Raw genomic sequence first — 57671 nt, forward strand, 5'->3', positions numbered from 1 at the left:
ACCCTTAATTCGCATTACTAAGTAAACACTAATCAAACCCCAATCAAACCCAATCCGGAGCGGTTATGAAAGGGTTATACATTGGGTTTGTAATGGGTTTGAATTGGGAGTATGTCGAAGCAGTCTCTACCCTGCCCTTAACTACATCTCACCAAGCTTGCAGGAAATAATTGTTATCACTTTTTTATTGAAACAGGTAGTTAAGTTCAAAGAATAGCGTATTTTTACGGTTACATCAATTACCTAGCTTTTATAATAGCTATACTTTTTTATTTGCCGTTCCGTTTTAACTTAAATTATACCACTGAAAAACACACACGCTAAACAAGAAGTAGCATCATAACCAAATTGGCTTTATGTTAGATTATCAGCGTCTTTTTGATAAATATTTTGTTCGACTGTCGACGTTCGCTTATCGTTGGGTGGGCAACGAAGATGACGCCAAAGATTTGGTGCAAGACGCTTTTGTGGTTTTGATGCAACGACAAGAGTCCATCCCTGCTGAAGGATCCGTAATAAAAGCTTTTCTCTACACTACCGTTAAGAATTTAGCCTTAAAACATATTCGAAATAGTCAAAGTTCAAGCAAAGCGATTGATCAGAGCCTGCTTTTCCAAGAGGAATCAGAGGATTCTATATTGAATAGCATTATCGAATCTGAGGTTATCGGACAGCTGCATGAGGATATTGAAGAGCTCCCTGTCGGGTGTCAGCACATTCCAAAGTTGCTGTATCTGGAAGGGATGTCCTATGAGGAAGTCGCTTCCACATTTGATATATCAATCAATACCGTAAAAACTCAACGTGCTCGAGCTATTCGTATGTTAAGAGAGAAATTTCTTATGGGTATCATATTTTTATTTAGCTGTTTTGCAGCTACTTACATGCTTTTTCAAAAATAATTCACTTTCTCAATCACCCATCTTACCGTTTTCTGGTATTTAGTTTCAAATTATGATAGCAAAAGACAAAATAGAATTAGCAGAATTGATTGCTCGACTAATGCGAGGCGAAACCTTATCGACCGCAGAAGAAGATCAATTGAAGACCTTAATGGAGCTATACCCTTCATCGAAGTCATATTTTGACGAGCTATTAGCAAGAGAAACCATTCACACTGCATTTGATTACCGAAAATTGGATATGGATCACGAATGGTCAAAGGTTCTTGCAAAACAAAGTATGCAGGAGACTGAATTGCAAGAAAACATCGTTCCCTTCAAAAGGAAACCTTCGAAATGGCAATATGTTGCTGCAGCAGCAAGCATTGTAATGCTGTTCAGCTTCTTTTGGATGATTACCCAAGAGAAAAAACCATTGAACCAAGAAATTTCAAAAGTGGAAACTGCGCATAATCCCCCCCTATCGGGTGCTGTTACTTTACAGGTGGATGGTGGAGATTCTTATGCGCTATCGGGTCACGATGCCAGCAATTTGCCGGAGGGTATGGCAGTGACGGGGAAAGAGCTTAAGTATCAACAATCAAATAACGCTGCATATAATCCGACACATCAACTAAATGTACCCTATCAGAATACAATTAGTTTGATTTTGAGTGACGGGACTAGGGTGTCAGTCAACGCAAATACGCAATTGACCTACCAATCAAAGTTCACCGGTAATGAGCGCAGAATAAAATTGAAAGGACAAGCCTATTTTGATGTAGCTAAAGATGCAAAACGTCCTTTCATTATTGAAACAGAGCAAATGGAAATTCAAGCCATTGGGACACAGTTCGATGTCAATGTTTATTCTAACAACGCTCAAGTTAATCTGTTGGAAGGTGAAGTAAAAGTAAGTAGCCAAGGAAAGGAGTTAGCCATCAAAGCAGGTGAGAAAGTGATTTCTGACGGTGTGAAGATGGGAAAAACGAACATCGAAAATATCGCAGCGGTTACTGCATGGCGCGACGGGCGTTTTTTCTTTGCAAATCAGTCCATTGGGCAAGTTCTAAATGAAATATCTCGATGGTATGGAATTACGATTGATTTTAAAGCAACGCGATACAATCATAAACGATACACTGGGGGTGTAGATAAAGCCTTAAGTTTAGAGGAAGTGTGTAAGGTTCTTGGCGATTTAACCAATTACCGATACAAAATTGAAGGCGGAAAAATAATTGTATTAGACTAACCTATAACCGAAGAAAGGAGAAAAGAATGATCTAATGATACCTAATCCATCATTATTATAAAAAGAAGAGCAAAGGTCTGCGACTCCTTTGCTCTGGAATTATTAATAGTAAAATAACCATAATCCACCACTAATTTATGAATAATAATTATTATTCAAAGGACGCCTATTCCCTAAATTTTAGAGCGATCCTTTTGAAATGCTTACTTATGATGAAACTAATGGCCATCCTTTTGACGACTTTGTTGTCATTTTCTTACGGATCAACCATTGCGCAAATTAACATTAAAGAGAAAAGTATAACGTTAGAGAATACACTGAACAGGATCAATAAGATCACGGGCATGGAGTTCATCTATGAGAACGACTTGCTCAGCGATAAAAAAATAAGTGTAGAATTAAGGAATGAGACACTTGAGGGTAGTTTATCTAAACTCTTGAGCGGACAGGGACTTCGATACTCGATATACGGCTCTACCGTTGTTATTATGCCAAAGGCTTTAACTACAACGACTGCACTATCTGCGGAAGTAGATCAACCTGGTATATACAAGGGAAAGGTCGTCGATTCGGTAAGTCGAAAAGGTGTCAGCGGCGTTACATTTTTAATCCAAAGTAACAAAATGGGGTCGATCAGCGATGATAACGGAAACTTTACGTTGCGTTTCCCATCGCGCTCGGACATCGTCACGATTACCTGTGTTGGATATAAAACAAAGGTAATGAGCATCGCTCAAATCATTCAGAACCCCTACCTGGTTCTATCTAAAAGAGAGTTTAAGATAGAAGAAGCAGTTGTTGAACATAGAAATCCTAAAAACGTCGAATTAGACTTATCTCGTCGTAGACACTTGAGCTTAAGCCAGGTATTAGACGGTTCAGTACCGGGAGTGCTTATAAAACCAGTTGTCAAGACACGTCAGGAATTAACCATTAGCGGGCGCGGAACAGGCGGCATCTTCGCGAATGAAAGAGAAAATTACGAATATCTAAAAAGAACAAATCATCCTTCCGTACGAGAATTCCCTACCTATGAAGATTATGAGCGGAAGTTAATGAACGACTGGTCTGGCATTCCCAATGGTCGCGGACAAACTATATCGGCTAATAAATCAGCTACTTTAGATGGAATTGAGATAGAATCACGTGGTGGATCGGTATTTCCAGGATCAACGAAGGGAATGCTGATTATGATCGATGGTTTCCCTCAGAAAGACTTCCCGGCAAATATGCCGATGAGCAACGTTGAAAGCATTGAAGTTATTCGTGATCCGGAGGAATGTGTAAAGTATGGTCCGCAAGGAATTAATGGTGTCGTTATTATCTAGACGATGACCGGAAAAAGTGGCAAACCGGAAATCAATTACTCTACAAATATTTATCTATCCGGCCGCCCGGATAATAGCTTGAAGGCGTTGGATTTAGCGAATACTTCCGATTTATTGGATTTCTATCAAGAGCAATATCAAAAGAACATTCTTCCATTCGTTTTTTATAATATTCCGGATACGAGAGTACCGTATGCCTACAATTTATTATACGACAAGCTGGTTAAAAATATCTCAGAAGATACCTTCAATAGCCGTTGGGACTCTCTACGTTCAATCGACAACCGTTCTCAACTTCGCGAGCTTCAACAGGGTCGCTTTATGCAACAGCATAATCTAGCGGTATCTGGTGCAATCCCTGCATTGAAATACAACATCAACGCACTTTATACCGGGCAGCGCCAAGAAACCAGAGGCAGCAAGAATACAAACCTTGATCTAAACACCAACAATCAGTTTAGATTATTCGACAATAAAGTCGAGGGACAAGTATTTTTCCGCTTTAAAACGGGTGCATTCAAGACGCCAAAATCCGGTGCCAATAATTTGCCGCCTTACCAGCTGCTCTTCGATCAAAACGGTGACTATATTTATGATTACAGCGATACCTATCGTACCGAGCTCAACACGCAGTATCTAGCTTCAGGTTTGCAGGATCATGGTAGGAACCTTTTGGAAGATCAATTGCTCAATTTCAACGAGAGCAAACGTAAAGAAATATCCGGTTTTGCGAATCTAAACTACCGCATCACCGATAATCTGACTTGGATCAACAGTTTCTTGTATCAGAATACACATAATGAAAGCTTAGACTTTACGGACATCAATTCTAGCGATGGTCGCCGTAACTATAATAAGTACAGCATCTTAAATCGCGATAAGACCATAACTTATTGGTTACCATTCGCTAACTATGGTTTGATCGGCCGCAGCAAAAATGAAACACTTGATGCAAGGACGGGTCTAGCATTCGAGAAAAAGATCAATGATGATCATAGCATTGAGGCGGGTGCAAGTATCTGGACAAGTTCGGAACGCTACGATCAGGATCCATCTAGAAGATTATACGGCATTGATAGTAAAGGCAATGGCGGCGACACGTTGACATTGGCTAATGCTACAGGAAATAACTTGTACCAAGAATATATGTCGACAAGTAGCCTGAATATGATTTTCCAGCCGATGAATCAACAAAACCGCACCCTTAAAATTGGTGGTAATCTAGGTTATCTATATAAGGACTTTCTATCGACCAAGTTCAACTACAATGGTGCGTTCATGCCAAATTATGGCAGAGACCCTAATTATGCAGGATTCCACGATGCATTCATTGAAACAGATTGGGATTCACATAAACATTTCAATTTATCCAACCGCATCCTCTCGCAATTGGTTATCAGAAACAAAACAGGTCTTTTGCGTTCGTCGGAACTTCCTGCGCAGCAGTCAACCAATAGAGAGTTATTATCAGACTGGGAGCTTTATAATATTCAGCTGATCAATTACCTCAGAACAAATATGAGCGACATCAACCTAAATTATACAAAGAATACCTTGTATTTAGGTTTGCTAGATGGCGATTTGATTGTCGCAGCTGGAGCTTATGTTAGCAATGAAAACAAAGTTCGCTGGTCTGGAGACGTATCCTTCGATGTGAAACGCCACTTTTTCTTTACCTCTAACTTTTTCAGCTCGTTCAAGCTAAACTATAGTTTGCAAAACTTTGATTCGTATCAGAACTTGATGATGCAGTTATCCTTGAATCAACTGTTGCCAAATTCACCAGTTCAGCCTAACTTCCTGACATTTGACCAACTGCCACCAGCTATTACCAATCATGATATCTCTATGCATTTGGGGCTACTTAAAGAACGTTTACACTTTGATTTACGTTATTATGATCGCAACACGAGCGGTTTAGTAATTGATGCATTCAATAGACCTGACCCGGCAACGGGGATGAATAACCGTTATGTGATGAATACGATGAAGTCTAAAGGTTTCGAGTTGATGGGTACTATGAAACTCATCAGAAAGAAAAACTTCGCATGGGAAATGAACGTTATTGCTGCACACAATACATTGACGAATGTTGAGGTTCCTGAATTGGGATATCTTCCGGATATGACCTATTTAACTGCGCAACGCAATGGTTACAGCACAAACGCCTTATGGAGCTATAACTGGGGAGGTCTTGACGAAAAAGGAGACCCAACGATTATCAATGGAAATGGTTAGAAAGTTAAAGCCGCAGAAGAGTCAGCCCTAGTTTATAGTGGTGTTACGATTCCTCCTCATACCGGTTCATTCACACAGACTTTCGACATCCATAATTTCTTTATCCGCACGCGTTTAAACTGGCAAGGCGGAGCGGTTGCCCGTAAATATAAACCGGCACCATCTGGCGAGTATGAGTATAACGCAGATATAGCAAATCGTTGGAAAGAAGCGGGAGATGAAGCAAAAACAGATATTCCAGTGATCCGTTAATACGATTACAACCGATTGCTGATTACTCAAAATTCGACGAACTCTATCCTTTCTACGAACGCCATTCGTTTAGAAGAAGTCCAAGTAGGTTTCTTCTTCCCGAACAAAACACTGGAAGCAATGAAGCTAAAACAACTTTCATTATCAGTTCAAGCGAACAATGTTTGGTTCAAAGCGAAGAATAAATACGGTTATGATCCGAGATCAATGTCTACAACCGGTTTGTTAATGCCAAGAATGCCAATGGAATTTTCATTCACTTTAAATGCCGTTTTATAATGAGAAAACAATCTATCGTATATAAATTATTATTCTTTGTATTTGGAATGCAGCTATTGACTAGCTGCTCCAAATACCTCGACATCAATCCTGAAACAGGAAGCAACTTGTCTGTAAAGCAATATAAAGACTTCGAAGAGGTACTGAACAACATCAGCTTTACCAACGCGAACTATGATATTGCAGAAATGCTAACCGACAATGTTTACATCTGGACGTATTGGTTAGACAATATTGCAACTGATTTCAGCTATAAGAATGCTTATTTATTGAATGAGGATTTTTGGACCGCTAATGACGTTGATAATCTGTACACCGGGCTGTATGCTAATATTGCGAATGCGAACTTGGTCATCAACGATCTTCCTCTCGCAATCGATGCGACTGAAGAACAGAAAGCAAAGCTAATTGCTATTGCTAAGATACATCGTGCCTATTTCTATCTTCAATTAGTAGGCTTTTATGGCCCAGCTTACAATCCATCCACTGCAAAGACTGATTTAGCAATTCCATTGATCAAAAATTTAGATCCAAACCAGCTTCCAAGTCGCGCATCGGTGGAAGAAATATACCAGCTCGTAGAAAGCGACATATTGGATGCCATTAACTCCAACACACTTCAAGATGAGGGTAGTGATTTGTTGCATCCGGGGAAATTAGCCGCAATGTCTGTCCTCTCGAAAATGTATTTGCAAAAAGGAGAATTTCCAAAAGCGAAGGAATATGCGGAAAAAGTATTGGCTGTCAAAAATGAGATGCTCAACTACGAGGAAGCTGAGGAATTCGACAACGGTTTTCCGGAGATGTTATTGGATTTAAAGAATCATCCAGAAATTATCTTCGCCAAAGTTGCAGAAGACACTACGTATCTTTCAAAGATATCGGGGTCATTTCTTCTTTCTAAACAATTGAAGAGCTTATTCATCAATTATGACTTAAGAGCAGATAATTTCTTCCAAGAAGGTTGGATCTATGATACTTACAAAACCCGACGTTCTGCATCGGGAGCGATTCTTCGCTTTAGAAACAGTATCACAGTTGCGGAAATGATGTTGATTGCTGCTGAATGTGGCGCGCGCGCGGGACAGACCGCCGAACCCTTAGCATTGATCAATAAGATACGTCAAAACAGATTTTATGAAGAAGACTATGAGGCTCTAACAGGCACGACAGCCCAAGAAGTGCTGAGCGCGGTTTTAGAAGAGCGACGTCGCGAACTTGCTTTTGTTGCTGGCAGCAGACTTTTAGATCTGAAGCGTCTATACATTGCCGATAAAAAAACAATAAAGATCACACGTTGGGATGATGACGGCAAAGTAATGAAAGAAATAGAGAGCAACTCCCCTATTTTAACAATCCCTTTAACGCCAAAAGTATTAGCGTTCAATCCTAATCTACGCACTAAATAAAAACGAAAGAAAAATGAAAATCTTAACTATTTGCTCTGTTGCTTTTTTAGCGACCTTGGCAAGCAATGCGCATAGCCAAGAGAAGGGTACAACCGTAGAATCACTTTTAAAGATTCAAGACAAAAAAATACTCGAACATAAACTCGATTCACTTATTCATGCGAACGAAAAAGGAATTTACACTGTCATAAATTATTACGCAGAGAAGAGAGATTATACTCGATATGATTCTGTATCCGCGCTCATGCCTACGCTTTATCCCTATGGTCGCGCGGGATCAATCAGTATGGTCCGCAGTATAGCAGAGTTGAAAGACCTCAAAGAGGTGAAGGATAGCGTCGCAAGCTTCGAGCAAAAATATGACAAAGAGTTCTTGGACGATGCTTATCTATCTGCAGGTATTGCCTTTTCGAAGCAGAAAGCAAGTTTACCGGAGGCTGTTGCTTACGTCAATAAAATTAAAAAAACATTGCAACGCATCACCGCTGCGTTAAATACAGCACGGTATATGGAGTTTCATCAATCCGATTTATTGGAAGGTTATTTGAAGTCTGAAGCAAAATGGAGAGCGAAAAATCTTAGCGCTGCGGAAATAAATAACCAGAACTATGTGCCTATTTTCCAAGATATGGAATACGCTTACTCCCGACTTTTGCAGAAGCAAGGAAATACGGTTGAAGCGCTAGCCGTTGCGAGAAAAGCTTATGAAATCCCAATTGAATCAATGCCTGAGGAACAGTTATATTATCTGGGGCTATTATTCAAACAAGAACAATATGAAGACGCCTTCCCTATTGTCGATGCATTAGTAAAGCAAGGAAAAGGTACCATCGAGCTAAAACAACAATTAGCGACTGCATACGAAAAAGTCTATAAAAAGGATGCCCAGGCTTATATTGCTGAGATTGAAAAAAATCTAAATGATGCCGTTGAAAAAGATATCGTTAAATATTCAGTTACGCAGCAAGTTCCGGATTTCGAAGTATTAGATACAAAAGGAAACAAAGTCAGTATCGCCGATTTTAGAGGAAAAACGATTGTAATAGACTTCTGGGCGACGTGGTGTGGACCGTGTAAAAAGTCTCTTCCAGCGATGCAGCGTACTGCCAACCTATATAAAGAAGATAAAGATGTGGCATTCCTTTTTATCCATACTTGGGGAAGATCAGAAGGATCGTTAGCGGAGGCGGTTAAATATTTCAAAGACAATAACTACGACATGGATCTTTACATGGATAACAAGCAAGATGATGGGTCGTTTAAAGCAGCCGAAGCGTTTAAAGTGCGAGGGATTCCACAAAAGTATGTTGTCGACAAAAACGGAGTAATCCGTTTTTGTAGCTGCTGGCTTCAGTGGTGGCGAAGAGGCGGCAGTTGTTCAACTACAATCGATGATCGGAAAGACTAAGAAATTTTAAATCTGAAGCTAATGAAACTGAATAAACTTGTGCTGTTCATTGGAATGGCATTCTTTTCTAGCGCCGCAACGGGACAGGAATATATCAATTCTGTCAACCTCGTTAAGCAGATGGAATCTAGAGCAAACGCGGCATCATTTGACGCTACGAAGTTGGAGAATATGTTCAAGAATTTCCATTTGGTGCAGGAAAAGAAGAAAGTAAAGATAAAAGTACTACCTCCTTCCAATAAAGCCTTAAGTGCGGAGGAAGTATTCGAACAACGCTATCCTTCTGTATTTATGTTTGTACAGATTTACAAGGATAAAGAAGGTAAATGGAAAATCAACGGCGCAGGAACTGCGTTTCCAATCTCGGAAGACGGCTATTTCATAATCAACAACCATATGGTCGATGAATTAGGTTTAGGAGTAGGCGATCCAGCAAAAGTTGATAAGCAAGTAAAACTGATGATGGCCAACCATGCTGGCGAACTGTTCCATATCGACTCGGTCGTAACATTCGCTAAGGAAGCCGATATCGCCATTCTCAAAGTGGATCTGAATGGCCAGAAGATTAAGCCCTTTGCATTAGGGAATGATTCTAAAACAGGTGCTGAGGTCCACGTACTCTCCCACCCTCGTAGCTTACATTACTACTTCTCCTCAGGAAAAGTTGCACGTCTTACGGAGTTTGGAGACCGTGGTATTTTCAGCAGAAAGATGGAAATCACTGCAGACTTCGCTGCAGGATCATCCGGAGGACCAATCATCGATAATAAAGGAAACATCGCAGGCTTGGTGTCATTAACAAAATCATTTTATTACGACCAAGCAAATCAAAAGAACTTACAAATGGTCATTAAAGAGACCATTCCGGTAAGTGTCATCAAAGCACTAATCAGTGAGTAACACCTAATTGTTAATAAATCCGAAATGAAAGAAGCTGTCTGATGACGGCTTCTTTTGTTTGTAAAAATCCTCTAATAAATGACTTTAGTGTAGGATTTAGTCATTTTGCAAAAGACAATAAAGAATCGAAGAAACTATTCCCGTTAGCACAATTAAAGGTCTGCTAAATCCTTAAACAAGTTTACTACACTATTACTAAATAATAACAAAAAAGTCGAAGCATGCTTCGACTTTTTTGTTCTCTGTCATTTTTGAATCAAATAGATGCCATTATGAATAAACATGGATTAAAATAGATAACTTTGTCGCTCACTAGCTACAAGGACACGAGGGTGGAAAACCATTTTATTAGCAAATAATATTTTATGAACTTTTTACGAAAAGTTATAGTTCAAATCAGTGAGCTTTACGAGCGCATCATTCTAACGGGCGTGTCTGATGATATCAGCTTTCTCTTGCGCAAAGAGATCAAGATGGTGAATACAATCGCATTGTTCAGCACCATTATTATATTCATATATGGTTTATACAACATCATCCATTTCCCATTTATTGGCATCCTCAATTTCATTTGCGTAGCGAGCATCTTGTATTGTTTCCGATTAAATGGACAGCAGAAACACCAAATAGCAAAAAGTTGGATTCTCATCGTCTTTGCATTTGTGTTAATCTCGGTGAATCTAATATCGCCCAACACAACCGAATATTATTTAATCATTGTACTTACCATCGGTTTATTAGTATTTAAACAGAAGCGTACCAAAATAAGCGTCTTCGTATTGGTTTCTTTAGCGGTATTAATCCCAAAGTTTTACGTCTACCAGTTTCCTTTTATGGAGGATGTTGGCAAAGACCGATTAATTCTAAATTCTGCATTAGGCTTGCTATTTCTAACCGCATTAGTGCTGTACCATCAATCTATTCAAAATAAGTATCAAGATCATATCAAGGAGCAAAGTCTAAAGATCTTACAGCTCAACAATGATTTAAAGCATCTTCTTGCGGTAATTGCGCACGATATACATTCTCCGCTTCAAGCCACCTCCATGATGATGGATTATATTGCCAACGAAAAAATTGAAACAGAAAATCGAGAGAATTCGCTCCTGCTCGTCAATAAACAACTTAAAAGCCTAAGGTCAAATTTAGACAACCTGCTAGAATGGAGTAGAATGAACATGGGCGGAATACAGCCAAAAAAAGATAAAATTCTTTTGCATAATTTAATTTTGAATGCTGTGGAATCATTCGAAGTACGCCGTTCGGAGAAAGGAATAAAAATCATTTCGGAAATTCATCCCTCGGCGAGTATTGTTGCCGATCCGATACAGATTAGTATCGTTCTTCGCAACCTACTCGACAACGCTATAAAATTTAGCCATTCGGGAACTAATATTTTGATTTCGACAAAGGAAGCTCCTTCTGCTGTAGAGCTCTGTATAAAGGACGAAGGAAAAGGAATGTCCGAATCCCAAATCCAAAACCTTTTTCAAGGTGTTGGTGAACCAAGTTACGGCACGTTTGGTGAAAAAGGAACTGGATTGGGTCTTGTTCTAGTGAAGGAATTGGTGGAGGCTAATAATGGCGCAATCAAAGTCCATAGTCAGGAAAAGGTCGGAACAACCTTTCTTATTCAATTCCCTAAGTAAGGAACAATCGCGATTATTTCAGTTTTACACGAAGCAACCGATCGCTAGCGGTCATATAAAGGAAACCATCAGCACCGAATGCGCAGTTTGCTGTACGAATGCCTGAACGAATTCTCCCTATCGCTATACCGTCAGTACCGATAACAACAACACCATCGCCCGCCGCAGCAAACACATTCCCATTTCTATCGACTTTAATCCCATCGGCACGTATTTTTTCCGCAGGAAACGCTTTTTCAAAATCAATAAAAATTCTACCCTCGCCCTTGATGTTTGCATTCTCCAAGTCATAAACCATTAGGTAGGGTTTAGCATCATCGCTCAAAGCGACATATAGCTTGCTGCCATCAGCATTGACCGCAATACCGTTCGGACGTGCAAGATTATTGATAACCTGCTCGACTGAATTATCCGTTTTATTAACCCTATATACACCGTTCTGAGCAATTTCTCTATTGCTTGTGTCATTCAAACGCCCCGGAAGACCGTATGGAGGATCTGTGAAAAAATAATATCCTAACGGATGCTCACAAAGATCATTCGGAGAGTTGAAACGCTTTCCTTCCCATTTGCTTACAAGGGCTGTTTTCTCTTTTGTCGAAAGATTAATCTTTGTAATTCGACGATTACCATGATCGCAGGCAATCAGATCCCCTTCTTTATTGATTAGAAGACCGTTTGTACCAGGTTCGTCGCTATACCATTCAGCCCCTTCATATCCTGACGGCTTTATGAATGGTCGCAGCCCACCTTCTTTATCCCATCTGTAAATCGTATTTAATCGAGGGTCACTGAACAAAAGATAATTGCCACGATTATTCCATACTGGACCCTCCGCCCAAACCATGCCCTCACCAAGATTTTCAATAATAGCCTTTGCACTTATTATTTTCTGCATCCCCGGCTTTAGGATTTCTATCTTTGTGGTCTGCGCAAAATTATAAGACATAGAAAGAGAAAGTATAGAAATTAGAATCAGTAGTCTCATGTGTAGTTTAGTTTGATTGTAGACTGAAAATAAGGAAATTAATCGAAAACCATTGGGACAATACCTACTTTTTCAATTAAACTAAATATTTTACTCACTTATTTTCCCCCAAGTTAATCTTTCCAAAATTCCCATTTAATACCTCCACATTCCCCCTGAATAACACAAGCCTTTCCATCCCCTCTTCGCTATCTTTAAGCATGAAAACATTCAAATCAATTATTTACGCATCTATCTTCGCTTTCATCTCTATAATCTTTATAGCTAGTTGCAGCGATAATGACGATCCTGTTATTCCTCAAACAGGAAATGTAAAAGCCACCTACCGTATCGTTGGCTCATCGGGTGTAAACATTACATCCATCGTATTCTATGAAAACAACACAATCGCAACGCGCTCTGGAAACTTCGGCGCTGAATGGACAAGCCATGAGGTAGAAAACGACGGAATTCATACGATGATCAATGCAACGGCTTCAGGACCAAGCGACCAATCAACATTAAAAGCACAAATACTTATTGACGGAAAAGTCGTCAAAGAAAGTCCTGTATCCCAAGGAAAAATATTAGTTACGAGTCTTAGCCTATATTAAACATAGTAAAGGCGGTATTCAATTAAGAAATACCGCCTTTAAACTATTATTACTACTCGTCCTTCTGCTGCTTATTTTCGCTTTTCTTTTCTTTCTTATTGTGCGTAATGTCTTCGCCTTTGAACGCATTCTCCTCATGCTCTCTGCTATCTAAATTATCTTTATTCTGAACAGGCTTGTTCTGAATAGCATGGCTAGCCGGGTTCTTTGTCTTTCCTTGATTTTGATTTGTACTCATCTTCTTTTGATTTTTAGTTCAACCATCGATGTCAACTATAAAACAATCAAAAGCATAAAAAAGTTCTGTATTAATTATTAAGCATCTTAACGGCAAGGATATGCTTGCAAAGACCACGCTTGCCCTGATGGTTCGTAAACCAATTACAAGTACATCGGCTCTGTTCTCCTTGAATGATTACCGTATGGATTACATCTGTGCCCGCTACGCGCGCCTCAATACAATCTCCCGTATTCCTTACAATCTCAACACCTTCAGTCGCAAGCAACTTCTTTGCATTCTTTAATCGCGGGTTTAAAGATAGAATACGCTCCATTTTAAAAGGCAAGCGACGGTAGTAATGCTGATGGCTATGTAGATCATAGCCTAGAAGTCCGACAGACGATAGCGATGCCGTTAAGCTATCCATCGTCGCAAAATCCACATCATGCTCAATAGAAAGCATCGTAGGATCAAATAATTCATTAGACTTTAACAAGGAATTGACACCCATTACCCATTCGTCCGGAACAGCCTGTATCATATTCTCCAATACATTTCCCTCACCTGAAAAACCACGATAATTATCCGGTGAAAGTGCCAATGTCAAGCGCATATTCTTAAAATCTGCCACGACCGAACAACTCTCTCCTCCAAGCTCCTGGTAAACCGTCATGTTGTCGATATATGGCAAGATCCCTTCCAACAAACGTAGGCGTTGTATGCCGCCAATCCGAACGGAGTCTTTGTTAGCAATTGGACTCAGCACAAATCGGTTCGCACGCTGATGCAGAAAAAACTCCCCTTTCACATTACCGCGCGGAATGCTCTGAAAAAGTTGCACCACCTGAACCTTGTTTAACCTAAACTTTTCCTCCATCCCCGCTAAATACAGCTGCACTGAAGTTAAACCCTTAATCCAACGTTCCGGTAAACGCACCTTCTTCTCTACCACCTTGCCCTTATCGGTACTGATCGACACTTCCTTGCTGCCAACACCCAACACCATCTTTTCAGTTTTCTTGACGCCATTTAAAGCGTTCAACATCGGTTCGTTAAAATCAACATTGGTGGTTCCGCTAGCAAGGAATTCCCCATCGATCGCGTCTTCCAACAAGTCTAAACGTGCATAAACACCATTACATGAGGAAAAACCCTCGAAACGAATCTGGTCAGTGCCTGCAGAAACAATAGGATCACGAAGACTCGCAGGAATCGGCCCAAAACTAGAGCGCACCACCTTCGATAAGGTCATCAGACATTTTGCCGTGGTCAGTGGGTCTGTTAAACTTCCCCAGAAAAAACAAGGCACTTCGTTTACCTCTTTTATCTCCGCCTGATGTGATAGCACCAAGCGCTGAATACCCGATTGCTGCGTAAGTACCGAACTGCCCTTATAGGCTATATCAAAATCTACAGTTGCCATAATCTTATTTTAATATCTTTTTAAGTAGAGGTTGAAGGGATTTATAAGCTTCAAATCGCTTAAATGAAACCTGCAATTCCTCAGTTAACTCTACATTGTTTTTCTGCTGCAAATCGTACAATAGCTCCACAAGTTTCTTCAAGTTGATAGGCATCTTTTCCTTGATTTCCAAATCTTTCAAAACGGCTAGCAATAAAGCCAATAAGGCCTGATTATGTTTTGCCGATACATCCTTGCTTTGTTCCAACACATCTGCTAAACGCCCAATCGGGCCGTATTCGCCGTTCATTAAAAACAGTAAATGCTTCGCCACGAGATCTACAGGAAAGCGATTCTGCTCGACAGCTTGAATAAACAATTCAACGCAGACCGCACGTACGGTTTTGTCAGCACTGAAAAAACTGCTGGCAATATAGAGTGCCGAATGATCCCGAATAATATAAAACGGATATAGCATCTCTTCCAAAAATGCTTTCGTGTCTTTCGTCCCCCAAATTGCCATTCGGTTATAGGCATAGGTGTACAAAATCGCCATACTATCTGAATTTTGCGCCAATAAGCTATGTACGTATCGAACATCCAAATCACTGGCGTAATAACCAAGGTACTGATTCGAACCACGCGAAAAAAGATCTAAACCAGCGAGCAAGGTCTTGGGATAAGCTTTAAATACAGGAAACTCAATGATTAATTCATTACCAACTAAAAATGGCTCGTGAACTTTCTGATGATAATTGTATTGCTGAACATAGTGTGGTTTGATGGACAGTTTAGGGTCAAAAGGCGCAATAACAGTGGGCGCGTTAGCAATGCTAGAGTTTTCAAATACTGAAAAAACACCGTCGGGATCACTGATGCGAGCAATCGTCGCCCATATGCCTAACAGTAAATTCTTCTCGTCCGAATTACTATCCATTATTTTCCCAAACCAATTCGACTTTTTGACACTGATTTCATCACTCAATCCAAAAGCATAATTTAATATCGAAACAATCTCCTTCGCCTCTATTCTTTCAATTTTTTCTTCAATACCAGCTAACTGTTCTTTCGGCGCTCTACTCAATGCAATCGCCAAATCGATCAAGTTCAACGGAACCTTCGCTTTTTCATGCGCTATGATCCGATCAACCAGCACATGCGGAGCAATCCAAAACGGCTTATGTGTAGGTAGGCTTAATGCCTCCAAACGGATACCATCTCGCCATCGCTCCTGCCACATTTGCATCTGATCGTTCATTAAATTAACTAGAGAAAGCGTCTTCGCATATTTATTTTGGTACACATATATTTTTGCGCTATTCTCTTGATGGCTATAGAATATATGCGAAAAAATCTGATAACAATGAGACTCCGAATAGGTATCCCGCAGTTGCTTCAAATAAGGTGCTAATTGTTGCTTATAATCCGCCGGGAAGTCTCGAAAGTGCAGTGTCCAAGCATTCATCAAAACCTCCATTTCAATAGGATCCTTAGAATGTAGCACTTTCCCCAATTGAAATAGAATATCATTCCATTCCGACGGTACGGAGATTTCTTCATCAAGCTTTACCGTCGGATCAGGCGAATAGACATAACTCTCCAACTCTCCACCAGACAAAGTCGATAATATATCCTCCTCAGTATAGTACTCCAACGTATCCCCCATGAAAGACTTCAAATCTTGCGCATTCGAACCTAACATCTGACCGGAATACATAGCAAGTTTATCTGCCAAGGCATCCGAAGGTTTTTCTTGATGTTTCAGAATAAATTTAGTTGCCCGATCCTGCAATTGCAAGTCTGGTATCATAAACGTATCAGCAGCCAATAGATTGACCTGCTCTTTAAATTGGGGATAATCCTTCAATACCTTATCCAATTGAATCATCAAAGTCTTTACAGCACCTTTCAAATCTGTACGCATGAAAATAGGGCTTATCCAACTTAGAAATTCTCCTCGATCGAATTCAGGATGCGCTAAAACAGGCTTCAACAAATTAATCGCGAAGTTTATCGGACCAGTCTCTTCCGTATGGAACATAGGGAAAATACTATGTTGATATTTTATAAGTTCTGTCTCATCGAAAGCCATTTGTAGGAGCATCTCTCGGAAAAAGCTCTTCTGCACATTGTTCCAGCTTTTTGTTTGAATCTCCAAAGACTTATTGATCAAAAAGTCACGATCAATTTTGCCCTCCGCCACTAGTTTTTGAAAAACCACATGCCAGAGCAATTGATTATCATTACGACTATAATCCCACTTGTAAGCGACTGTACTGATATTTGACGGATATTCAAAAACCAGTGAAACATCGCGCTTTACGGAAATGTCGTCCGAACAGAATTCTTCTATATACCGATCGATATTTGCAGCATCATTCACTGCTTCCGGGAAGTAGGTCACCGCGCTCACATACACTTCCGAATTGAAATGCATCAATCCTCTACGTTCCCACGCGCGCAAACTATCGTATCGGATGCTCAACCAGTCGTTGCGCTGCAATTGCTGCGCTAAATAATCTGATAACCAATCTGGCTGCGCCCATGCTAATACCGCCGCAACCTGCGGATCCTTTGTCGTGTTCAATAGCTCGACAAACTCGGGCCATGAATTCGTATCCGTTAAACTGAAGGTACCCAACGCCAAAAGATTAATTACACGTATCTGCTGCTTCGTCCCGCGTTGACCCCAAGAATAGCTGTTATGCTGCCTATACTCAGGCTCCTTATCCAAGTTGACAAAGGATGCATAAAAACGCTTCGCGCTGCGAATCTCCTTTTTTAACAATTCTAAATTACCCTTCGCATATTCCTGTAAAAACGGCAACACCGCGTCGTTTTGCGGATGTTTTATTAGTTGGCGAAAGGCTTCCAAAACCTCTTCTTTTCGCTGTTGCGAAGATGTCTTTGCAATAGGCTTCCCATCTTTTTGCACAGCCTTTTGCACATCCACAGTCCCATCTTCCGAATAGCCTTTCTTTGTTTTTTCGCGAACTAGTTTCTCCGCATCTGATAAACAAGCCTCCTCCGTATCGAAAGTTTTTGTCTTTGATTGTCCGTCGGTGCCGTTCCGACCATAAGTCACCGTATGGCTATTCCCGGAAGTCTGTATTTCCCAGAATTTATCCGACGTACCGTCAATATATTTTAGATGCTTAAACATAAGTTTCAGAAGTTTATAATACATATTAAAATATGAATTAAAAGAGGTAAACACAAGCATATTCAAATCCTTAACATTATTATAACCTCAATCAGCTACAAGAATAGGACAGGATCTAATCTGTTTTTCTTTACCTCTCCTTCTACTCAATCCCAATACAAAGCCCTTTCAAAACCCTTTCAGAACCAATGGAGAATCGCTTCGGAAGGGGAATGATTGGGGTTAATATAGGCTTGACAATTCGTTAAACCTGAATTTATTCCATATCATTAATTTAAAGGAAAATAAATTAAAACAATTAAAAACATGGCAAGAGCAAAAAATGGTATAAATGGCAATATCTCCGGGAAAGTTGGGAATGTAGTCTTCTACGAGCGCAATGGTATTAGTTATGTCAGAACGGCTCCCGCTCGACGTATCGAAAAAAATAGCTCGGAAATTGTGCAAATGACGCGTATCAAATTCAAACTCGTACAGCAATATGTCATCCGAATGCTGCAGTTTGTGAAATTCGGCTTTCAGTTTGGTGCAGGGAATGGTACGGCATACAATCGCGCCATGTCTTACAACCTTCGAAATGCCGTTAAGAGCCATAAGGAGGAGGCGTTTATTGATTGGAACAATTTGGCTTTTAGCCGAGATATGCCAGACCCTATCAAGGAAATCTCCTTTTCGTTAAACCGAGCGAGCAAACAATTGACGCTCCGCTGGCAGCTCGATGATGAAATGGCGCTTCGTTTAAAGGGACATCAAATGCACACCTACATTTTGATTATTCCAAGTGACCTGGATAGTTGGAATGTGCAAGGGCTTAGTGCTGGAAATCCTATGCAAGAAATGGAAGAGCCCCTGAACATATTAAGCTATGATACCACCATCGTGCATCATATTTACATTGCTTTTGCTTCCATCGAGATACCAATTCGAAGTACCAATAGCCGATATGTTGGCGCCATAGAGATGTAAAGCGGGGATTCATTATCAGGGTTTCGTCAAAAAGTAGTTCCATCTTTCGTTAATATGGCCTAAACTCTCTAAATTAAGCAGTTAGATAGCTAATGCATAGCCCCTATACTGCTAAAACTTAAAGAGAATGACGAAACATTACTTCCCCTTACATCTTCGCATCATCAATACGGATGAAAAGCACGTCGGTGAAAAATTATACTTGACCGGAACTTTCAATAATTGGTCGGAGGAGCATGTATTGATAGGTACGATTCCCGAAAAAGGTGGCACCATAAATTATACCTTGGAGGATGTCAAAGCTGGCGAGCATGAGCTTAAATTATCGCGTGGAAGTTTTAAAACCCTTTTTGCAGATGCAAGTGGACAGCTTGCTCCGGCAGCATGGATAAACCACTCGAAGGAGTCTGAATTGGAGTTGACGATTGAAGGCTGGCGAGATGACTATCCAGCGAGTACGGCGAGCGAGCAGGTCAATATATTGGATGAGCATTTTTACTTTCCGAATTTAAATGTACATCGAAAGATATTAATTTACCTGCCTAAAGATTATAAAACGTCGGATAAACGCTATCCCGTTATCTATATGCATGACGGACAGCACCTATTTGATGAGGCAACCTCAGTGGGCCGATCCGGTCCGGTGGAATGGAAAGTAGATAATACGATTGATGATTCGGAGCATGATGCCATCGTTGTTGCTATTTACCATGCAGCAAACTTTGATCTTCGAGCAGAAGAATATATGCTATCGGCGACCGATGAAATCAAAAACCCTAAAGGTCAGCTTTACTTAGACGACATTGTTAACGAGCTGAAACCTTATATTGATGAGCATTATCGAACGCTCAACGATCGTAAACATACCGCAATGCTTGGCAGTTCGATTGGGGGACTTATCAGTATCTACGCAGGGATACTTTATCCGGAAATATTTGGCACCATCGGATCTTTTTCCCCTTCTATTTGGATGGATGAAGAACCACTTTACTTGAAAACGTTGCAGCAAATGCTCAAGCGTGCCGATGATTATAAAAGTCAAACTTTTTATTTCTACGTCGGCGGTAAGGAAAAGCGATTCGATAGAAATACCAAAGAAAACGACATGAAGAAAGAGCTGGAGAAATATGTAGAGTTTCTGACGAAGAATTATCAGGGCACAATCTTCATGGATATCAACGAGCATGGTAAACATGGCGCTGCCCATTGGCAATTGGCCTTCCCTCCTTTTTTCGATTATTGGAGCTTACAAATGAAGAGCAAATAAATCAGAGCAATATTAAAAAATGAATATAAATCCCGATCCCTTCTATGATGCAACAGCCCAAAATATCCCGTTATATTTTCCGTGTCAGTCATAAAGAGAAACTGACGCCACATTATATTCGTATAAAGCTTCAAGCAGATGAGGACATTGACTTTGATCAGTGTACCTTAGGAGCCAATAATAAGATCTTTATTCCTCCCAAGGGTGTTTCAGAGGTACATTTCCCCGAGTTTGACGAAACAAAGGGCGAATGGGTTCATCCATCGGAAGAATTGAAACCCATCGTGCGAACCTATACCCACCGCGCAATCGATCCAGTAACCATAGAAATAACAATCGATTTTGTAAACCATGGCGATAATGGCCCCGCTTCCGCTTGGGCCGCTAAAGCAAAGGTCGGACAGCAGTTGGGGGTAGCCATGAAAATCCGACCGACGATACATTATCAAGATTCGGATTGGTATTTTCTGATTGGCGACGCAACTGCGATTCCCGTGATATGTTGCATCCTGGAGAGTCTGCCTCCTACAGCAAAAGGCTGTTGCTTGATTGAAGTGCCTACAGAAAAGGATATTCATCCGGAAGTTCAGCACGCAGGCTTTGACATTCAATGGCTGATAAATCCACATCCAGAGCGCGCTAGTGTACTTTCAGAGCTCGCAAAAGACGTGGCAATCCCCCTCGAAGGGAGTTGCTTTGCTTATGTCGCATGTGAATATACTACAGTAAAAATCCTGCGCCATTACTTCCGCGATGAGCTGAAATGGACAAACAAACAGTTCTATGCATTCTCGTATTGGAAGGCTGGAGATGCTGAGGATCAATCGGCTACCGAGCGAAGACAGGAGAAAGCAAGCTGATGATTTCGCAGCCGTAGCGAAAGATTAGTAACAAGCTTATATTTATTTAGATTAATTATAAATAACTGTTATCTTTGCTAGGCAAAATGATAATTAGGGCGAAGATAAAGGAACATAATGAGTGGTTGTTTTGGGAAGAACTCTCTGAAGAAACAACCGCGCCTAATGCTTTATCTGAGAAAAACATTAGCATCAGCAAATACCCTATTAACATCAGCTCCTATCAGCTCCTATCAGATCTTAAGCCGAGGAATTTTTATTATTCAGGCGGAAATGTTCTTCAGTGAAGCCGCGAGCATTCAGGCGGAAATTGATAGCGAGGCGATCGTCAGCCAGTTTATTATCAGCATGAACCAGCATAATAAACCGACCTTCAGCAAACATAACATCCGCTACTTGCCGACTTTGAATGAGGAACATAATGTTCCGGAGAAGCAGAAATGCTTGTACATTCTTTTGGTCATGACGCCTAGCTTTTATCATAATTTGGTGACGATCTACAATCCGCTTCATGAGCAGTTTAAGCAGCGCATGGGCCAGCGGCACGCCGTTTCTATCTTTGATCAGGATCTGCCGGCGACTATGGAGATGTTACACACCATAGAAGAGCTGGCTAAAACAAAGGAAAAGAACGAGTTAAAGCAGATTTTCACCAATGCGAAGGTATTAGAACTTATCATGTATCAGTTTGAACAATTCGGATTGGCGGCAGCAAAAGATACCGAAGAGATTAGAACGGAGGATATCCTGAAGCTTGAAGAGGCGAAGCGAATCCTGACACAACAGTTTGTAGATCCGCCAACGCATCGTCAACTCTCCAAGATTGTCCTCCTAAATGAGTTTAAATTGCGCAATGGTTTCAAGCGCTATTTCGGAACAACCATCTACAATTTCATTACTCGCCTTCGGATGGAAGAAGCAAAACGGCTTATCCTCGACGAGGAGAAGAATATGTATGAAATTGCGACGCTCGTAGGCTTTAAGCATCAGGCTAGCTTCACGCATGCCTTCAAAAAATACTACGGCATTCTACCAAGCGATATCTTTCGATCAAATAACAGTGGCTAGCATCACGGAATTGAATTCTTGCAAATCATATTCAATCGGAATAGCTTGAATTTCTGTGCATAGATTTTTGGGATTGATCTGCACTAAACTGTCGATTCCAAAGATGGTATAAATATGTTGTTGTTTGAATACTTCGTTCGGACTGCCATACCACCATACTCTTCCCCCTTTCATCATGATCACTCGATCGCTATACTGCGCAACCATATTCAAGTCGTGCAATACCGCCATCACCGTAAAGCCAGCTTTACAGAAAGCTTTTGCAATAGCCAATGTTTGGTGCTGATATTGAATATCCATGCTGGAAATCGGTTCATCCAATAATAAGACTCCCTCCTCCGCATCCCATAACTGTGCGAGAACACGCGCGAGATGTACGCGTTGCTGCTCTCCTCCGGATAACTCGCGGATAGAACGATCGCGAATATGCATCAAATTACATATCTGTATGCACTCTTCCAGGATTACTTTTTCGTTAGCACAGGCATGCTTCTGATATCTACCCATCGCAACAACCTCTTCAACGGTGAAAGGGATATCCATCACGTTGCTCTGATGGAGGTAGGCTCTAAACATCGCCATCTCTTTCTTTGTCATATCAGCCACATCCTTGTTTCGCAGAACAATTTGACCACTACTGCTTTTTAGTTCTCCTGCAATAAGCTTCAATAAGGTACTTTTCCCCGCGCCATTGGCGCCGATAATGCTAACAAACTCGCCTTTATCGATAAATATATTGAGATCCTTAATAATCGTTCGATTCTTAACAGCATAATTCAGTCCCTGGATATGTATCATAAGCTATAGCTTTCTTTTTTCTCTTAATAAAATTCCTAAAAATACGGGTGCCCCTATTAGCGCCGTGATGACTCCAATAGGGAGTTCCAACGGCTGTATAATGGTTCGTGCGATAAGATCGGCAAGGTTCAACACGATTGCACCGCCTAGCAGTGAAGTCGGCAATAGAAAGCGATTGTCGACCGAACCGATCAAGCGAAGGGTATGCGGTACGAGCAGGCCGACGAAGGCAATAATTCCTCCAAATGCCACTGAAACCCCAACGGCAAGTGTGGAACAGATGATGATCAATATCTTAAGTCGCTTGGTATTTAAGCCCATCATTTCGGCTTGCGATTGGCCAAGGGCGAATAGATTAAGGGCCTTGCCAAAAAATAATAAGGGAACAACAGATACAACGGCGAAGATGATGAGGATATTCACTGCCTCCCAAGTCGCACCAGCCATACTTCCTAATGACCAGAATGTAATATTTCTTAGCTGTTGTTCGCTAGCCATATAGCTCATCAAGCCTGTTGCGGCTCCTGCCAATGCATTGATCGCAATACCGGCCAGAATCATTGTCGCAATGTTCGATTTACCTTCGACAATGGAAATCCGATAAACAAGGATTACTGCAAGCGAAGCACCGATAAAGGCAGATATCGAAATCAAGTAAAGGTTTAGCGAATTGCCAATTAACGCGATTAAACTGGCTTCGAATACAATAGTCAAGGCGGCAAAAAAGGAAGCACCGGAAGAAATACCAACTAGCCCGGGCTCGGCCAGGGGATTACGGAAAATGCCTTGTATTGCGGTACCCGTAATCCCCAATATCGCACCAATCAACGTGCAAAAGATAATTCGCGGAATACGAATCTCCATTAAGATATTCTTTAATAGTTCATCTTCTTCGCTGATACTGCTGCCGCTCATGCTCTTCCACAATAACAGGATAACGTCTTTGAAGGGTATTTCCATGGCACCTGCTCCGAGCGAGAAAATGATAATGCAGAAGAGAAGAACCGACAGCGAAAGGTATATAAATTTGTATTTCATGCTATAGCACAAGGTCTTGAAGTTTGGCAATAGCTTCTGGTAATCGAAGGCTGTAATTATTCAATAAAGTGGCATCCATCGAGATGATTTTATGATTCTTGCCTGCATTGGTCAACTTAACGCCCGGCATCTGCTGAATACCTTCACTGCCGCCGAGGCTTGAAATCCCGAAGTTGAATAGTAAAATGACATCTGGATTGGCAGCGACCAACGCCTCTGTATTATACGTTTTGAATCCTGTAAAGCCTTTCATGGCATTTTGGAATCCGGCTTCTTTAATCACCGCATCGATGGATGTACTCTGCCCAGCGACGCTCATGTGCCCGGCACCACGTGCATAAATGAATAGGATTTTTTGGGAGGATTGTTTGGTCTTCTTCGCTAAATTGGAAAGGTCTTGGCTCAATTTATTGGCTAACGCTGTACCCTGCTGTTCTTGATCAACAGCTTTTGCAATTGTTTTGATAAAGCTTTGTAGGCCGGCGGATGAAAACTCTTGCGTTACGAGTACGAAAGGAATCTTCAACTTCTTCAACTGCGCTTGGATATCGGCAGACAACTCGCCTTTTAATGCTAAAACTAAGTCGGGACGGAAGGAACTAACAGCCTCAATAGTAACGCTTCTATTCTTACTGACTTTTGGCAATTGGGAAACATAAGCGGGATAGTCGCTCGTCAAATCGACCGCGACAATCTGCTTCCCAACACCAAGCCCATCCAATACTTCGGTGATGGCACCACCTAATGAAATGATACGTTTTGGAGCATTTGCTTGACTTGAAAAACTGAGTGACATAAAAGTCATCAAGAGGAGAATGGTTCGTAATAATGGATAAGTTTTCATGTTATGTTGTACTAATATTGTGCACAAATAGAACACTTATTTATAATGTTTCCAAATAATCAGATTGCGCAAAATATACAAAATCAACAATTTGATTGCTTATAGTTTATTTTCATATCTTAATGATTTTCAATCTTTTAACAATCCATTAATGAAATTATTATTTGCAACAAAAATCTGAATGCCACAAAAAAACATACATTTCAAACAAATCTAGCTACGTATTGAATAAAGATATTGTCGGGAATATTGGTGAATATTGCATCATTATTTAGAAACAATATAAATAGTTTGCGACTAGAATTTAAATACACTTTTATGCTTCTGGCAGTACTTTTTCAACATGCGACCCTTCCTGTTTTTGCTCAACAAAAAGCGAATATAAAAGGCTATGTTGTCGACAGTTTGGGACTGCCTATTGCGAATGCTTCACTCCAATTTCAACCCGACCAAATTCAAGCACAAACTAACAGGAAAGGATATTTCGAAACCAGTCCTCAATTCACTGGAAGTTATAAATATTATATTTCAGCAATAGGCTATCATCCTGATACGGGAAGTATTGCGCTTGAGCAGAATCAGCAAGAGTTCCAATTCCGCTTACTCAAAGCAGATCAGCAAATAGAAGAGGTTTCCATCCTGGGAACTGTGATGAGAAGACCAACCCTTATTGATCCTCGACATGCCGCAATGCCAGTCACGATCATCGATCGTAGAACGCTGGAATTGCTGGGCAGCCGTCGCTTAGACGAGGTTCTGCGGGAGCAAACCGGCATGGCGATCGTGAATAACACTGCTGGCGGCAGTCGTTCAGTCGGTGTTCAGATGCAAGGATTGTCAAGCCAATATATCATGATTCTAATCGACGGACAACCTCTTTTAGGAAGACAGTCTGGCAATATGGATTTATCAAGAATTCAGGTTTCCAATATCGAGCGTATCGAAATCATTAAAGGCGCGTCCTCCTGTCTGTATGGCAATGATGCACTAGGCGGTGCGATCAATATCATCACTCGCTTCGGAAATACACAGCCGCAACTGCATGTGCAAGCTAGTTACGGCAGCTATAACATGACTGATATTACCGCCGAAGCGGAAAGCAACTTCAACCAAAACAAAGGTTATGTATTACTATCAACCAATTATTACCGAACAGATGGATTCAACAATAATAGACGATATATGGAGGCAGGAACTACGATTCCTCCATACACTAATTTCGCTTTGCAAGGGAAAGTACGACATCAGCTAAACGAGGCAAACGACTTCCTGAGCCTGAGCTTACGCGCCAATACGCGCAATTCGGAAATGATGCGAAAATATGCCAGCGATTACGAGATTTCTGATCAACAGCGAGAGACCGATATGAACGCATCATTGACCTACGACAAGCGGTGGAATAGCCAATGGAAAAGCATGACGAACTATTACTTTTCTCACTATCGCTCAGACATCAATGTCAGTGCGCAGGAAGGCTTGGCTGCGTTAGCTAGCGACGAATTCCAACAGGCAATCCATAAGGTCGAACAGCAAGCCGCATATCATCGCGAGGGTCTTAACCTAACGCTCGGCGCTATGGCACAACTTGAGCAAATGAACTTGGAATCGGGTTTGAACAGTCGTCATCAACTAACAGCAAGTGCGTACGGACAAGGAAACTATAGCCTCGGAAAATATACGCTACTGACCGCGGGACTACGTTTTGATCATACCGTAAACTATGGCTCGCAACTAAGTCCTAGCTTAGGAGCTACCCTAACTTTAAGCGAAGGCTTAAAATGGAAAGTAGGGATAGCATCCGGATTCAAAGCACCAGATTTCCGAACGAGATATCAGGTTTTCTATAATCCTTCTGCAAATTATTATGTGCTTGGTAATGAGGTTTTACGTGAAAGGCTAAATCAAATGGATGACGCAGGTGAAATCTCGGAAATAAGAACCGCTGTAATCAAGCAATTGGATCGTCCGCTGGACGCTGAAAAGAATATGTCGCTGAACAGTGGATTCAGCTACTCGCCTTTCAAGAATAGCCATATCGAGCTAAATGCATTTTACCATAAGCTCCGCAATCAGATCAATAGCATACAGGTCGCTACTGGACAGCGCAATATGGCAGTTTACTCATTTCAGAATCTTCCAAGCGCTGTCAACAAGGGTATCGAAGTGAATATGCGGGTGCAATTGTTCGAAGATGTAAATATCTCCGCAGGATACCAATACCTTGTCGCAAAAGATCTCTCGATAAAAGATAGCATCCAAGCGGGCGTATGGCCGTACAGTCAGAATATCCATGACCCGAAAACCGGTAACTCATATCCAGCAACGGTGGCTGATTATTGGGGACTGGAAAACCGTTCAAGACATCAATTTAATGTCGGCATCATCTATCAATACCAGCCTTGGAACATCACATTCAATGCGCGCGCGATATTTCGTGGAAAATACCCTTTCATGGATATGAATGGCAACCGCTTTATCGATCGATACGACAGCTTTGTCGACGACCATGTGATCTACTATGCAGGCATTGAAAAGAAGTTCAAGGCATTCCCCCTATCCATTCGGGTAAACATGGATAATGTTACGAACTATATTAATTACATGATTCCAGGACAAATGGGACGACTGACCAGTGTGAGCCTATCCTATCGAATCATTAAAAAATAATGACAATGACTTATAAAAAACAACATACATTGATCCTATTGCTGTCGCTCGTCACGTTGACAGCATGTAGTAAATCCAATGAAGGACCATCACTCCCCCTTGAAGATGGATTGAGCGTCGTAATTGAAAATCTTGCAGGAGACGTAGATGCTTCGGTAGGCACTACTGGGCCAGGCAAAGAGAAACGTGACTTCCACACCTTCCTCTTCCGCTTCGCCGATAAAAAGCAAACCTGGCTAAAGACCGCGCAGGACTCTGCTAGTCACTTCAAGAAAACTGATTGGGACTTGGCTTTCAGCAATTATTACAACAGTAATATCTATATCAACAACGGCGAGCAGACAGGCGTCCCATTTACCGGCAATGCGTCAAAGCATAAGATGCTATTGCTGAAGCAAGACTATCAGAACGTCACAACCGCGCCCAGCGACGCAGAATTCGACAATAGCACCTTATACAATATCGGGATGATAATAGATGAGAGCTCAGCCGGTTGGTATAACTATAATATGACTTCTCATCTTGTGCAGGTCGCACCTAACAGGACTTATGTACTAAGACTCTCTAACGGTAAATATGCGAAGCTACAGTTCATCAATGTCTACAAAAACAATCCACCCGTGGTTACAGAAGTAAATTGGCAAGCACCATACTATACCTTTCGATATTTTGTACAGGAAGACGGCAGTAAAAATCTAAGAACACAATAAATTTTTAAATACAATAATTATGTTAAGCGAAAGAATCAAAGCAGCAACGAAAAACGGTCACCAAAACTTAGAAAAACAAGTGGTTTACCGTTTAAAAGCAATCGAGAATAATTTAGATTATGCAGACTTATTAAAGTTTTTCTTTTCATACTTTGAGACGTTAGAACAACAGATTGCTAACAACATTCCAGCATCATTGGAATCATACTTCGGAGTGCGTAGAAGTGCGAAAGATATCGCAAAAGATATCGCAGTCTTAGGAGCAGACTTAGCTGATCTTCCACAGGCCTTTCTTCCGATTATTGAAAACAAGAACCAAGCAATCGGTGCATTATATGTATTGGAAGGTTCCATCATGGGCGGTCCATACATCGTCAAGATGCTACAAAAGCAAGGTATAGAGACTGGATTTAACTTCTTCCAAGGCTATGGCGAGCAGTCTGCAGAGAAATGGGCAAAGTTCACAAAGATCATCAACACGGAGGTTGCTGAAGAAAAAGATATCGAAGAAGCAATCGCGAGTGCACACAACACCTTCGAACAATTTTCTAATACATTCACAAATACCATAAATGCATAAAACATCATGATTAAAACCTTTAAATCTACCTTTCTTTTATTTGCTGTTATCGGGTTTTCTTGGACGTCAATTACTTCTTGTTCGGATGACGATGAAGTGGTAATTCCTAAACTCAGTGATAGCGGAGCAAAGACGGAATTAGCATCCCTTACGGTGCCTCCAAACAAAAAAGTATTCTTTGACTTCAAAACAAATTCTGTTCAGGACAGTGCGAAAAGCATGGTCAACTTATCCGGAATGTATGGGTCTAATTTGAAGAACTCACGCGACGATGTCTATTCAATGGGATACTTTGATATGGAAAATACTTCTGTTGAAAAACTTACATTGAAAGATATCTTGGCGGCGAAGATAACAGCAACCAATGAGTTCAGCATTGATGCTTCAAGTGCCGGTGCACCTGCAAAAGGAGCTACCTGGATTATCTATGACTTCAAGAATAACCACGCGGTTTATCCGACTCCAAATCGTTATATCGTCATGTATAAAGGCAAGGCGCTAAATGATATGGCGGAAGAACTTTATGTCATCAACGCTGGAAAAATCACTGCTGCGCAGGGAACTGCAGATTATAATATCAATGTGAAGAAATTCATTAAGTAAAATAAACTTTATTGATTAGTTTGGGGGATCATTTGAGAAGATGATCCCCTTTTTATGTTAAAGGAACTGTTCTTAATAAGCTTTATATATACCCCTTCTCTTTCCAACCAAAATGGAAAAATCCAAATCTTCCCAAAGTATCCTCTCCTATCTCAATAGGCATTAATGTCCAAAGCTATTAAGCGGTTTTTATAAAGAAGTCGTGCTAGGCAGAACGAATTTCATTATGAAATGTTATAACAAGAATACCATTAAACTTTAAGAAGATGCAGGAGGATGTTCAATCAGCAAAAGAACTGAAGAGCCATGGGCTACGTTACGTGGATTGCAATAAGAATGGGATAAAGCGCCTTAGGAAGGGTAAGCGGTTCACGTATGTTGATAAGAAGGGAAAGACTATAAAAGATGATAATAAACTTAAGCGTATTGCCAGTTTAGTCATCCCTCCTGCCTGGGAAGATGTATGGATATGCTCCAGTCCCAACGGTCATATTCAGGCGACGGGGATAGATGTGCGCGGTCGCAAACAATATAAATACCACACAGCCTGGTCTTCTTTGCGCAAAGACAATAAGTTTGCTAATCTCATCGTGTTTGGAAAAGGACTTCCGCTACTCCGGAAGCAAATCAAAAGAGATCTTCGACGGAAAGACTTAGATGAGCGTAAGGTGGTCGCATTGGCTTTAGAGATCATGGACCAGACGTCGATTCGTATTGGGAATGAGCAGTATAGCAAGCAAAACGGATCCTATGGTTTAACAACCCTTAAGAATAAACATGCAGATTTTCAAAGCAATAAGGTGCTTTTCGAATTTGTAGGCAAGAAAGGTATCAAACAGAAAAAGGTCCTAAAAGGTAAGAGACTGTACAACATTCTACGTTCCGTAAAAGAAATACCGGGGCAACGTCTATTTCAATATTTAGATAAGAACGGACGTTCGCATACGCTAGACTCTAATCAGCTTAACCATTATTTGAAAACATTCTACCAAGAAGAGGTCACTTGTAAAACCTTTCGTACCTGGAATGCCTGCTTTTCCTTTCTAGAATATCTTTCCGAAGCCGCAACACCCGAAACAAAAAAAGAACGCAAAGAAATATTGAACAATACGATTGAACGAGTCGCTAAATTATTAGGAAATACAAAAACAATTGCAAAGAACCACTATATAGACCCTAGGCTTATGGAAAGTTATGAAGAAGGACTCTTGGATAGCTGGTTGAAAAAGGTTCCTTCTGGGGCAAAAGAAAGGGAGAAGCATATCACGAAAAAGCTTCTTCGTATGTTGCGTTAAACGAATAAGTAAAATGCTCCCAAAAACGATATAAATACCTGTTTTACAAATGCATCAAACTAGGGTCTCCTATCGAATGTTCTTCCATCAAAATAGACTACTATGGAAACGTTCGATAGAAAGATAGAGATATTAAGGGATGCCATTGAAATAAATAATGAGCGCATTGCAGGTTATCAGAAAGCACAAGATATCGTCCAGTCGGAAAACCTAGAGAATCTATACGCTTTATTTGGTGATTACAAACGTCAATCCGAACAATTCAAGTCGGAGCTCGCTCCATTTATTACGCAGTTTGAAGAAACTGTTGATGATGGGACGATGGTAAGCGGAAAGCTATTTAGAGCCTGGATGGACTTAAAATCATTGGTTGCCCCGTCAACATCGGAATCTGTGCTTGCAAGTTGCGAAAAGGGCGAAGATGAATTCAAAAGCGCATATAAGGATTTGATAAACGAATCTTTATCTGACTTTCCTGAGATTGTCGATTTATTACAAACTCAGCTTACCATGCAATTAGGAGCACATGATCACATCAAAGAATTAAGAGATAATTCATAAAGAAACTAAGACATTTCCACTTGACCAGATTGCGTTTTCTAAGGAAAACTTCTCTGGTCATGTTGGAAGCCAAGATATATCGAAAGCACTTTTTTATTACAACAAACATCCCATGAATCCCCAGATGCATATTTGGGGATTTGCTTTTGAATAGCTTGTTTCTTACCTAAAATCATTAAATTTAAAGCAGAACAGCAAACGCGCACCATCTACTTCTTACATGCCAAAACACGATTCCCTTAAACTGTTAATTGACGTACTGAATCATTCTCCCCTAGCCACTGCTATTTACGACAGTAGCGATCTAAATATTGCTTTTGCCAATGACGCCATGTTGACGATGTGGTGTAGCAACCGGTCGATAATTGGCAAGCCTTTAAGCGAAGCCTTTCCAAATTTTAAAGAAGAAGGGTTCTCCAGAATCTTAGAAAATGTATGGCGAACGGGCATCAGCTATAAGGCAATGGATACACCTGCGGGAATCGTAGATGGCGATGTCACCCATACGCGTTATTTTGATTTCGAGTACAAGGCATTGGTCAATACAGACAACCAAACCTACGCTATCTTAAACACCTCCATCGACGTCACTGCAAGAAACAGAGCACTTCAGTTACTTAAGAAGCAAGAGCAACAGCTATCGGACAATCATGATTTAGAGGAGATTACCAATAGTTTGGCGCATGATGCAAAGAACCCGATTGCAATTGTTCGACTTGCAATAGATACGCTAAAACAAAATCACTTAATCGATGTTCAAAAAAGAGAACAATGGTATGATATCATTGATCAGGCGATGATTAGTTTGAACACGATTATCGACAAAACAGTACAGCTAAGCGAAGCACGGGCTTACGCTCCGGAAAAAACTTTAATCAACGTAGCTGACAATATCAAGTTTTGGTGCGAAGATGCAATACTGCTTTACAATTCTCCGAACACACGAGTGGAAACCGGTTTACTATTGCCGGTACTTGGCGATCAGGGCGGCGTTTTTCAAATCTTCAGTAATATTATTGGCAATGCCATCAAATATTCATCCTCCGTCCAAGATCCAGTAGTCCGAATCTATTCTGAAACGACCAATAAGGGTGTTGCTTATTACATTACGGATAATGGAATCGGCATTCCGGAGCATGAAATCAACGAAATCTACTACAACTTTCAGCGTGGATCAAACTCGAGTAGCTATAGAGGCTCTGGAATTGGGCTATTCATTGTAAAGCGCGTTATAAAACGGCTTGATGGCCAAATAAATATTTCTAGCAAAATAAACGTTGGAACGGAAGTCCGCCTTTTCTTTCCAAACCAATCCTAAATTCATTGAACGATTCCAAAGCTTTATTGTTCTTTAGATAGATCAAAAACAATAGAAAATGGAAACAACGAAAGAAGGAAATCCTAAAGACCTATACCCTAGACCACCGTTTAAAAAGCAGACACAAGAACCTCCCGGAGAAACCAAGAAAATGGATCCTCGACCCGATCACGGCGAACATACCTACGAGGGTTCGGGACTATTGACCGGCAAGGTTGCTATTATTACAGGTGGCGACTCGGGGATCGGCAAAGCCGTTGCCATCGCTATGGCAAGAGAAGGTGCAGATATTATCATTTGCTACAAAGATGATATTGAAGATGAAGATGCAAAGGATACCGAGGAATATGTAAAGCAAGCCGGTAGAGAAGCCATTCTATTTAAAGGAGATATCCGTTCGGAGGAAACCTGTAAAAAGATTATCGATATCGCCGTTGAACGCTATAAGAAAATCGATATTCTGATCAACAATGCTGCCTACCAGATGAGCTATAAGAACCTGCAGGAAATCACAGCAGAAGAATGGAACAAAACGTTTGAAGTTAACCTAAGCGCTATGTTTTATTTGACGAAATACGCGCAGGAGCACATCCGTGAAGGCGGAAGTATCATTAACACAACATCTGTTAATGCTTATGATCCGAATCCTACCCTATTGCCCTATGCTGCGAGTAAAGCTGCTATTCAAAACTTCACTTCCAACCTAGCACAGAAGTTTTTGGAAGAAGGCAATGGTATCCGAGTCAACGCCGTAGCCCCCGGACCAGTGTGGACTCCCTTGATACCGAGCACAATTCCGGACCACGAGAAATTTGGTGATAACACGCCGATAGGAAGACCCGGACAGCCGGCCGAAATTGCTCCTGTCTATGTTTTCTTAGCCTCTGCAGCAGCATCCTACGTATCTGGAGCAACCATTCCGGCTACCGGAGGCAGGATTACGATTTAAACGATCGCAAGCAACTCATCAAGCAAAGCTAAGGATGCGTTAAATGCTTTTACATAAGTATCCGCAGCATTGAGGGAAGGTAATGAATAGACTCGCGAAACGAGAATTCCATGAATATCTACAGCGATAAACACATCACCGACTTCAGCTGTCGGATGCTTTTTTGTCCCCTCATAAGCAACTCCCGTCAAAGAGATCAGAACGTCAGCAGGAATTAGTTTCTTTAAGCCGGGAATCAAAGCCTTCGTAACTTCCATTGACTCGGCAGTGTAGGTGTCGATTAAATGCTGTGGAACACGGAGCAGATTGGTCTTCACAGACTCCTCAAAACATACGATTCCCCCCTTCAAAAGATGTCCAGCGTCTACCTGCAAGCTCCAGATACTGGATAAAAAGCCTGCCGTCATGCTCTCCACAGTCGCCAAAGTCCAACCTCTTTTTACTAATTCAGCCGCTACTTTGTTCAATAGCCGATGATCTATACGTACCATAATTTTTCTATCATATTGCTTATTCATAGCATTAAACACGTAAAATGGTAAATCGTTGCAGAAAATCAAATAACGGCAGAATGAACCTATCAGCCATTTAGTTGTTATACTTACAAACAATCAAATTTATGAGAGCAATTTGGACAGGAGCAATAGGATTCGGATTGGTGAATATTCCGATAAAGATATACAGCGCAACACAATCGAGCAGCTTGGATTTAGATATGCTGGATCGAAAGGATCAAGCGAATATTAAATACAAGCGTGTGAATGAGAAAACCGGAAAAGAGGTTGCGTGGGAAAACATTGTCAAGGGCTATATGCTTAAAGACAAGTACGTCGTATTGGAAGACGCAGATTTCGAAGATGCCATGCCAGAAAAGAATAAGATGATCAACCTTCAGTCTTTCGTCAAGATTCAGGAGGTGGATAGCGTATATTTCGATACGCCTTACTATCTGGAGCCTCAGAAATCCGGAGAGAAAGCTTATCAGCTTTTGTTGAAAGCATTGGAGAAGAGCAAAACCGCAGGCTTAGGAACCTTTGTGATGCGCAACGTGGAAAACCTGGCGATCATCAAACCATCAGACAATATTCTTGTACTCAACAAGCTTCGCTTTGAAGAAGAAATTAGAAGCACGGAAGATCTGAAAGATAGTGGGTCGGTGAAGATCAAAAAAGAAGAAATGGATATGGCGATGCAGCTGATCAAAGCCAATAGCAGACCCTTCGATATCTCGGCGTTCAAAAATGAATACAGCAAAGAATTGCTGAAGATTATACAACAGAAAAGTAAGGGAAAGCGCGCAACCATCCGAAAGATCAATGTGGAGAATACCAAAGCATCCGACCTATTAGAAAAACTAAAAGCAAGCCTTGCTTAGAAGTTGCCAAGTGCTTTCTTAATATCGACTTTACTATTCATCAGCTCTGCCCAAGGGTCGGCAATTGCTTTTACTCGTTCGGGCACTGTATCAATGGTAAAGTCGGCTATTTGTATATCCTCATCCAGCTCTTCCCAAGTAATCGGTGTACTTACCGTTGCCATCGGCTTCGGACGCAATGAATACGGCGCAGCAATGGTTTGCCCTTGTCGATTTTGAAGAAAGTCCAGATAGATCATCCCCTCCCGTTTTTTCGGATCGCGCACCAAACTGGTCGTATCCGGATGCTGATCTTGGACAAGCTGAGCAACAAATTGGATAAAGTCGCGAACGACCTCATACTCGTAACGCTCATTGACATGCAAGAAAATATGAAAACCAGTGGATCCAGAGGTTTTAATAAATGCTGGAACCCCAGCTTTATCGAACACCTCTTTAGAGGTTCGTGCAACTGCCTTTAGCTCATCGAAGTCAGCGCCATTAGGATCTAGGTCCAAAACTGCAAATTTAGGCTTATCGGGCTTCTTATAAGTTGATAACCAAGGATTGATTTCAATCGAACCAAGGTTAGCGATAAAAAGCAAGCTCGCCAAATCATTGCATAGAAGATAGTCTATCGTGCTATTGTTGCTCTTCGAAAACATTGGTGCTATTTTCACCCAAGATGGAAGCTGATCGGGCTCTACATCTTTTTGAAAAAAACTCTTGCCTTTTATCCCATTCGGAAATCGATTCATCGAAATCGGCCTATCTTTCACATAGGGTAGTATAAAATCGCCCATTTCTTCATAGTACGCAATCATATCTCCTTTGCGGATACCCTCATCCGGCCAGTATATCTTATCCTGATTCGTTAGCTTCACTTCCTTCTTCCCAAATTTAACTATACGCTCCTTTTCCATCGCTTTAGCCTCTACAATTTCCAGTTTTGTTTCTTCTGCTGCCTTATCTGTTCTCAAGCCTTTAAATACAGGATGCCGTAAATGCTTATCCTGTGTCCATTCCGAGTAGTAGACATCACATACCAACGTAGGCTCTAGCCAGGTAACTAGCCGTTCATTCGCAACTTTTACTGTTTTATCGAAAGGTTTGGTCTTTGTGCTAAGCTTCGAAAATTCCTTATGCAGATCCTTCAGCAAGGAATCGTTGAATCCAGTTCCGCAATTGCCAATATACTTCAGCTTCCCTCGATCATATGCACCTAACACCAAGGCTCCGAAACCTAATCTGGAACCCTGAGGTTCGGTAAAGCCACAGATCACGGCTTCTTGTGTATTTCTTAATTTATATTTCAACCAAGAGCTGCTGCGCTTATCTTCCAGATAACTGCTATCCTTCCGTTTGGCAATCAACCCCTCCCAATGTTGCGCTTCCGCTTCCTGTATGCTCTTTTCCCTATCCATATTCAGGCTTTCGACGAATAGAATGTTCGGAAGATTGGCCTTTTTGAGCAGCAGTTCCAAAATCTCTTTTCTTTGCAGTAAATCGTACGATCGAAGATCTACGTCGTCTAATTCTAAAATATCAAACACATAATAGTGAAGCTCTAGATTTCTTGGTATAGGCTCTCCCGACTGTAAAAGCTGAAAATGTGCTTGCTTGCTTTTGTCTTCGATTACAATCTCCCCGTCCAGTACACAGTCTCGCTTTATTTTATTCAATTCCTTGACCAGGCTTGGAAACTTAGCATCCAGACTGTTGGAGTTTCTGGAAAGTAATTTTACTTTATTGCCCAAGCAGACAGCGATCGATCGAAAGCCGTCAAACTTCTTCTCATATAGCCATTCATCACCATCCGGCAAGTCAGCCGCCAGTTTCGCCAGCATGGGTTTAGGCTTATTGGCGATATCCTTTGATTTGGCTGTAGCTGATTTTGTAGTTGTCTTTCTGGCTGCCGCGCTTTCTTTTTTAAAGGCCTTCCCCTCCTCTACTATCGCCTTATCAATCAGCTTCTCCGCATCAAAAGCCTTGTCCGTAGAAAATTCGTCCTTATGCTTGATCAGCAACCAGTTGTTTCCTTGTCCCGTATGCATGCGCACCAATGCAAACTCGCCTTTCAGCCGCTTACCATGAAGATGAAATTTAATAGAACCCTTTTCCAGGTCTTCCAAGAATGTTTTTGCATTTTTGCTTTCGACAAAATCATAAGTCCCTTCATCGAAAATAGAAACCGTACCGGCGCCATAATTGCCCTTAGGAATACTCCCCTCAAAAGTCGCATAGCTCACGGGATGATCTTCAACTTGAACAGCGAGGCGTTTGTCTTTCGGATTTAAGGAAGGACCTTTAGGCACCGCCCAGCTCTTTAATACGCCATCCAATTCCAAGCGAAAATCATAATGTAGTCGGCTGGCGTGATGTCGTTGCACAACAAAGGTTAGTTTCTTTGCTTTTGCCTTCGTATTTTCTGTCCTCCCTTCCGGTTCGCTGGTAACCGAAAAGTCGCGCTTCTGTTGATATTTCTTTAAATCTGCCATAGCTGATTAAAGAACAAGACAATAGCGCGATAGTTTGTGGTAAATTCTAAATAAGGAATCTTAGTGGATCAAACCATTCTGCACAGCAAATTTAATCAGCGCTGGCGTGTTTTTCGATTTCGTCTTATCAATCAAATTCTGTCTATGGCCTTCCACTGTTCTTTTGCTCAGGAATAACTTTTTAGAAATTTCTAAATTAGTATATCCCTCACCCAATAATTCCAGCACTTCTAGCTCTCTTGAGGTTAAATCGAGTTCTGTAGGATCTAAGTTGACAGGCTGATTGTTGTTTCTTACGATCGCTTTTTCAATAAAGCCCATCGATAGCTCTTCACACAAATATCGCCCACCGCGCATCACATGCTGAATAGCAAACAGCATTTCTTCAGCACCCACATTTTTGATCAAATATCCTTTAGCACCATATTCAAAAGCTCGAGCCACATGTTGATCGCAATCTAACATCGTTAAAACAAGTATTTTTATATGTGGATAACGTTCGCTTACCTCACGAATCAATTGCAGTCCATCAACTTCCTGCATCCCGATGTCTGTAATGATAACATCGACCGCCAAACCATTATCTAATAAGTCTAATACCTCTCTCCCATTATTGACGTCTCCGATAACTTGGAAGTCTTGCTGCGAGTCGAGTAATAACTTGATCCCGTTTCTAACGACCAAATGATCTTCCGCTAATAATATCTTCACCTCTGCCATTCTCTATTTTATTTTTAATGTCACTTTCACCTGTGTTCCTTCCTCTAGATCCCGAATTTCCAGAGTACCATCGTAACGCTCTACCCGACTTTTTATACTTTGTAAACCAATACCATTTCTAAGGCTTTCTTCCAGCTTTGCTTGAAATCCAACACCATTGTCGGTAACTTCGATATTGACTTGTTCGGCATCGCATCTTGTCTTTACAATAACCTGACTGGCCGAAGAATGTTTCATTGAATTGTTTAACAGTTCCTGAATAACGCGGTAGACGACCAGTAAAAAATCCTTATCCAGTCCTTCTTGATCTTCACAGATATAGCATTTCACATGAAAATCGGAAGTAGAAACCCGCTCGCACATCGATAGGATGGCGGCTTTAAGGCCAAAATCATGTAATACGGAAGGCACAAGATCTACCGAGATATTACGGACCTGAAAGATGGCGTCGTTCAACATCTTTTTTATGGGCGCAATATCTCCTGCTAGAACGTCGTTCTCGGATACGATATGTTGTAAATTTAAACGAATAGCATATAGTATTTGCGCAACACTATCATGTAGTTGCTGGCCGATACGGATGCGTTCCTGCTCTTGCGTTTCGATGATTGTCTTGTATAATTCCTTTTTTCCCTCTATCCAATTTGGGTCTGGGTAGAATCCCTTATCAAACATCAGCAGACAATATTGATCCTCATCAAACTGATTCATAAACTTCTTGACATAGGTGTCCACGGCCAAGAAGTTATTGTCTTTCTGAATAAATTTTAAAGAGAGAATAAGCGGATCGTACAAAGAGTCTCGGTTCTCGAATACTGCTTTTAGTTTTAACGCATCCTCGCCATCTAAAAACTCGAAAATATGACGTCCGAGGATCTGTGGATGATGCTGACCAAAAAGCTTCAAAAAGCGGTCGTTGATACGAAAAACCTGAAAAAACTTATCGAGAAAGACATAAGCGAAAGGCCCGTCTTTAAAGAAAAGATCAATATTCAACATCGTTTTTTGCGACTCCTCATCAAAGAGCGAGTATTGCTTCATATTGAAGTCATTGTTCAAGTTGTTTTCCTCCAGCGGTAGCATGTTAAAGAATAGTACAGTGTGTTATACAATTTAATACTCTAAATTGGTAGATAAGGGAGATCACGACATTCCCTTTTTTTGGTAGTTTTTATAAGATAAGAAAATCATTATCCTACTAAAACTCTTAAAAATACGGAAAATAATCTCTTAGAATCTACCCCCAGATGCTCGATTCAAACGTTTTCCGTATTAATAAGCCTATTTCAGGTATTTCACGCAAAATAACTGCTAGAATTCAACCAATTTAAAAAGCTTAAGTCTACTATAACGCTTATTAATTCCTACTTATTTTGTTATTTAATTAATAATCAACAAAAAGACTCCTCTAATCGGCCATAGGCGAACTTCTACCGCTAATGGACCTGATGTCGACTGAATCGGTAGTTTATACGGTCTGCGGGTATTTATACCCATTTTAAATTAGCATCAAAAATATGAAAAACATACTCTAAATCAATACGTTATATCTATACATCAATTAAACACTATAAGACTACTAGATATGAAAACGACCCTAAATTCCACTATCTCAGAAAACTCGCCGATACTAAAACGGCTAGCGAACAATTTCACGAATGATCCTTTCGAAAAAGAAGATTTGGTCCAGGAGACATTTATTCGCTCACTAAAGTCATTAGAAAAATTCGTTAATCACCCAAAGCTAGTTTCGTGGCTTTATGTGATTATGAAAAACATCTACCTCAACAAATACCGTCGCGAAGCCATACACCGAATCGCAGAAAAGGAAATTACCTATACGCAATCATCCAATAGCAAAATAAAGAATAAAGCAGAATCCGATTTCGTAGTGAAGGATGTGCAGGATGCCCTACATACGCTATCTGAAGAAAATTACAAGATTATAAGCATGTATCTAGAAGGCTTTAAATACTATGAGATTGCAGAACATATGAACATAAAAGAAGGCACCATCAAAACCCGGATACATACCATTCGAAAGATCTTGAAAAAGAAGCTACGAGTTTACGCGGTGTAAGAGGTTAGATTTTAGATGTAAGAAATAAGAGGGCGCCGATTAGGCGCCTTTGTTTTTGAAGCTGTTTTTGAAACTTTGGTTTAACATTTGTCTTGAACCAGGAAAGAAAGGATTCAAGGATTAACAGGATATTTTGTCTTTGAACTAGGAAAGAAAGGATTCAAGGACTGGCAGGCTATTTTGTCTTGAACCAGGAAAGAAAGGATTCAAGGATTAACAGGATATTTTGTCTTTGAACTAGGAAAGAAAGGATTCAAGGATTGGCAGGCTATTTTGTCTTTGAACCAGGAAAGAAAGGATTTAAGGATCAGCAGGATCTTGTTCATCCTAAAATCCTTTCTTTCCTGGTTCAATACAATACAATACAATACAATACAATACAATACAAGAAGACAACACAAGACAAGACAAGAAGACAAGACAAGAAGCCAAGACAATACTAGAAAACATACTCTAATGTCTAACATCTAATATCTAACATCTAACATCTACCAGACTGCTTTGACTCAAACCCAATTCATAACCCTTTCAAACCCAATACAAACCCCTATCATAACCTTTTTGAAAGGGCTTTGATAGGGGTTTGATTTAATTAAAAAGGATTTATCTTCTGTCGAAGGTCGGATACGTCCTGATTATTCTTCGCTATTTTTTGTTAGCTTTTGACATAGCAACCTGCGTAAGTTTTTCGTCGGCATTCTTTTCTTGTTCAAGAATCTCTGCAAAAATTGCTGCTACATCATCATGCTGCATCAACTTGGCATAGGTGGCTAGGGAACCATAGGTTGCAATTTCATAGTGTTCTACTTTCTGTGCTGCAGCAACAAGAGCCGCATCTAAGGCTTCACTTCCTTCGAACTCGCTCATGATTTCATCGGCTTCATTCAATAAGCCCTCCATTGCTTTACATTTCTTACCACGTGCCGGAAGATCGAGTAGCTGAAACACTTGCTTGAGCTTGTCAATCTGTCCTTCGGTTTCCTGTAAATGCTCTTTAAAGGCATTCTTCAACTCTTCTCCCTCTGCTGTTGAGACTAATTTCTTTAAGCCTGCCAGCAGTTGTCTCTCGGCATTGTAGATGTCTTTCAGTTCGTCTACCATTAACTCATGCAAATGCGCATTAGGCATTTTCTCACCATTTTGATTCATCTTTTTGCTCATAATTTTTCCTTTCATTTTGTTGTTTACGAAGAGTTTTAATTATTGTTACCTACTGAACAGGTTTTCTCCCCATTGGTTAACCCAAATTTCGAATCAGGTACTAGTACCTACTCCGCGGCAATAAAGTGCGCAAGCAAGCAGGTAGAATTACCTGGCAGCATTCGGCCTTTATACTTCAATCTACAGTGGATTATCACGCCTGTACTGTCGTTTAGCAATCGTCGCTTTTAGAGACGCTTGCTTTGTTTTTTTCGGGGATTAGCTAAGAATTGTCTCCATTTTTTTGTACTTTCAGATAATCTAACCAACGCTCAAAATATTCAAACGATGAAGATCTTTATCAACAAATTAATTCCTGAGGATGGCATGAAGATATTAGCAGATTCTGGTATCGACTTGCTGATGCCGGAAAACCCGGAGATTAGCTATGACGAATGGATCGGCTACTGCCAGCAATGCGATGCAATTCTGAATATCGGTGCTTATAAAATCGATAAGCAGTTTTTTGATTTATGTCCATCGGTAAAGGCAGTATCCTTGTTTTCGGTAGGGTACGATCAGGTTGATTTGGAGGAAGCTACGCGGAGAGGCATCCCTGTCTCCAACACGCCCGATGTGCTGAGCAAAGCAACCTCGGACATAGCGTTCTTATTGATGCTAATGGTATCTCGACTGGCATCCTTTCACACCAACCAGGTGCGTCTTGGCGTTCGATTTAAATATTTTAATCCGATTGCTAATCTAGGGCAAGAGCTATACGGAAAAACGCTCGGCATTTTTGGGTTGGGGCGGATCGGTCTAGAGATGGCGCTAAAATGTAAAGCTGCCTACCAGATGAATATCATTTACCATAACCGCAATCAACATCCGGATTTAGAGAAGCAAGTAGACGCAAAATATGTTTCCTTTGAGGAGTTGCTGCAGCAGTCTGATGTACTATCGATACATGCAAATTACGCTCCTGAGCACCACGGTAAATTCGACGCCAGCGTTTTCCAGCAGATGAAGCCAAATGCCATATTGGTCAATACCGCTCGCGGCGGATTTATCAATGAAGAAGATCTTTACGAAGCGTTGCAATCAGAACGTATCTGGGGTGCAGGCTTGGATGTTTCGGATCCGGAACCTATGTTGCCCGACAATCCATTATTGAAGCTAGAGCGCGTATGCGTGTTGCCACATATTGGTTCTGCAACGGTGGAAGCTCGTGGAGGAATGGCCCGAACTGCAGCGGAAAACATCGTCGCTTTTGTGGATGGGAAACCGATGCCTACTTGCCTAAACCCTGAGGTTTACGAGAAATCCTAATGAAGAAAATACTAATTGCACCCAATAGTTTTAAAGGGGCGCTTACAGCAGAAGAAGTCGCCCAAGCAATTGAAACGGGGTTGAAGGCTAGCAAAATTCAAGCTGAGCTAATCAAGTTTCCCATTGCAGATGGCGGTGACCACACATCCTATTTGCTTAGCAAGCATCTAAAGGGCAAAATGGAAAAGCGCGCTGTGAAGGGTGTCTATTTGCAGGATACGGAAGCGAGCTATGCATTGCTAGACAAGGGCAAAACTGCGATTATAGAGGTTGCAGAAACTACGGGCTTTAAATCGATTAGCGGCAAGTTGCGTAGCCCTATTGAATCGAGCAGCTACGGCCTCGGCGAGCTGATCAAATATAATCTGGATCAGGGTGTTTTGGATTTTATCATCTGCCTGGGTGGTTCAGCGAGCGTTGACGGAGGAATTGGGATGTTGCAGGCATTGGGTATGGAGTTTTTAGACAAAGCCGGAAAAGCGATCAATGCGACATCGAAGAACTATAGAGACATAAAAAGTTTCTCTCTCGACAAGCTTAAAAGGATCAGTCAGGATGCACGTTTCACTGTGCTATGCGATGTAGAGAACAAGTTGTTGGGAGCTGATGGTGCGGCAGCAGTATTTGGCCCCCAGAAAGGAGCTAGTCCTGAGGATGTGAAAGCACTAGAAGCGTTCTTGGGCTATTTCGATAAATTAACGGAGGAGATCATTGGAAAATCTTTGAATTCAGTGATTGGAGGCGGGGCCGCCGGCGGACTTGGCGCCGCTTTTATAGTATTCTTAAATGCCGACATAAAGAAAGGAGCGGCATATTTTTTCGAACTCACGAAGATTGAAGATCAGGTAAAGAATGTCGATTGGGTAATTACCGGCGAAGGCAGCATAGACTCGCAATCCTTGGAAGGAAAAGCACCGGTAGTTTTAGCCGAACTGGCACGCAAGCACAATAAACCCATAATTGGCCTAGCGGGAAATATCCCATTAAAGATTGACAAAAAGTTACAGGACTATTTTGCAGCATTGCTATCAATCGGTAATCGTCCGGAGGACTTGGAAGATGCTATACAACATACCGCCGATAATTTGACGAGAACAGCTAAGCAGTTGGGCTTATTATTGAGTCGTTGATTTAGAGAAGAAGTGTCTTGAACTAGGAAATAAAGGATGAAAGGATTAGCAGGATCCTGTTCATCCTTGCATCCTTCCTTTCCTGGTTCAAAACAAAGTTTCCTTCTTTTCAAAACAAACTACTCCTTCAGATATTGACGCCCTTCTAATGTCTCATATCTAATGTCTGATATCTAATGTCTAATGTCTAACCTCTATTATAAAAATCGGCCGCAAATCTTGAATTTGCAGCCGACAAAACATCACATGATTGAAACAAAAACGATCTTTATTAATTAAAAATATCCATGCTTTTGCACATCGCCATAGTTCAGTGCAATTTCTAAACGCTTCACGATAAATATTCCGCCCTTAGAGACGACAGTTACTTGATTATCGCCTTTTAATAGGGTGTTATTCGGAATTTCATAAACATATACTTCTTCTCCATCTTGCAGACCTTTAATTCTATCGTATTTAAGGGCAAAGCTGCTGTCTAAAGGTTTTACTTCTTTACCATTGACACTGAGGTCCATCCTTGCCATTTTATCCGTACGGAGAAACAGAAGTCGAGATTGAAGGTTCTTGCTATCGGGCGCATCGCTTACGAAGATTCCGATATTGCTTTTTTTGCCATTTCCGCATGCCATGGGTAAGTCGGCTATTTGTAAAACGCCATAGGCATTCGTCACTCCGTCGGAGGCGCAATAGATCTTATTTCGGTTGGCTAACAATGTCGGGTCGCCTAAATCAGTCAATAATCGTTGTGATCTGGTTCTATTCACCAAGCCGCTTTCATTTAGCGCTTTAGCATAATCTACTTTTCCGTCGTTTTCGAAATAAAAATTAAAGAGGTACAAACCATCGCCGCCCTGACCAAGAATATGGGATGCCATTCCACGATACATGCCTTCGGAAAAGAATTCGCGCGGCTGATATCCGCCATCATCGATGGATCCGTAAACTGGTATCGTCTTTTTAAAGCCTTGAAATAAATCTTTTTTGAATTTGGCAATTGGCGTCGCCGTTTCACCTCGCCAATGCGCACCAATAGAAATGAAATCCACTAACCCCTGTCGATGCCATTCGCGAATGTCGATGCCTTTCTCCAAGCATCCTTCCACCGTTATAGGAACACGAACAGATAACAGAATATCCTTTTTCCGAACGGCCGAAACAGAGTCGACCATCAGACGTACCGATTTCACAAAGGAAGTAATCAAATGAGATTTTGCAGGTCCATCTCCTGTTTTGAACAGCACGATGAAACGCATAAAGTCTAGATCATAGCCATCGATCTGTGGATATTTTTCTAGCTGTTCGCGGATAAGATTTAACTTATGCTGACGAACTTCATCGTGAGTAAAATCTAATGCCTGCGCACTATTCATACCTTGGGTAGGATCGCCAGTATAATACTGTGGATTGTTGTACCAGAAGTCGGGATAGGATACCCGGCAATTGCTGGATGTATCTGCAAAATGAAGATCATTGACGCGGAAGCTGATAAAGGCTTCCATTCCGCGTTCTTTAGCACGGGTCAGTGAGGCGTCTATGATGTCTGTGCCTTCTTTTTCAAGGCTGAGGAAGTTGTTGTAATAGTGTTTAAAGGCATCGCGCTCGGCGGTACTTTTGTTGCAGGATAGGGTACCGTTAAGGTCATCGCCAAAGGTGCGTTCGTATTTGGAACGGTAATAGACAAAGTCGCTACCGGTACACATCATGTAGGTAGTAACAACCTTGCTGTCTGCTACGATATCGACATAACGGTTAATATCTGCGCGAGAGAGGTTAGCCTTGCGATTAAACCACATGTTGGCTAGAGCATCAGTGCCGTCGTTGTTATGGATAATACGAAAACCCTTCGCCTTTTGCTGTTCTTTGGGTTCTTGAAAGGAAGTGAATCCGAGAAAGAAAAGAACAGCAAAAAAGGACGTTAAAAGGGCCTTGTGGTTTAGGTTGATTGTCATTATTAAATGTTTTTGAGAGGGTTAATCTCAGAAGCTCCTTTGGAGCTTGTAATACAATAATAGTTAATTGAGATGAGGGAACTGTCCTGTACTTACCTTGTCCAAGAATAAAAAAACACTAAAGCGAAAATGTAGCTGTTTTAATGCACTATTGGAGCATACACCTATCTCCTTCCCTGATTCTCCGCTAAATCTCCCTGTTTAACCGCTTTACAATTGTTGCAAAATCTCAATTCTTTATCTTCAATCATCCATAAACGCTATGTAACGATGATGATAAAAGTATTTTCTAAGGTTCTATTGTCTCTAGGGGCAATCTATTTGGCGAAAGCGCAAGCACCGAACGCCCTTAAAAACGTTCCAGCAGACTCCATCATCATATCTGTTTTTCGAAACGATCAACAAAATCGAGAGGAGCTCATGAAACTTATGAACAACGAGAATTATCCGAAGGATAGTTTAGTCTTTAAAATATTTGATCTAAAAAAGCAAGATGCAAGAAATCAACAGCAAGTATTTCCTTTAATTGACCAATACATCAACAATGAATTAAACCTAGCGAAAGATGCATTAAATGGTGCCTAACACATTAGTGTATCACATTCATATGCGCATCATTCAAATCGTTGCTATCCACCGGCTTTCCTGACATTTCCAAGCAGGTTTCTTCAATCATTGTGCTCATAGTACTTAACGCAAGATCATTAGCCTCATTTCCGAATGGCTCTTCGATTTCATCAGCAATGGCTTCAAAGGCGACAAAAGTATAGGCGATAAAGGATACGATAAATGGAGTAAACCAACTCAAGCTGTCGACCAACCCGAAGGGTAATAGGAAACAATAAATATAAACTGTGCGATGAAGCAAAACGGAATAACTGAACGGGATTGGGGTTGAAGCAATTCTTTCACAGCCGCCCAGTATATCCGAGAGCTTATCAATATTTTGATCGATTCGAGCCTGCTGAATACTGTCGATGATATTCCTTTGTTTTAGATTTTGAATCCATTCTCCCATGAATTGCATGATTACCGCTGGCTTATACTTTGAGACTTTAGCAATTGCGAATAGTTCTGGCGATAATCGGGATTCAAGATCGCTGCTCGCATCCGTACCACGTAACTGATGTTTGAGAGCGAAATTGAACGCACTGTTATTCGAACAAAAACCAATAGTTCATTTTGATCAATTCTGCCGTTTGTCAAAGTTGCGACTTGCCGCGTAAGCGCTCTGGAAACATTTAATAACGAGCCCCAGAGTTTTCTGCCCTCCCAAAAGCGCTCATAACTCGCATTATTACGGAAGCCTAGAAACAAGGCTAATACGAAGCCAAATAGCGTAAAAGGTGTTGCATCCAATGGGACTTTATAACTCAGTAACGTCCCATGAAAATAGACGACAGCCACCGACAGAAAAAACAGTAAAATAAGGCGAGGCAAAACGCGTGGAAGAACAGAACCTTCCCAAATAAACAACATTCTGAACCAAGTTTCCTTTTTGCGTATAATCATAATTCTACTCTCCTCGGTATTTTGATTTGATAAGACCAAATATACCATCTTTTTAAATGGAAAGCGTTGTTGGGAACGGGTTAGAGGGATGGGGCAATTGCTATTCAGCAACATTATAAAAATCCCCGATTTTTAGTCGGGGATTTATTGAAAACTAATTAAACTTATGTATGGGAAATCTATCGCACGAATAATGCATTTTCTGTTTGCTCCAGTGTGCTGTATATCTTGTATAGCGCTCTTGGCACATGGAAACAGCCTTTCCATTTCCCACCTTTCAAGGTCAACAAAGGTTCGCCTTGTCTATTTAGATAACCATACCATTCTCCATATTCCGGATCGCTAAATCTACTAAAAGAATATGCATCTAACTTTTCGAACCACTCTTTACAATCTTGTCGACCAGTATAGGCATAGCCTTTCGCCATACATACCAGTGCTTCTAAGTGAACCCACCATAATTTTTGATCCCATTCCAACTGTAGTAAAGGCTTATCAAGAATATCTTTGAAGTACAAGATGCCCCCAAATTGTTGGTCCCAACCGTAGTTCAATGCTCGAATGGCGACGTCAATACATCGATTCATTAAATCGGCATCCTCTCTTCTGATAGCAAGATCCATCATGAACCACATCGCTTCGATAATGTGTCCCGGATTTACTAACCTTCCTTCGAACGTGTCTGAAAAAGAGCCATCAAGATTCACGCTCTCCATAATCAAACCGGTATCGTTTTGGTAGAAAACGTCCATTACTTCATGCATCACCTCGTCGATAAGTTGATCAACGGTTCGCTTGTCGATGATATGCTCTAACTCAAGCGCAAGGTTACTTAGAATCATCGGCAATGAAAATCCTTTCAAGGAGCGCGAGTTTGGATATTGCTTATTAAATTTTCCTTTTGGATTGTCTCTACGTTCGAGAATGCGGTTAAACGTACTAACAGCAACATCAGCATAGTGATCATTTTTCTCTATCTTGTAAAGCGCAGCCAAACCCATTGTTGCGAAACAATCTGAGAAGATATTATATGGCTGAACCAAAGGTTTTCCATAGCGATCTAAGGCAAAATACCAGTCTCCATTTTCGTCGCGACCATTCTTCAAAATGAATTCTGCTCCCTGAAGCGCCATCTCCTTCCATTCGGTGTTTGGTTCAACTTCGTTGTACATGGTTGCCATCGTCCAAATTTGGCGCCCCTGCAACCACATAAATTTATCTGTATCAAACACTCCCCCCTCACGGTCTAAACAGGTGAAAAATCCTCCATATTCATTATCGTTCGAATTCTTCGTCCAAAATGGAAGGACATTCTGCAGCAATTCCTGTTTATATTTATTCACAAAATCCATCATATCTTTTGCTTATTTCAATTTTTCTAAATATTCTTTATAGCGATTAAATAAATGTCCAGCCTGCAAGTATGCAGACTGAGGACTCATAAAATGCGAGAACTCAAACGTAATCGCTTTATCGTATCCCGCTTTACGTGCAGCCTCTAACTTTAGTCTCAGTTTTTCGAATTTTATTGGGAGGAACTTTATTGGCATGTCTCTATCGAAAGATTCAGCATTTGTCCAGCACTGCATTCCGTAACGGTCCGCAAGTTTCTTATTCACAGTAAAAAAGTCTTCAAGTTCATGATAGTCGATGTGTCCATCTTGAAAAGCTACCGCATCTACTGCATGATGTATTTCATGAAAAATTTCATCCCATTCGCGCTCATGTTCTTGCAGCGAAACGACATCGGACTTGGAAAGGGTCGCCGAAGATGCCATAACAGCTTTCTTGCCATCTATCCAAGGTGAAATTAAGGTTGGTAGATTATTGCTAACGCTTTTACATTGCTCTCCTAATACTCGGAATGCTGTCGCCGCCCCTTTCGTTTTTCTACTGATTTCCATACTCAAGTACCATCCTCCGAAACTCGAATAGTGGCCATATTTCGACCATACCTCGTCAATGACGTATCGGTTAGCGTCAATCTCATGTTGCATGTTTCCAGAATCCCAATATTTGCCACTATCGTATAATCCGAAATAGAATTTCAAGCCATGCTTTTCAGCTAGTTGGAGAAACATCTCTACGAGATCCTCACTAGGCGCATAGCAGCCATACTCCTTCTGCAACCATGTGGATGGATAAGTGATGAAACGACGATATCCACTGCGAATCATAATCACCGTATCTATACCTATGGATTTCATATGGGCAAAATCTTGATCCCATTCAGCTCTTCCCCAGTTTTGATGGGGAATATCGTGGCTAATTTCGTCGATAAAAGTTCCTGTAATTCTCATTATAAATATTTCTTAGCTTTCAAATAGTCCACCCAACGGATGTAACCGTCCGTATTGATATGTATTCCATCTGAAGTATAGTTTTTGTTTAGGATATCATTCTCACCAAGTACATTCCCCAATTCAACATACGTTAAATTATAGGTGGTAGCAAGCTTCTGGATCCCTGCATTTAAATCTTTAATCAGCTGCGCTTTGCCCTTTAGATAATCATATTTCAACAGTTCATCATTCATTGGCAAAGTACTCTGCACATATATTTTTGTTTTAGGACTATGCTTTTTGATTGTCAGAATGATCTCTTCATAATTCTTAAGCGACCAAGCTGTTGGCAATCCTCTTCCAATATCGTTTATCCCCATCATCAGAAATATCTTGCTCGGTTTCGTCTTAACAACATCGGCAACACGTGCCTTCATTCCGAAGGTATTATCCCCTCCGATTCCGCGGTTTCCAATTCTGTGTTTTCCGGCAATTAGCTCTTGCCAAGGACCGCGCTCTGTTATGCTATTACCGAAAAAAACAATATCAGTTTTTGTATTCTTCAATCCTTGATACAATTTCTCGCGCGACTCATAATACCAGTTATTATATGAGCTATCACGACTCAAATCTCTTTTCTCCTGCGCAAATCCAGTATTGACACATAGCAAGATGGTCAGCAATAAAAAACTAGCTCTCATATTATAAGTATTTTTTAGATTTTAGATAGTTGATGTAAGGAATATATGCTGCAACTTCTAGGTGGATTCCATCAGGAGTCATCTCTGCTTTAAGCTGTCCTTTTTCATCCGCTATGACAGGGTACAGGTCGACGAATGTTACATTCTTGTTTTGCGCAGCAATCTGCGTCAATTCAGCATTGATCTTCAGAATATCTTCATTCTTTACTTGCTTAAATGCTGCTATCAATTTCGCATCATTTATAGGCATAAGACTGCTCAAATAAATCTTCGTTTTAGGAGACTCTGCCTGTACCCTTTTTATGATCTTACGATAATTTTCCAAAATATTAGAAACCGGTACATTTCTTTTCAAATCATTGACGCCGATCATTACAAATAACTTCTTTGGTTGATGACGTATAATTTCCTCCAATCGATCAACAACCCCGAAGGAAATGTCTCCGCTAATACCACGATTTAGAATTGGCAGTTCAGGGGCGATATCCTCCCAGCGTCCTGCTTCCGTCAAGCTATCCCCAAGAAAGATTACTGCCCCTTTCTTTACGGGCATTTTGTTAAATAGTGCTAATCGCTCAGTATATCCAGAGAACACATAATTACTGTCGATGGCTACCTGCGCATTTAAGTTTTTACTAGACAAACCTAGTAGGAGTAAACTAAGATATCTTAACTTCATTTGTTGTTTCGTTAATGTGTATATTATTATTTTAAGAACGCCAGAACCATTGTTTCTTTGTACAATAACTGGTAATAGCAATCATTAGGATTATAAAAACCGTTGTTTTAATGAGCCCTAGATATGGACTGCTAACAGCCAATTGATCTAACCAAGGAAGTATGCGCAAAAGTCCCAAAACAGGCGTGATAAAGAATGCTGAAACGCTATAGGCTATCATCGGATTTTGACCGCATCGAACCAAAGACTTTATTACAATATTGTTCTTACAGAAAGTCACTAGATAATCACAGGTCAAATAAAATAAAAAAGCTAGTCCACTTGTGATAAACCAATAGCTAAATGAGGAAGGATCCTTTTTTATGCCACCATCGATAGGCTCGAAGAACAGACCTACTGTTGAAAAAATAAAACCACAAAAAATCAACTGTTTATAGAAAACAATTTTATCTTCCTTTTTATCCTTCAAGAAATAATAGAAAAGTATGCCGAACACTACGTGTCCCACTAAGTCCACAGTAATCCAACGCTCGTATAAACAGAGGACGTGAAAAGCGACGAAAAGGAACGATAGCGTGCCTAATATTAGTGTTGCTTTCCGTTCGGAAGATGTGAACTCCCTTTGAAAAATCTCTCTATTCTTCCAGATTAGATCCCCTAAAATAGAGCCGGGCAATACGATACACAGATATTTCAAGTATGCAAAGTTGTAGAACCAATGTAGTTTGGGATGAAAGTTCCATATCGCGGATGTCCAGCTACCTGCAATATCCTTGCTAAACCAAACGCCCATAAAACAAAATAAAATGGCTATTCTTAGATAAATGCTATTTGCGGAAAGCACCCATAACAGTGTCCCAAACACCGCCATGTTCGCTAGAACAAGTATGATGATATTGCTCTTTTCCTTATGAAAAGTATTGCCAAGAACCTCACTATGATAATATGATAATGCTATAAGGATTAGAAATCCCAATATTTGCAACCCGTATTTTTTAAATGCAGTTCCTTCAAAGCGCATAAATAACAAGAAAAAGGCACCGAAAGCAGCTAACGCTGATAGATAGTTTACAATGTTGTTTCCTGTTAAATTATCAGGTGTTAGGTAGGCTAATGCAATCGAAAAGACCAATAATAGCAATCCCCTCCGAAGCACGATCTTTGTAATAGACGCATATTGCCGTGCTTCCAAAGATTTCTTGAGGGCAAACGGGAATGCCGCTCCCATTGAAAATAGAAAAAAAGGAAACACCAAATCGACCCAAGTAATGCCTGGTCGATCAGGGTTGAACTTAAAGTCCGGTGGACCAACCTGAGCATGATACATCCATCCTGGAAATTCAGCTGTCCATGGTATAACCGCAGCTATGACCATCCCGACAATCGCCAAACCTCTTAACAGATCTATACTGAGATTTCTATACTTTTTCTGAGACGTATTCACAATATTAACTCATAATTCCTTTGAAATACTGCTGCTGCAGTGCAGCAACAGTACCGGTTTAGTTGATGTACCTGTTGTTTATTTTAAATCTATTGGGACTAAAATCATCGGTGTTGGTAAGCAAGATGCTCCTGGAGGAGAATAGGTAAAATTGATCTCCTGTATCTCTTTGCTTGGATCTGGTTTATAGATCTTAATTAAAATAGCTTCAGGTGCTGCTCTCGTCACTAACTGATTCGATGGATATTGATTTACAGACTTTTTACCCTGCGCATCATATACTTCCATTGTCAATCCCATACCACCGCACCATTGATTATCAGCGGAACGGCTATTCCAGGTAATTAAGGCTAATCCTTTTCCATCTGTGCTTTTCCACTTGATTTTTGTATCATACAACACCCCGTAATTACCCGCATTCTTTGCAGGTTGTTTATCGGCTCCTATAGTTCCAGTAATCCATGGATCATCTTCTCCATCGGCAATAATTAGCTGTTGAACACCTTGTTTGGTATCTAAAGTATCAGCACTTACAATCTTGTAATTTGACACTGGGAATATCCCGCGACCGGCATTTACATGGCTAAACGGAATAATAGTATCGATTTTTGAGAATGCTTCCGCGGTATTTTGCTCAGGTGAGGTCTGCACAACAGAAATTAGTGCCGGCTGATCCACCACAAATTCGTAAATACCATGAACCAATTCATCATATTTTGCGATGCGCTTCTCCATTTCGTCATCAATAGGAACGACTTGCCCGGGTTTGATGACTTTAACCATATTCACTTCCTCCGACTTGAAATAATCTTCTAAACCTTGCTTTCCAATTTTGAAATAATTAGTACTTGGAGCTTGAGAAGAAAACTTCAGCATTCTCAAATGCATATCTTCTTTACCTAAGTTCTTAATCACTGCATTGATCTTCCTTGGAATTTGCGTCGGCTCTTTCACCCCATTCACATTGTAAACATAAAGTCTTACTGCCCCTGGAGCAACTTGCTCTTGCATAGCAATAGCTTCCGGAATGCGGATATATTCTGGATCGTCAGAGATCAAAAACTGCGGGCCTGGAGTAACTGTTTGTTTGAAAGCAATTTTCTTAAAATCAGGTTTTAAGAAATTCTTTAGGATAACAGTCTCTCCTTCCTTTGCAGCTCTAAGCGTTTTGGAAATTTCGGATAAGTTTTCTTGTGCCACAGACGCCTGCTGGAACAAGAACGGAATAGCAAGTAATGCGATAAATCTTCTTAGCATAGTAATAATTTATTTTTTTAACCCTTCTTTTAAATAATCCCACCATCCGTAATTGATTACATGGACGATGTCAAAGATCATGGAACCTTCAGATTTCGCTCTACACATCTGCAAAGCTTTTACAAACTGCTCTGGATGACCCTTGTATTGTTCAACATAGAGTCCAGCATAGACTGGGGTCTCTCCCATTGTTACACGGTTAACTAATTCGGCAGAACCTTCAACTGTATACCAATCTTCCTGCGCAACTGTCAGTCCCGACTCTAATTGTTTCTCATCAGTTTTCTTTTTGATTTCAGATTTTTCTACTTCGAAATAATAATTGCCAGTAGTAAACAAATCAAGTGCATCCGCGTAGGCATAGTTCTTATATTCAGACGATGCCCATGTAAACTCCTTCGATGGATCATATTTCTTGCTTGCGAAATTGACACCAACGTCATAGTAAAGTGGATACCAAGAACCTGTATAGTCACCAAATACAATATTGGGGTTGATATTCTTTAACTCTTCGCGAGCTTGGTAAATAAAATCATGTATAATCTTCGCTCTCCAAGTCAGCCAATCTTTGAAATGTACACCATCAACGCGTTTTTCTTCCTGATATTCGTAGATATCTGCAGGAAATTTTGCTAATGGCTTGCCTAAATAATCCTCAAAGGCTTTTCTACTTGCATCAGAGAAATCAGCATTCAGATTGTCGAATCTAACACGATCGAGGATAATACCGTCTAACTTCGGATACATGGCTACCAATTCCTTAAGAATCGAAAGTTCGTACTGACGTACTTCTTCTAACACAGGATTAATCATCGCAGAGTATTTATTCTTCTGATCCGTAATCAACTTAAAACCTGTAGGCAAATAAGATGTCGTACGCCAATGTGCCTTATTAGCATCGTCATATACAACGCCTCTATCAAAGAAATTATGACCAGCCACAAAAACATTCGTCGAGGCATGAATCTTTAATCCTAATTGATTCCCTTGCTCAATAAAATAGCTCAACATATCCCATGAAAGGTCCTTCTTAGTCTTCGATTCGCCCCATGATGTCATCACCGGTGCAATCTTACTTGGGTAAAGAACTTCTCCCGTTATAGGTTTAACATCAACCACGATATCAGTTACACCGACTTCTTTGGATTTCTTCAAATAGTAAACAATAGAATCCTTATGGCAGAATCGATCGAAGTTTGCCGTAGCGTCAAACCAAAGGATATTCCGATCGATAAACGGCTTTTCCTTGATCGCCTGTTCCTTTTTAATTACACAGGAACTAAATAATATTGATAAAATAAAGGCTATACTAACTAATCTCATGTTTTCTTCTTAATTCTTTACACCTTCTTTAACGGCATCAAACAACTCTTGCTTTAACATATTATATTGTGGGGCATACATATGAACCACATCAAAAAGCATTACCCCTCCCGACGTTCTTGATAGAATGTACTTTATGGCTTTACTGATTTCTTGCTTATTTGCATAATTCACATTGCCGACATCAATACTTCCATAAATCGGTGCTTTTTTCTTTGTGATATAGTCTATTCCATTGAGCGACCCTTCAATACTCCACCAATGGTATTTCAAGCTTGCTGTCGCAGGATTATCAGCTAAACGAATTTGCGTAAAGTAGTTTCCAGTCATCAACATATCTAGCTCTTCAAAATAACCTGTAGCACCGTAGCCTGGATACGCCCAGTCGAAACGCAAATCAAAATCTTGAAAAGGATCGTAATCCTTGCTCGCCCAATTCACTCCCACTTGATAATAAGTCGTATACCAAGCTCCTACATATGCACCAAACTTTACATCCGGTTTCACTGATTTAACAGCTTGTCGAGCCTTCTTAACAAACTCCTGGATGACACTGGTTCTATAAACCAGCCATTGCTTGTAATACTTACCTGTTGTGTTTGGTAATAGTTGACCAGACTGTTCCTTCCAAGAACTCACGATATCTGTTGGAAAGTTCATCTTTTCCGCTTGCGTATCGTTATATTTTTCCTTCATGAAGGTAATAAACTGCTGTTTACTATAGTCTGAGAAATCAGCATTGATATCCGTATAACGAGCGTAGTCTAGCATAAGTCCATCAAGGTCGAATTTACCTGCGATTTCCTTAATCATATTGAGTACTCTATCTTGGACTTCCGGTTGTGCGGGATTGACAAATATATTCTTACCCGTTTCCGAAATTCTTCCTAGCTGCCCCTGCGTGTTTTTTACAACGATAGACTCATATTTTTCTTTAAAATCCGCATTGTCAAACGCATGCCCGATTCTTCTACTGCCGTCTCCCTCGACGAAGGTAACAATAGACAGATACGCTTTCATTTCACGTTTTTTAGCTTCTGCAATCACGAATTCAACATAGTCCGTGGGCTTGGTTTTCCCGTCTAAACTTGTAAATTCTTTGGCATATGTACTATTGTACATCGTATAACCCGAACTCGGTTTAACATCGATAACCAATCCCGTTACACCACAATCCTTTAGGATATCCAGTATTTTGATGATCTCCTCTTTACTATTGAACTTGCCGTAAGTACCAAATACATTCGATCTAGCGTCGACCCATACTAAGACTTGCTTGCCGGTTTCATTGATTGGAGGTGTCTCAGGATCTGGTTTTTCTATCGGAGTTTCTCCGCCAGAATCCTTGGAACAAGAACCAAAAGCAACGATTGCTAAGGCTGCGAATATTGATTTCCATTTCATATTTCAATTCCTTTAAATTAGCAGCAATGTGCTCATTGCTGCTAATAGCTAAATAATCCGTTCTCTTATAAATCCACACAGTCATACTGAACACCAACTACATAACCGTTAGTGAACATAAAGTATAAGTATAGATAGAATCCATTGTCCGATACAGCCATAATGACATCACCTGTACCATTTGCATTTGCTGGTTGGACTGTCCCGCTACGACCGTAGGTACCTTTAGGCGCTGCCCAAACTAAACCAGGCGTTGTTGCCAAAGATGGATTCCCTGAAAATCCTCCCTCAGTATCAATCAAGAAAACCTGATCCGCAGATCCCCAATCAAAACTGTTAATATGGTTGTAAGCAACATATTTACCATTATTGAAATTGATAAAGTCTACTGAGTTTGCGATAAAGTTTGGCTCTAGTCTTTCCAGATTAGCAGCAACTGAATTTGTTACTCCATTGAAACGCGCTAGTCTATTGTCCGAATAACCTACACCGTAGTATTCGTTTGTTGGATCTAATGGATTTGTATAAATGATATCGATATTATTATTCGACCATTGGTAATCACTTATCGTTACAATGGTAGGCGTATTGGATACCAACGCACCGTTGGTTACTTGCCAACGAGCAAAGGTTTTATCCCCTTCGCCGTGGAACGGCGCAGTAATCAGTGCATTCTTCGTTACATCACCGATAATGGAAACCCTTCTTCCTAACTTTTTACCAGCGGCGTCCCATTCGATATAAGGCACCAATGGAGCATCTACAGATGTCGCTCTATACAATTTGAATATATTGCCGTCGTTAGGAACCAGATTGTTTAAGAAGAAATTACCAGCATCGTCAGACGTGTTATTAAAGTTCTTTAAACCTCCTTTTTTATCGCCTAGCTCTATTGCTCCCATCTTCTCTCCTGTAAAGGCATTGATGTAAAGCGAGTTTTCACCTCGTGTATTCAATACCAAATGCTTACCCACAACCGCTAAACTATTGGTCATATTATTCACGGTAATCCCTAAATCAGCGTTTAGTTTTTTCGCGAACATAATCTTAGCACTGTTTGCACGAATTCCTTTTGGAAGCTTCACAGCATCAACAGCTTTTAGACTATATGTACGCTTGGCATCGCCAGCAGAAGTAACCGTAAATGGCAGATCAGTAGCTAAATTAATTGTCGATCCATTCGTAATGGAACCCTGTGCGTGTTTGTTTAATGAATAAGTAAGTTTTGGATTCACCATCTGCGTACCTGGAACAATAGAGAAATTCACTACATTTCCAACAATGATTGCATCGACTTCTTGAGGAACTCCTGTCTGATCTTCAAAATTAATGCTCGCTCTAACGATGTCTGTATTACCTTTTTTGTTGGCAACAATCACATAT

General features: G+C 40.7%; 50 protein-coding genes and 1 pseudogene (1 of these 51 running past the window's edge). 27 read left to right on the top strand and 24 right to left on the bottom strand.

What is annotated here, in order from left to right; genetic code table 11:
• Window positions 1–356 precede the first annotated feature (356 nt).
• From B2400_RS00645 to B2400_RS00685, 9 genes are all read left to right on the top strand, one after another.
• Entirely contained in the window at window positions 357–902 is a 546-nt protein-coding gene (locus B2400_RS00645; RefSeq protein WP_286652471.1) for an RNA polymerase sigma factor, read from the top strand.
• Window positions 903–954: 52 nt separating this feature from the next.
• Complete coding sequence (locus B2400_RS00650) at window positions 955–2133, top strand: FecR family protein (protein WP_286652470.1); 1179 nt, start codon at window positions 955–957, stop codon at window positions 2131–2133.
• A gap of 209 nt (window positions 2134–2342) precedes the next feature.
• Window positions 2343–3461 carry an STN domain-containing protein gene (locus B2400_RS00655; protein WP_286652469.1) on the top strand — a complete coding sequence of 373 codons (1119 nt, stop codon included), beginning with the start codon at window positions 2343–2345 and terminating at the stop codon, window positions 3459–3461.
• Between the two features lie 3 nt (window positions 3462–3464).
• Window positions 3465–5699, top strand: coding sequence for a hypothetical protein (locus B2400_RS00660; RefSeq protein WP_293930174.1), 2235 nt, complete (start codon window positions 3465–3467; stop codon window positions 5697–5699).
• A gap of 267 nt (window positions 5700–5966) precedes the next feature.
• On the top strand, window positions 5967–6230 hold the full coding sequence (locus tag B2400_RS00665) for a hypothetical protein (RefSeq protein WP_286652467.1): 264 nt from the start codon (window positions 5967–5969) through the stop codon (window positions 6228–6230).
• Complete coding sequence (locus tag B2400_RS00670; protein WP_286652466.1) at window positions 6230–7639, top strand: RagB/SusD family nutrient uptake outer membrane protein; 1410 nt, start codon at window positions 6230–6232, stop codon at window positions 7637–7639. The genes B2400_RS00665 and B2400_RS00670 overlap by 1 nt, the downstream gene beginning before the upstream one ends.
• 13 nt (window positions 7640–7652) lie before the next feature.
• Entirely contained in the window at window positions 7653–9047 is a 1395-nt protein-coding gene (locus B2400_RS00675) for a TlpA family protein disulfide reductase (protein ID WP_286652465.1), read from the top strand.
• Window positions 9048–9068: 21 nt separating this feature from the next.
• On the top strand, window positions 9069–9947 hold the full coding sequence (locus B2400_RS00680) for a S1 family peptidase (RefSeq protein ID WP_286652464.1): 879 nt from the start codon (window positions 9069–9071) through the stop codon (window positions 9945–9947).
• Window positions 9948–10312: 365 nt separating this feature from the next.
• A complete protein-coding gene (locus tag B2400_RS00685) occupies window positions 10313–11596 on the top strand; it encodes a sensor histidine kinase (RefSeq protein WP_149525471.1) in 1284 nt (427 codons plus the stop codon).
• Between the two features lie 13 nt (window positions 11597–11609).
• On the opposite strand, the gene B2400_RS00690 is transcribed toward B2400_RS00685, so the two are convergent.
• Entirely contained in the window at window positions 11610–12494 is an 885-nt protein-coding gene (locus B2400_RS00690; protein ID WP_293930177.1) for an SMP-30/gluconolactonase/LRE family protein, read from the bottom strand.
• Window positions 12495–12784: 290 nt separating this feature from the next.
• Between B2400_RS00690 and B2400_RS00695 the strand changes: the two genes are divergently transcribed.
• The gene (locus B2400_RS00695) at window positions 12785–13177 is read left to right on the top strand and encodes a hypothetical protein (RefSeq protein ID WP_286651390.1); all 393 of its coding nucleotides are present in this window, start codon (window positions 12785–12787) and stop codon (window positions 13175–13177) included.
• 52 nt (window positions 13178–13229) lie between these two features.
• Here the strand turns inward: B2400_RS00695 and B2400_RS00700 are convergent, their stop codons facing one another.
• From B2400_RS00700 to B2400_RS00710, 3 genes are all read right to left on the bottom strand, one after another.
• Window positions 13230–13415: a hypothetical protein gene (locus tag B2400_RS00700; RefSeq protein WP_149525468.1), complete on the bottom strand. Its 186-nt coding sequence runs from the start codon at window positions 13413–13415 to the stop codon at window positions 13230–13232.
• Window positions 13416–13485: 70 nt separating this feature from the next.
• Window positions 13486–14820, bottom strand: coding sequence for an SWIM zinc finger family protein (locus tag B2400_RS00705; protein WP_286651389.1), 1335 nt, complete (start codon window positions 14818–14820; stop codon window positions 13486–13488).
• 4 nt (window positions 14821–14824) lie between these two features.
• Window positions 14825–17962 carry a DUF6493 family protein gene (locus B2400_RS00710; protein ID WP_293930180.1) on the bottom strand — a complete coding sequence of 1046 codons (3138 nt, stop codon included), beginning with the start codon at window positions 17960–17962 and terminating at the stop codon, window positions 14825–14827.
• 306 nt (window positions 17963–18268) lie between these two features.
• Here B2400_RS00710 and B2400_RS00715 point away from each other — a divergent pair, with 306 nt between their 5' ends.
• The 4 genes from B2400_RS00715 to B2400_RS00730 all read left to right on the top strand — a co-directional run bounded on the left by B2400_RS00715 (window position 18269) and on the right by B2400_RS00730 (window position 22123).
• Window positions 18269–18928 (top strand): DUF6266 family protein, encoded by a 660-nt coding sequence (locus tag B2400_RS00715; RefSeq protein WP_293930182.1) that lies wholly within the window; start codon window positions 18269–18271, stop codon window positions 18926–18928.
• A gap of 127 nt (window positions 18929–19055) precedes the next feature.
• Window positions 19056–20195 carry an alpha/beta hydrolase gene (locus B2400_RS00720; RefSeq protein ID WP_293930184.1) on the top strand — a complete coding sequence of 380 codons (1140 nt, stop codon included), beginning with the start codon at window positions 19056–19058 and terminating at the stop codon, window positions 20193–20195.
• Between the two features lie 44 nt (window positions 20196–20239).
• Window positions 20240–21055 (top strand): siderophore-interacting protein, encoded by an 816-nt coding sequence (locus B2400_RS00725; RefSeq protein WP_293930185.1) that lies wholly within the window; start codon window positions 20240–20242, stop codon window positions 21053–21055.
• 165 nt (window positions 21056–21220) lie between these two features.
• Window positions 21221–22123 carry a helix-turn-helix transcriptional regulator gene (locus B2400_RS00730; protein ID WP_293930186.1) on the top strand — a complete coding sequence of 301 codons (903 nt, stop codon included), beginning with the start codon at window positions 21221–21223 and terminating at the stop codon, window positions 22121–22123.
• Here the strand turns inward: B2400_RS00730 and B2400_RS00735 are convergent.
• Genes B2400_RS00735 through B2400_RS00745 form a run of 3 tightly spaced genes read right to left on the bottom strand, consistent with a single transcriptional unit; the run spans window position 22106 to window position 24803 of the window.
• The gene (locus B2400_RS00735) at window positions 22106–22921 is read right to left on the bottom strand and encodes a heme ABC transporter ATP-binding protein (protein ID WP_293930187.1); all 816 of its coding nucleotides are present in this window, start codon (window positions 22919–22921) and stop codon (window positions 22106–22108) included. The genes B2400_RS00730 and B2400_RS00735 overlap by 18 nt on opposite strands.
• A gap of 3 nt (window positions 22922–22924) precedes the next feature.
• A complete protein-coding gene (locus tag B2400_RS00740; protein ID WP_293930189.1) occupies window positions 22925–23959 on the bottom strand; it encodes a FecCD family ABC transporter permease in 1035 nt (344 codons plus the stop codon).
• Window position 23960: 1 nt separating this feature from the next.
• Entirely contained in the window at window positions 23961–24803 is an 843-nt protein-coding gene (locus B2400_RS00745) for a heme/hemin ABC transporter substrate-binding protein (RefSeq protein WP_293930191.1), read from the bottom strand.
• Window positions 24804–25121: 318 nt separating this feature from the next.
• On the opposite strand from B2400_RS00745, the gene B2400_RS00750 reads away from it, so the two are divergent.
• From B2400_RS00750 to B2400_RS00785, 8 genes are all read left to right on the top strand, one after another.
• Window positions 25122–27470: a TonB-dependent receptor gene (locus B2400_RS00750; RefSeq protein WP_293930193.1), complete on the top strand. Its 2349-nt coding sequence runs from the start codon at window positions 25122–25124 to the stop codon at window positions 27468–27470.
• 5 nt (window positions 27471–27475) lie between these two features.
• Entirely contained in the window at window positions 27476–28180 is a 705-nt protein-coding gene (locus B2400_RS00755; RefSeq protein ID WP_293930195.1) for an HmuY family protein, read from the top strand.
• A gap of 19 nt (window positions 28181–28199) precedes the next feature.
• Window positions 28200–28760, top strand: a complete 561-nt coding sequence (locus B2400_RS00760) for a biliverdin-producing heme oxygenase (protein WP_293930196.1) — start codon at window positions 28200–28202, stop codon at window positions 28758–28760.
• 6 nt (window positions 28761–28766) lie between these two features.
• On the top strand, window positions 28767–29363 hold the full coding sequence (locus B2400_RS00765; RefSeq protein ID WP_286651379.1) for a hypothetical protein: 597 nt from the start codon (window positions 28767–28769) through the stop codon (window positions 29361–29363).
• A 266-nt stretch (window positions 29364–29629) separates the two neighbouring features.
• The gene (locus B2400_RS00770; protein WP_293930199.1) at window positions 29630–30658 is read left to right on the top strand and encodes a DNA topoisomerase IB; all 1029 of its coding nucleotides are present in this window, start codon (window positions 29630–29632) and stop codon (window positions 30656–30658) included.
• A 102-nt stretch (window positions 30659–30760) separates the two neighbouring features.
• A complete protein-coding gene (locus tag B2400_RS00775; RefSeq protein ID WP_293930200.1) occupies window positions 30761–31219 on the top strand; it encodes a PA2169 family four-helix-bundle protein in 459 nt (152 codons plus the stop codon).
• Window positions 31220–31439: 220 nt separating this feature from the next.
• Window positions 31440–32537 carry a PAS domain-containing sensor histidine kinase gene (locus tag B2400_RS00780; protein WP_293930202.1) on the top strand — a complete coding sequence of 366 codons (1098 nt, stop codon included), beginning with the start codon at window positions 31440–31442 and terminating at the stop codon, window positions 32535–32537.
• 58 nt (window positions 32538–32595) lie between these two features.
• Window positions 32596–33486, top strand: a complete 891-nt coding sequence (locus B2400_RS00785; protein WP_149525452.1) for an SDR family oxidoreductase — start codon at window positions 32596–32598, stop codon at window positions 33484–33486.
• On the opposite strand, the gene B2400_RS00790 is transcribed toward B2400_RS00785, so the two are convergent.
• The gene (locus B2400_RS00790; protein WP_293930204.1) at window positions 33483–34004 is read right to left on the bottom strand and encodes a CinA family protein; all 522 of its coding nucleotides are present in this window, start codon (window positions 34002–34004) and stop codon (window positions 33483–33485) included. The two genes, B2400_RS00785 and B2400_RS00790, sit on opposite strands and share 4 nt — an antisense overlap.
• A gap of 101 nt (window positions 34005–34105) precedes the next feature.
• Between B2400_RS00790 and B2400_RS00795 the strand changes: the two genes are divergently transcribed.
• Complete coding sequence (locus B2400_RS00795) at window positions 34106–34861, top strand: Ku protein (RefSeq protein ID WP_149525450.1); 756 nt, start codon at window positions 34106–34108, stop codon at window positions 34859–34861.
• Here B2400_RS00795 and ligD read toward each other — a convergent pair.
• The 3 genes from ligD to B2400_RS00810 are packed head-to-tail and all read right to left on the bottom strand — an operon-like array spanning window position 34858 to window position 39141.
• Window positions 34858–37338 (bottom strand): DNA ligase D, encoded by a 2481-nt coding sequence (gene ligD / locus B2400_RS00800; protein ID WP_293930205.1) that lies wholly within the window; start codon window positions 37336–37338, stop codon window positions 34858–34860. The genes B2400_RS00795 and ligD overlap by 4 nt on opposite strands.
• Window positions 37339–37398: 60 nt before the next feature.
• Complete coding sequence (locus B2400_RS00805) at window positions 37399–38058, bottom strand: response regulator transcription factor (RefSeq protein ID WP_286651372.1); 660 nt, start codon at window positions 38056–38058, stop codon at window positions 37399–37401.
• A 3-nt stretch (window positions 38059–38061) separates the two neighbouring features.
• On the bottom strand, window positions 38062–39141 hold the full coding sequence (locus B2400_RS00810) for an ATP-binding protein (RefSeq protein WP_286651371.1): 1080 nt from the start codon (window positions 39139–39141) through the stop codon (window positions 38062–38064).
• Window positions 39142–39643: 502 nt separating this feature from the next.
• Here B2400_RS00810 and B2400_RS00815 point away from each other — a divergent pair.
• Window positions 39644–40138 (top strand): RNA polymerase sigma factor, encoded by a 495-nt coding sequence (locus B2400_RS00815; protein ID WP_149525446.1) that lies wholly within the window; start codon window positions 39644–39646, stop codon window positions 40136–40138.
• Window positions 40139–40783: 645 nt separating this feature from the next.
• Here B2400_RS00815 and B2400_RS00820 read toward each other — a convergent pair.
• The gene (locus B2400_RS00820; protein ID WP_293930207.1) at window positions 40784–41314 is read right to left on the bottom strand and encodes a ferritin-like domain-containing protein; all 531 of its coding nucleotides are present in this window, start codon (window positions 41312–41314) and stop codon (window positions 40784–40786) included.
• 312 nt (window positions 41315–41626) lie between these two features.
• On the opposite strand from B2400_RS00820, the gene B2400_RS00825 reads away from it, so the two are divergent.
• Window positions 41627–42607: a 2-hydroxyacid dehydrogenase gene (locus B2400_RS00825; protein WP_286651370.1), complete on the top strand. Its 981-nt coding sequence runs from the start codon at window positions 41627–41629 to the stop codon at window positions 42605–42607.
• Entirely contained in the window at window positions 42607–43737 is a 1131-nt protein-coding gene (locus B2400_RS00830; protein ID WP_286651369.1) for a glycerate kinase, read from the top strand. The genes B2400_RS00825 and B2400_RS00830 overlap by 1 nt, the downstream gene beginning before the upstream one ends.
• Before the next feature lie 275 nt (window positions 43738–44012).
• On the opposite strand, the gene B2400_RS00835 is transcribed toward B2400_RS00830, so the two are convergent.
• Window positions 44013–45686, bottom strand: a complete 1674-nt coding sequence (locus tag B2400_RS00835) for a hypothetical protein (RefSeq protein WP_286651368.1) — start codon at window positions 45684–45686, stop codon at window positions 44013–44015.
• Window positions 45687–45956: 270 nt separating this feature from the next.
• On the opposite strand from B2400_RS00835, the gene B2400_RS00840 reads away from it, so the two are divergent.
• Window positions 45957–46271, top strand: coding sequence for a hypothetical protein (locus B2400_RS00840; protein WP_149525441.1), 315 nt, complete (start codon window positions 45957–45959; stop codon window positions 46269–46271).
• A 4-nt stretch (window positions 46272–46275) separates the two neighbouring features.
• Here B2400_RS00840 and B2400_RS00845 read toward each other — a convergent pair whose 3' ends face one another.
• The 11 genes and pseudogenes from B2400_RS00845 to B2400_RS00895 form a co-directional block, all read right to left on the bottom strand.
• Window positions 46276–46860 carry a bestrophin family protein gene (locus B2400_RS00845; RefSeq protein ID WP_293930218.1) on the bottom strand — a complete coding sequence of 195 codons (585 nt, stop codon included), beginning with the start codon at window positions 46858–46860 and terminating at the stop codon, window positions 46276–46278.
• Window positions 46836–47312, bottom strand: a pseudogene (locus B2400_RS00850) (bestrophin family ion channel); the annotation flags it as partial. The gene B2400_RS00845 and the pseudogene B2400_RS00850, both read right to left, overlap by 25 nt.
• A gap of 65 nt (window positions 47313–47377) precedes the next feature.
• Entirely contained in the window at window positions 47378–48553 is a 1176-nt protein-coding gene (locus B2400_RS00855) for an AGE family epimerase/isomerase (RefSeq protein WP_286651366.1), read from the bottom strand.
• Between the two features lie 9 nt (window positions 48554–48562).
• Complete coding sequence (locus B2400_RS00860; protein ID WP_286651365.1) at window positions 48563–49498, bottom strand: DUF4434 domain-containing protein; 936 nt, start codon at window positions 49496–49498, stop codon at window positions 48563–48565.
• Window positions 49498–50181 carry a GDSL-type esterase/lipase family protein gene (locus B2400_RS00865; protein ID WP_286651364.1) on the bottom strand — a complete coding sequence of 228 codons (684 nt, stop codon included), beginning with the start codon at window positions 50179–50181 and terminating at the stop codon, window positions 49498–49500. The genes B2400_RS00860 and B2400_RS00865 overlap by 1 nt, the downstream gene beginning before the upstream one ends.
• Window position 50182: 1 nt before the next feature.
• Window positions 50183–50860, bottom strand: coding sequence for a GDSL-type esterase/lipase family protein (locus B2400_RS00870; protein WP_286651363.1), 678 nt, complete (start codon window positions 50858–50860; stop codon window positions 50183–50185).
• 31 nt (window positions 50861–50891) lie between these two features.
• A complete protein-coding gene (locus B2400_RS00875; RefSeq protein ID WP_293930211.1) occupies window positions 50892–52304 on the bottom strand; it encodes a DUF5009 domain-containing protein in 1413 nt (470 codons plus the stop codon).
• A gap of 78 nt (window positions 52305–52382) precedes the next feature.
• Window positions 52383–53561, bottom strand: a complete 1179-nt coding sequence (locus tag B2400_RS00880; protein WP_286651361.1) for a copper amine oxidase — start codon at window positions 53559–53561, stop codon at window positions 52383–52385.
• 9 nt (window positions 53562–53570) lie between these two features.
• Window positions 53571–54884 carry an alpha amylase family protein gene (locus B2400_RS00885; protein WP_286651360.1) on the bottom strand — a complete coding sequence of 438 codons (1314 nt, stop codon included), beginning with the start codon at window positions 54882–54884 and terminating at the stop codon, window positions 53571–53573.
• Between the two features lie 9 nt (window positions 54885–54893).
• Window positions 54894–56288 carry a family 10 glycosylhydrolase gene (locus tag B2400_RS00890; RefSeq protein WP_286651359.1) on the bottom strand — a complete coding sequence of 465 codons (1395 nt, stop codon included), beginning with the start codon at window positions 56286–56288 and terminating at the stop codon, window positions 54894–54896.
• 65 nt (window positions 56289–56353) lie between these two features.
• Window positions 56354–57671, bottom strand: the 3' portion of a protein-coding gene (locus B2400_RS00895) for a DUF5018 domain-containing protein (RefSeq protein WP_286651358.1). The gene runs 359 nt beyond the window's last position; 1318 of the gene's 1677 nt are visible here — the last part of the coding sequence; its start codon lies beyond the right edge, outside the window; it ends in the stop codon at window positions 56354–56356.

The sequence above is a fragment of the Sphingobacterium sp. UBA6645 genome (genome assembly GCF_002455685.1).
GTDB lineage: Bacteria > Bacteroidota > Bacteroidia > Sphingobacteriales > Sphingobacteriaceae > Sphingobacterium > Sphingobacterium hotanense.

Coding starts and splice junctions, on each gene's coding strand:
- B2400_RS00835 (WP_286651368.1), bottom strand. CDS start 45,686: ATGACAATCAACCTAAACCACAAGGCCCTTTTAACGTCCTTTTTTGCT.
- B2400_RS00670 (WP_286652466.1), top strand. CDS start 6,230: ATGAGAAAACAATCTATCGTATATAAATTATTATTCTTTGTATTTGGA.
- B2400_RS00755 (WP_293930195.1), top strand. CDS start 27,476: ATGACTTATAAAAAACAACATACATTGATCCTATTGCTGTCGCTCGTC.
- B2400_RS00650 (WP_286652470.1), top strand. CDS start 955: ATGATAGCAAAAGACAAAATAGAATTAGCAGAATTGATTGCTCGACTA.
- B2400_RS00890 (WP_286651359.1), bottom strand. CDS start 56,288: ATGAAATGGAAATCAATATTCGCAGCCTTAGCAATCGTTGCTTTTGGT.
- B2400_RS00655 (WP_286652469.1), top strand. CDS start 2,343: ATGATGAAACTAATGGCCATCCTTTTGACGACTTTGTTGTCATTTTCT.
- B2400_RS00725 (WP_293930185.1), top strand. CDS start 20,240: ATGATGCAACAGCCCAAAATATCCCGTTATATTTTCCGTGTCAGTCAT.
- B2400_RS00690 (WP_293930177.1), bottom strand. CDS start 12,494: ATGCAGAAAATAATAAGTGCAAAGGCTATTATTGAAAATCTTGGTGAG.
- B2400_RS00820 (WP_293930207.1), bottom strand. CDS start 41,314: ATGAAAGGAAAAATTATGAGCAAAAAGATGAATCAAAATGGTGAGAAA.
- B2400_RS00705 (WP_286651389.1), bottom strand. CDS start 14,820: ATGGCAACTGTAGATTTTGATATAGCCTATAAGGGCAGTTCGGTACTT.
- B2400_RS00840 (WP_149525441.1), top strand. CDS start 45,957: ATGATGATAAAAGTATTTTCTAAGGTTCTATTGTCTCTAGGGGCAATC.
- B2400_RS00680 (WP_286652464.1), top strand. CDS start 9,069: ATGAAACTGAATAAACTTGTGCTGTTCATTGGAATGGCATTCTTTTCT.
- B2400_RS00735 (WP_293930187.1), bottom strand. CDS start 22,921: ATGATACATATCCAGGGACTGAATTATGCTGTTAAGAATCGAACGATT.
- B2400_RS00870 (WP_286651363.1), bottom strand. CDS start 50,860: ATGAAGTTAAGATATCTTAGTTTACTCCTACTAGGTTTGTCTAGTAAA.
- B2400_RS00750 (WP_293930193.1), top strand. CDS start 25,122: ATGCTTCTGGCAGTACTTTTTCAACATGCGACCCTTCCTGTTTTTGCT.
- B2400_RS00885 (WP_286651360.1), bottom strand. CDS start 54,884: ATGAGATTAGTTAGTATAGCCTTTATTTTATCAATATTATTTAGTTCC.
- B2400_RS00730 (WP_293930186.1), top strand. CDS start 21,221: ATGCTTTATCTGAGAAAAACATTAGCATCAGCAAATACCCTATTAACA.
- B2400_RS00675 (WP_286652465.1), top strand. CDS start 7,653: ATGAAAATCTTAACTATTTGCTCTGTTGCTTTTTTAGCGACCTTGGCA.
- ligD (WP_293930205.1), bottom strand. CDS start 37,338: ATGGCAGATTTAAAGAAATATCAACAGAAGCGCGACTTTTCGGTTACC.
- B2400_RS00720 (WP_293930184.1), top strand. CDS start 19,056: ATGACGAAACATTACTTCCCCTTACATCTTCGCATCATCAATACGGAT.
- B2400_RS00780 (WP_293930202.1), top strand. CDS start 31,440: ATGCCAAAACACGATTCCCTTAAACTGTTAATTGACGTACTGAATCAT.
- B2400_RS00790 (WP_293930204.1), bottom strand. CDS start 34,004: ATGAATAAGCAATATGATAGAAAAATTATGGTACGTATAGATCATCGG.
- B2400_RS00880 (WP_286651361.1), bottom strand. CDS start 53,561: ATGCTAAGAAGATTTATCGCATTACTTGCTATTCCGTTCTTGTTCCAG.
- B2400_RS00700 (WP_149525468.1), bottom strand. CDS start 13,415: ATGAGTACAAATCAAAATCAAGGAAAGACAAAGAACCCGGCTAGCCAT.
- B2400_RS00785 (WP_149525452.1), top strand. CDS start 32,596: ATGGAAACAACGAAAGAAGGAAATCCTAAAGACCTATACCCTAGACCA.
- B2400_RS00715 (WP_293930182.1), top strand. CDS start 18,269: ATGGCAAGAGCAAAAAATGGTATAAATGGCAATATCTCCGGGAAAGTT.
- B2400_RS00825 (WP_286651370.1), top strand. CDS start 41,627: ATGAAGATCTTTATCAACAAATTAATTCCTGAGGATGGCATGAAGATA.
- B2400_RS00860 (WP_286651365.1), bottom strand. CDS start 49,498: ATGAGAATTACAGGAACTTTTATCGACGAAATTAGCCACGATATTCCC.
- B2400_RS00855 (WP_286651366.1), bottom strand. CDS start 48,553: ATGATGGATTTTGTGAATAAATATAAACAGGAATTGCTGCAGAATGTC.
- B2400_RS00710 (WP_293930180.1), bottom strand. CDS start 17,962: ATGTTTAAGCATCTAAAATATATTGACGGTACGTCGGATAAATTCTGG.
- B2400_RS00740 (WP_293930189.1), bottom strand. CDS start 23,959: ATGAAATACAAATTTATATACCTTTCGCTGTCGGTTCTTCTCTTCTGC.
- B2400_RS00645 (WP_286652471.1), top strand. CDS start 357: ATGTTAGATTATCAGCGTCTTTTTGATAAATATTTTGTTCGACTGTCG.
- B2400_RS00760 (WP_293930196.1), top strand. CDS start 28,200: ATGTTAAGCGAAAGAATCAAAGCAGCAACGAAAAACGGTCACCAAAAC.
- B2400_RS00660 (WP_293930174.1), top strand. CDS start 3,465: ATGACCGGAAAAAGTGGCAAACCGGAAATCAATTACTCTACAAATATT.
- B2400_RS00795 (WP_149525450.1), top strand. CDS start 34,106: ATGAGAGCAATTTGGACAGGAGCAATAGGATTCGGATTGGTGAATATT.
- B2400_RS00810 (WP_286651371.1), bottom strand. CDS start 39,141: ATGCTACCGCTGGAGGAAAACAACTTGAACAATGACTTCAATATGAAG.
- B2400_RS00770 (WP_293930199.1), top strand. CDS start 29,630: ATGCAGGAGGATGTTCAATCAGCAAAAGAACTGAAGAGCCATGGGCTA.
- B2400_RS00745 (WP_293930191.1), bottom strand. CDS start 24,803: ATGAAAACTTATCCATTATTACGAACCATTCTCCTCTTGATGACTTTT.
- B2400_RS00775 (WP_293930200.1), top strand. CDS start 30,761: ATGGAAACGTTCGATAGAAAGATAGAGATATTAAGGGATGCCATTGAA.
- B2400_RS00685 (WP_149525471.1), top strand. CDS start 10,313: ATGAACTTTTTACGAAAAGTTATAGTTCAAATCAGTGAGCTTTACGAG.
- B2400_RS00765 (WP_286651379.1), top strand. CDS start 28,767: ATGATTAAAACCTTTAAATCTACCTTTCTTTTATTTGCTGTTATCGGG.
- B2400_RS00830 (WP_286651369.1), top strand. CDS start 42,607: ATGAAGAAAATACTAATTGCACCCAATAGTTTTAAAGGGGCGCTTACA.
- B2400_RS00805 (WP_286651372.1), bottom strand. CDS start 38,058: ATGGCAGAGGTGAAGATATTATTAGCGGAAGATCATTTGGTCGTTAGA.
- B2400_RS00815 (WP_149525446.1), top strand. CDS start 39,644: ATGAAAACGACCCTAAATTCCACTATCTCAGAAAACTCGCCGATACTA.
- B2400_RS00865 (WP_286651364.1), bottom strand. CDS start 50,181: ATGAGAGCTAGTTTTTTATTGCTGACCATCTTGCTATGTGTCAATACT.
- B2400_RS00695 (WP_286651390.1), top strand. CDS start 12,785: ATGAAAACATTCAAATCAATTATTTACGCATCTATCTTCGCTTTCATC.